Source organism: Diaphorobacter ruginosibacter, from assembly GCF_014395975.1.
Lineage (GTDB): Bacteria > Pseudomonadota > Gammaproteobacteria > Burkholderiales > Burkholderiaceae_C > Diaphorobacter_A > Diaphorobacter_A ruginosibacter.
Genome location: NZ_CP060714.1, coordinates 3417165 through 3474835, shown reverse-complemented (window position 1 = coordinate 3474835; position 57671 = coordinate 3417165). Strand labels below are relative to the sequence as shown.

Genomic DNA, 57671 nt, shown 5'->3' with positions numbered 1-57671 from the left:
TCGACGCCTGCATGGTCGACGAGGTTGGCGGCCTGCTCGCGCTGCCCCTGCCGGACACGCTCAAGCGTTCGGTGGACGGCCGCGTCGCCGAGACCATTGCGCGTGGTGACAAGTGGCTCGCGCAGACCCCGCAGATGTTCCGGGCAGAGGTACTGCACAGGGCGCTCGCCCATCATGCGGCAACGGGTTTTGCAGGGATCACCGACGAGGCGAGCGCGATCGAGGCACAAGGCCTGAAGCCGTTGCTGGTGCCCGGCAGCGCGCAGAATTTCAAGGTGACCTATCCCGAGGACTTTGCCCTCGCGGAGGCCGTGCTTCTGCAGCGTGGACGCTCGCGCGCCCCGGCCTGAGATCCTCGGCCTGAATTCTGGATAGACGAACATGACGACCTCTTCGACTTCTTCTTTCGTGCCTCCATTTCGCATCGGCGAAGGCTGGGATGTTCATGCGCTCGTACCCGGGCGCAAGCTGATCATCGGCGGCGTGGAGATCCCGCATACGTCGGGATTGCTTGGCCATTCGGATGCCGACGTGCTGCTGCATGCGATCACCGATGCGCTCCTGGGTGCCGCCGCGCTGGGTGACATCGGCCGGCATTTCCCCGACACCGATCCGCAGTTCAAGGGAGCCAACTCCCGCGTGCTGCTGGCGGAGGCCGCCCGGCGCGTTCGCGCCGCGGGTTTCGAGATCGGAAACGTGGACAGCACGGTGATCGCCCAGGCTCCGCGCCTTGCGGGCCATATCGCCGCCATGTGCGAGTGCATCGCGCTGACGCTGGGCCTGCCCGCCGGGCAGGTCAATGTGAAGGCCAAGACGGCGGAGCGGCTGGGGCCGGTCGGGCAGGGCGCTGCCATCGAGGCCCGTGCCGCGGTGATGCTGTTCCCGAGATGATGGGCGGCCGCATTTTCATCGCCTGATGTTTGCGGCCTGATGCGGCGGCCCAATGGGCCCAATGGGGCTGAAGCGCTGGGGCTGGCCTGGCCGCCCCATTGCGCAAAGGCCTTCAGTCGTTGCCCGGATCCGTGCCGATCGGCATCGGCTGGGTATCGCCGCGCGGGTGCTCGCCGGGACGGGGCGGCAGATGCCGCTTTACCTGGGGCCGCTGCAGGCGCTGCTTGGGATCTGCGCCCTTGGGCAACTCGGCCACGCGCTGCAGCTGGATGTGCGCCACCAATCCGCCGGAGGCTGCATTGGCCAGAGCGAAGATGCCACCCATGCGCTGCACCGTCTTGTCGACGATCGCGAGCCCGAGCCCGGCGCCCGCTGCGGCCGTGCGCGCGGAATCGCTGCGGAAGAAGGGCTTGGTGAGGTTGGCCAGCTGTTCGGGCGGCACGCCGTTGCCGTGGTCGCGCAGCTTGATCAGCACCCATTTGTCCCAGGACTTCGCGGTGATGTCCACCGTGGCCACGCCGGTCTCCCGGTTCTTGCCATAGCGGCGCGCGTTCTCGAGCAGGTTGGAGATCACGCGGGCCAGTTCGATCTCGTCGACCAGCACGTTGAGGTTGTCGGGCACCGACATGCTGATCTGCAGCTCGCGGTGGTCCTGGACGGCGTACACGCAGGAGGACACGACGCCGTAGAGATTCACCGGGGTGAGCGTGACGGCGTCGGGGCGTGCGTAGTCCAGGAACTTGTCGATCGTCGCATCGAGCTGCACGATGTCGGCCACCATGTGCTCGCGCGCGACATCGTCGTTTACGCTCATTTCGGTTTCAAGGCGCAGGCGGGCCAGCGGGGTGCGCAGATCGTGCGAGATGCCGGCCAGCATCACGGCGCGATCCTGCTCCAGCTTGGCCAGTTTCTGCGCCATGCGGTTGAAGCCGATGTTCACCTCCCGGATCTCGCTGGTCACGGCCTCCTCGTCGAGCTGGCTGGCGGCGAAGTCGCCATCCTTGACCTTGTTGGCCGCATACGAAAGCTGCTTGAGCGGCCTGTTGATCAGCCGTGCGATCACGGCGGCACCCGCGAGCGACAGGGCCCCTGCCGTGATCAGCCAGATCATCCAGGTCTTGCCGCTGGCGGCCGACAGGCGCGAGCGGTCCATGAGCAGCCAGTTGGGATCGCCGTTGATGGTGAAGCCCACCCACAGGCCGGCCTCGCCGTTCACGCTGCTCGCCAGGATGGTGCCCGGGCCGAGGCGCCGGGTGAGCTCCTCCGTCAGTCGCGCACCCAGGGCCGATTGCGGCAGATGCTCGAAGCGGTCGCCGGGCTCGCGGGGCAGGATGCGCACGCCTTCCTGGTCCGCCATGGTCTTGATGAGCGAGACGCGCGCGATCGCATCGGCATGCACCAGCGCAGCGCGGCTCAGGTTGACCAGCGAGGCGATCTGCTGCGCGGTCTGCAGCGTGCGCGGCTCGAACTCGAGTGCGCGCAGCGTCTGCAGCCAGGCCAGGATGCTTCCCACCAGCAGAAGGGCCAGCAGGAAAAAGGTGCGCCAGAAGAGATTCAGGCCCACCCGCGAGCGCTGTGCAGCGGCGCGCTTGCTGCTTCGCTCCAGCGGAGCGGGGCTGGTGGCGTCTGGATAGGCGGGTTCTTGGCGATGTGCGCTCATGGAGGGCGGCATTCTCGGGAGATGGGGCGGGAAGGGGCAGGTGGCCTCAGGCCGCTCTGCCTTTGCGGTTCATGCCTGTCGTCATGCAGGGCGCACACCAGGGTATTGCCGTGGGGTGCTGCGGTGATGCATGCAGGCCGTCCGGTGGATTTCGCCCGGCTCGCCTGCCCGAGGCAGAACCGGGCGACGCCGCGGACGCGGCGCGTGGTTGCGGGCGATCAGCTCGTTCCGTCCGGTACGAACACATAGCCCACGCCCCACACGGTCTGGATGTAGCGGGGCGCTGCGGCGTCCACTTCCACCAGCTTGCGCAGGCGCGAGATCTGCACGTCCAGGCTGCGGTCGAAGGGCTCGAACTCGCGGCCGCGCGCCAGCAGGGCCAGCTTTTCACGCGACAGCGGCTGGCGCGGGTGGCGCACCAGGGCCTTCAGCATGGCGAATTCGCCCGTGGTGAGCGGCAGCTCTTCGCCGTTCTTCTGCAGGGCACGCGTTCCCAGATCGAAGGTGAACGGGCCGAAGGTGACGACCTCGTTGTCGCCGGACGGAGCACCAGGGGCCTCCTGCGGCGGACGGCGGCGCAGCACGGCATGGATGCGGGCCAGCAGCTCACGGGGATTGAAGGGCTTGCCAAGGTAGTCATCGGCACCGACTTCCAGGCCGACGATGCGGTCCACGTCCTCGCCCTTGGCCGTGAGCATGATGATGGGCGTGCGGTCGTTGGCGGCGCGCAGGCGTCGGCAGATGGACAGACCGTCTTCGCCGGGCATCATCAGGTCCAGCACAATCAGGTCCACCGTTTCCCGCAGCAGGATGCGATTGAGGGCCTTGCCGTCCTCGGCAACCATCACCTCGAACCCTTCCTGAGTAAGATAGCGGCGCAGCAGATCACGGATGCGTGCGTCGTCATCCACTACGAGAACTTTGTCGGTACGGTTGGTTGTTGTGGCCATGACTTTCCTCAGTCCAATTTGTAACAGAGCCGATTCTGACGAGCTTGCGCCGGGAATGTTCAGTTTTTTGCCGTGTTTTGACCCAATGTTACAAATATTGCGCCAAAACGCCTACTGTACGGAAATCCTTTACAGAATGGACATGACACTTGCGTGTTAGGCATGTCGAATGCAGGCCGATGCGCAATGACGCGCAAAGCCATTTCAGAAAGGTGATATGACGTCAAAGGCTGTAAAAACCATAGCGGCAACTGCCGCACTGCTGTGCGCTGGCGCAGTCTTCGCCCAGAACGCCAACGGCACGGGCGGCAATGCCGTGCCGCAGAACGTGCTGCAGCTGTCGGCCTCGGGCACGGTGGAAGTGCAGCAGGACGTGCTGTCCATCCACATGTCCACCACCAAGGAAGGCGCCGACGCCGCTTCGGTGCAGGCCCAGCTCAAGCAGATCCTGGATGCGGCACTCACACAGGCCAAGCGCGATGCCAAGCCGCAGCAGATGGACGTGCGCAGCGGTGATTTCTCGCTCTACCCGCGCAGCGGCAAGGACGGCAAGATCACCGGCTGGCAGGGGCGTGCCGAGGTGGTTCTGGAGGGCAAGGATTTCGCGCGCATCACCACGGCGGCGGGTGCGATCCAGAACATGACGACGTCCTCCGTATCGTTCAATCTGTCGCGCGAGGCCCGCGAGAAGGTGGAGTCCGAGGCGCAGGCCAAGGCCATCGCCGCATTCAAGGACCGCGCCACCGAGATCGCCAAGAACTTCGGGTTCTCCAGCTATACGCTGCGCGAGGTCTCGGTCAACGACAACGGCACGGTCTTCAATCCGCCGATGGCGTCGATGCGGGCCAACGGCGCCATGTACAAGTCATCCATGGACTCGGCCCCCGTGCCTGTCGAGGCCGGCAAGGCGCAGGTGGTGGTGACGGTGTCGGGTTCGGTTCAGCTGCGCTGACGGCACATCCCGCACCCGACCACGATCCCCGCATCGCCCATGGAGGAGGTGCGGGGATTCTTTTCTTCTCTTTCTTATTGAGCGGTCCAGCCGCCGTCCATGTTCCAGGCCACGCCGCAGATGTTGTTGCCGGCAGGCGAGCAGAAGAACACGGCGAGGTCGCCCAGCTCATCGGGCGTGGTGAAGCGCAGCGAGGGCTCCTTCTCACCCAGGAGCTGCTTGTTCGCCTCCTCGATCGAGATACCCTGTTCGGCGGCCTTGGCGTCGATCTGCTTTTGCACCAGCGGCGTGAGCACCCAGCCCGGGCAGATGGCGTTGCAGGTCACGCCGATGGCGGCATTCTCGAGCGCCGTGACCTTCGTGAGGCCCACGATCCCGTGCTTGGCCGCCACATAGGCCGACTTCTGTGCCGAGCCCACCAGGCCGTGCACCGACGCGATGTTGATGATGCGGCCCCACTTGGCCGCCTGCATGGCGGGCAGGGCGAGGCGGGTGGTGTGGAAGGCGCTTGACAGGTTGATCGCGATGATCGAGTCCCACTTCTCCACGGGGAAATCCTGCACGGGCGCCACATGCTGGATGCCGGCGTTGTTGACCAGGATGTCGACCTGGCCGAACTGGCCCGCAGCGTACTTCATCATGTCTTCGATTTCCGCAGGGCGGCTCATGTCGGCGCCGTGATAGGCCACCTTCACGCCGTGCGCCTTGCCGGCATCGAGCACCGCGGCCCGCGAGCCGTCGACGTCGCCGAATCCATTGAGCACGATGTTCGCGCCCTGGCGCGCAAGAGCCTTGGCGATACCCAGGCCAATGCCGCTGGTGGAGCCGGTGACGAGTGCTGTCTTGCCATTGAGCATAAAAGTTTCTCCAAATCAATTACGATGCAAGCATTATCGAGGGCACGAGACAAAGTTGATTCCCATGATTGAACCTACGCTGAATTACGTACTTTGTCCTGGTTTGCCGGCGACCAGTCCGGTGGATGCCAGCGGTCATCGGATGGCGTATTGGGAATGGAACGATACGGGAAATCCCGCGCACCCGCGTGTCCTTCTTTGCGTGCATGGTCTTTCACGGCAGGGTCGCGACTTCGATGTATTTGCGCGGCGCATGAGCCGCCACATGCGCGTGATCTGCCCTGACGTTGTGGGCCGGGGAAAGAGCGACTGGCTCGCCGATCCCGGCGGCTACCAGATCCCCGCCTACGTGGGTGACATGCTGGTGCTTGTCGGCCAGCTGCATGCCCGCAATCCGTTCACGCGACTCGACTGGGTGGGCACCAGCATGGGCGGCATCATCGGCATGGTGATGGCCGGCCAGAAGGAACTGCCGCTGCCGGTTCCCGTGCACTCGCTGGTGCTTAACGACGTGGGGCCGTCGGTGCAGTGGGACGCGTTGCAGCGCATCGGCTCCTACCTGGGCAGGCCGCTGCGCTTCGATACCGTGCAGGCCGCAGCCGACGAAATGCGCAGGATCTCGCAGGGTTTCGGCCCGCATTCCGATGCCGACTGGCTGGAACTCTCGAGGCCCATGGTGAGCCGCGCGGCCCATGAGCGCTGGCGCCTGCACTACGACCCGGGCATTGCCTCGCCGATGCGCAAGATGACCGAGGAAGCCGCTGCGGGAGGCGAGCGTACTCTGTGGAAACTCTATGAGCAGATCACGGCACGCGTGCTGCTGCTGCGCGGGGCGGAGTCCGACCTGCTTTCCCGGGCGACCGCGGAGCGCATGACGCAGGTGGGGCCGCGTGCGCAACTGAAAGAGTTTGAATTTGTCGGACATGCCCCCACCTTGGTGGCACCGGAGCAGGCAGACGTCATCGAGCGCTTCCTGTGTGGTGAATAGCGGCTTGCAGAGACGACAAACAGCGGACCTGATCGGAGAACCCATGAAAACAAGTGCAATCGGCACGCCTCTCAACATCGGCGGAGGTCCGTCGGCGGGTTCTGTCGCCTCTGCCGCCGTCGATGCGGTTCCGCAGCTGATTGCAGCCACCTCCGATGTGGCGCCGGAACATGTCGGTTCGCTCGACAAGGTGCGTGCGTTCGCCATTCCGCTGCTGACCGGCGAATCGCTCGAGACCGGCGAAAGCACGCTCGCCCATGCCGACGCGGTGGCGTCCATCCTCAAGCACATCGGCAGCTCGGAAACCCTGCAGGCCGCGGTCTACCTGGTCTATGCCTCGTCGCACCTGAACAGGCCGGAGGAAGTCATCACCAAGGCCTTCGGCGAGAACTTCGCCGACCTGGCCTGCGAGACCACCAAGCTCATGCGCGTGCAGGAGCAGGCGCGCGCCGCACAGGTGGCGGGACTGCAGGTGGACGATGTGGCCACCCAGACCGAGAACGTGCGCAAGATGCTGCTCGCGTTCTCCAAGGACCTGCGCGTCGTGCTGCTGCGGCTGGCATCGCGGCTGCAGACGTTGCGCTACTACGCGGCCACCAAGAGGCCCGTGTCGCCGGGCATGGCGCGCGAGGCGCTGCAGGTGTTCGCGCCGCTGGCCAACCGCCTGGGCATCTGGCAGATCAAATGGGAGCTGGAAGACCTCTCGTTCCGTTTTCTCGAGCCTGAGACCTACAAGGAAATCGCGCGCCTGCTCGACGAGAAGCGCGCGGAGCGCGAGCTCTACATGGAGCAATTGCGCGGGCGGCTCGAGTCCGAACTGCGCGCGCGCAGCATCAGCGCGACGGTCAAGGGGCGCCCCAAGCACATCTACAGCATCGTCAAGAAGATGCGCGGCAAGTCGCTCAACTTCAACCAGGTGTTCGACATCCGCGCGCTGCGCGTGATCGTGCCAACGGTGAAGGATTGCTACGCAGCACTTTCCTGGGTGCATTCGCACTTCGAGCCGATCGAGGCCGAGTTCGACGATTACATCGCTCGCCCCAAGGCCAATGGCTACCAGTCGCTGCATACCGTGGTGCGCGACGAGGCAGGCAAGGCCATCGAGATCCAGATCCGCACGCAGGCCATGGACGACCACGCCGAAAGCGGCGTGGCGGCGCACTGGGCCTACAAGGAAGCGGGCACCAAGGGCTATGCCGGCGTCTCGGCCACGAGCGAGTACGACGCGAAGATCGCCGTGCTGCGCCAGCTGCTTGCATGGGAGCGCGACATGACGGGGGCAGTGAGCCGCAGCGGGCTGTTCGACGACCGCATCTACGTGCTCACCCCGGATGCCGCCGTGATCGAGCTGCCACGCGGCTCGACGCCGGTCGACTTTGCCTATGCGGTGCACACCAACGTCGGCCACCGCTGCCGCGGCGCGAAGGTGGATGGCAACATGGTGCCGCTGAACACGCCGCTGGAAAACGGCCAGACCGTGGAGATCACCACGGTCAAGGAGGGGCGTCCCTCGCGTGACTGGCTCAACACCGAGCTGGGCTACCTCACCAGCCACCGCGCGCGCGCCAAGGTGCGCGCCTGGTTCAACGCCCAGGCCACGCACGCCACCATTGCCAAGGGACGCGAGGCAGTCGAAAAGCTGCTGCAGCGCGAAGGCAAGACGTCGATGAAGCACGACGATCTGGCCGCGCAGCTCGGCCTGAAGTCGGCGGATGCGCTGTTCGAGGTCGTGGGCAAGGACGAGCTGTCGCTGCGCTCCATCGAGATGCTGCTGCGGCCCGCACCCGCGCCCGTGGAGATCACAGAGGAAGACCTGAACCGGCGCAAGGCCCGCGCGAGCGATGCCGGGGCGAAGGGCGGCGTGCTGGTGGTCGGCATCGATTCGCTCATGACCCAACTGGCCAAGTGCTGCAAGCCGGCGCCACCCGACGAGATCAGGGGCTTCGTCACGCGCGGCAAGGGCGTGAGCGTGCACCGCTCCGATTGCAGCAACTTCCGCGAGATGGCGGCCCGCAGCGCCGAGCGCGTGATCGACGTTGAGTGGGGTGCGCCCAAGCCGCAGAAGGACAGTGCCGTCTACCCGGTCGATGTGGCCGTGGAAGCCAACGATCGCCAGGGCCTGCTGCGCGACATCTCGGAGGTCTTCGCACGCGAGAAGACCAACGTGATCGGCGTGCAGACCCAATCCGTCAAGGGCACGGCCTGGATGACCTTCACGGTCGAAGTCGCGGACTCGGGGCGCCTCGGCAAGGTCCTGGGGCAGGTTTCTTCCGTTCAGGGCGTACGTTCGGCAAGGCGGCGCTGAAACTGTGCCATAATAGAAGGCTTGAGAGAAATGAAGGCGTTGCAGAGCTTTCCCGGGTTCGGTTTCGAAGAGGTTGGAAAAAATCTTCGAAACTTGAAAAACGGCAAATTTTTACTGCTACAATTTCAGCTTCTCGAACAGAAGAACAGGCGCGTAGCTCAGCTGGTTAGAGCACCACCTTGACATGGTGGGGGTCGTTGGTTCGAGTCCAATCGCGCCTACCAACTTTCCCTTCTGAAGGAAACCAGACTTCAGAATCAAAGGGAGCAGTTGGGCAACTCAGGAAGTTGCCAAATGATGAAACCGCCTTATAGGCGGTTTTTTCGTTTCTGAGCATCTGCTTCAGTTTGGCCGACCCTCGACCCCGGCCCGCCCCATCGATCCACTTGGCATAGACCGTGCCAGCATCTTGGTGTTCTTGTACCCATCTGCCGAGTGATGTACGTCGGATTAACCTCGGCGCCTAACGCATGTTGTCTGGCTCTTCCAGTCAATATCCCCCAATCGGAGTTCGATCAGTTCCTCGGTCGCATGTCTGGCATGAAGGCGAGCTCGAAATAGGGTCATACCCAACCGTCGAGGCGCTTTTGCGTGTAGTTGAGGATGAGCCCCATTGTCTCTCGGAGGGGTGGATCGGGCGTTGGGCTTGGCTCTTGCTGTTCTTGACGCCTCCCGCCCGCAGAGCTGCGGCCTGTTGGAGTGTGCGTCGGTGCGGTGCTCAGGCCGGGTGCAGTGCGGGAGCTTGGGCGGCGTCAGAGAGGGGTGGGCGAGCGCTCGATTTCAATCGACCCGATGCATAAATAAGTGGCTTCATCAGTGCTCTCAATATTGACGATCCACTAGTTACGGCGTGTCTGTTTGATGACACGCTCGGAGAGTTTGATCGTTTGTTTACAACTAATATGTCAAACCAAAATTTTTTGCATTGAACAGATGTCAATAGGTATTTTCGTTATGGTTATGTTGTTTTTATAAACTAATCTATTTGTGCTGATAGATGATCTATCGGTATTTCACGTGAAGGATGTTTGCAATGAAAAAATACGCATTAGACATTTATTTACGGTTTTAAATGGCTACGTTCGGAGGTTGGGATAATTAAAGAATGATACGTTTCTATTTGGTTTTTAATACCACTGTTCAATAATTTTGAAAATGGAGAGTGCATGCTTCGTAAATTTATTGCTTTAATCTCACTGCTCATGATGGGAGCGGCAGTCAATGCAGCTGGGTGGGTAGATCAGGCGCTCGACTGGTCGCCTGGAAAAATCTACCTTCAAGGCTGGGCTTGCGATCCTGGGCAACCCCAAGCAACCGGGTGGGCCCACTTTACTGTCAATGGACAATTCGTTTCTGCATTGCCCGCAAACCAGGAGCGCCCTGATCTCCAGAGCGTATGCGGATCAACGGCTCATGGCTATTCAGGGTGGGTAGATGTTCCAGCCAACGTGGGAGCCAGTATCACCAATGGTTCTGACTATAAGAAAAAAGACGTCTATGTGACCCTGGTCATGGATAATTTTTCACCCAATGTTGATGCGGGCGTGGCTGAAAATGTAAAAATCTGGAGTCCGTACTATTTTGAGTTTGCATACGCGACCTGGGCAGAATGCACTCCCGGTGCGGTAGATTATTTTTGGGATAATGCCGGGTACGCCTTCACGAGGACGTCGATGAATAGTCTGGTGAGTTGCAGTAATCCCGCTGGTGGATCCTATCAAATACTTCGAAAGAACTATGTGAATATCATGGATCCGGCCATACCGAAGGGTGCAAAAGTTACGGTCTGCGACTCGCCTAATATTGACTCAAAATTAGCTACGCACGGCTGGAGCATTACCTCGCGCTACATTACCAGCACAGATTGTGTTTTTTCATTTAAAAGCACTCTGATAAATGGCAGTATTTCATATTATGAGGTGCAGCACTTTCAATACCTCACCATTGTCAAGAACTAGGGAACCCGCTGCAAAACTCCCTGCTATCACCTGAACAGGGACTTGAGTGATCCGCGGCGTTGTCTTTTTCATCAATAGCCACGCTCGCCCTCAAAGAATGCCTCGCCACTTATCCCGGTCCACATCCGGAGATGATTGGCGAGCGTTTGCTGAGGTATTCCTAATGCGTGGTTGCCTCTGTCATGCCAAGACTTTGAGGGGAGCAGCGTTGAGTTGGCGTGTGTGTCGCTGTGACTTCATCACCGGGTCTTTCCCCAGTCACGCATTCTCCGAGAATGCTGCGATGCTGAAGTTCTGCTGGGGCATCGTCGATACGGATGTTCCCGGCAAGTAATCCAGATTCATTCACTTTCAATCCATCTATGTGATAGGGTAATTGAGTCAATGAGTCCTTGTCCCACTGGCAACTCACAAAACCACGCGAACGAAAACTGTCACCCCTTTGTTCTAAAGGGCCACCAGAGTATTGACATTTCATGCCGTCATCAGAATTTTCGAATGCGAGTAGCTTGTTTTTATCAATTGCAAAGTATATGTACCCCGTTTTTATATTCTTGATGCTTCCCTTTCTGGCTACAGAGGCGTAGTTGAAGTAGCTCGCCAGGAGCCGCTGTGACGTGTCTTCAAAAGAGTATCGGGAGATCGATTGGGCAGATGTACCGGGCAATTCCATCACACCGCTTTCGGCCGAATCAAATACCAATTTGATAGGTCCGGCGATGCGGGATATTTCGCCTGATCGGTGGCTTCCTGAGAGCGAAGGTCCATTTTTGTATTCAATCAGGTCGGCGCTGAATGTCATGCCATCCGTGATTTTTCCTACCGCTTGATAGAACACGGCAGATCCGTCTGCGCGATATCCGTAGTACGAAATGATGATGGTTTCACCACCCTGACGATCGATCTGGATACCACGCCCGGGTTTTCCATTGACTTCGTCGTTCATGGCCCAAAGGCCCGGGGCCGGCAGTGCTGCCATGGCGGAGGCCGAAACAGTCAGTAGGACTGCGCCACCGATGCACCAATTGAGAAATTGCATGTAGTAGTTCCTGTTGGGCGCCGGTGCGCACTGAAGCAACTATAGCAAGCAGGGGCCACACTCATAGTAAGAGCGAGCCGGGAGCGTGCACGGGTGATTGGTTGTACGGGACAAGGTGTAGTTCAGAAACCAGATTTCCAAGTCAAAGGGGCTGCTCCAGGGTGTTGCCAAATAATAAAACCGCCTCATGGGCGGTTTCGTTTTCGGATGAGGGATTGGCATGCGCACAATTTTCATCAATTGGTCGCTCATGCTTGCAAAACGTAACCCGAGTCTGTAATGTGTGCCACGGGTACATCCACTTTATCTCTCATCCGCGCCGTGCCTGCGCACCCCCGTAGGCACGCTGCAGAACCTGGTCGTAACCGATCAGGACGGCCATGCCGATCGCTGCGATGGCGGTGAGTAGCGGCAGTTCCATCGCGCTGAACACCAGGAAGCCCTGGGGCGTGGCGAAGCGCTCGCCGGCGGGCGATGTGCAGACGAAATCGGCTGCGGCCATGCCGGTGTAGTGCATCGAGCACACGGCCACGCCCATGATGGCGGCGGCGACGCCACGGGCGGCGAGCGACCTGGTGCGGTAGGCCAGCCACAGCGCTGCGCTGGCGGCCACCATGGCGATCAGGACCGACAGGGCGATCACGCTCCACGACCAGACGATGTAGCCGGGGAAGCGCATGCCGAACATGCCCAGATAGTGCATGACAGCCACGCCGAGCCCGAGCAGTGCGCCGGCGCCGAGCACGCGGGGGGTGTCGGCTGGGTTGTGGGCCACATAGGCCAGTGCGATACAGGTGGCCGCGACGGCGGCGATCAGCGAAACGACGGTCTCGAGGCCCGCGTAGCCCGATGCCATGCCGAGGTTGAGCGCGAGCATGCCGGTGAAGTGCATGGACCAGACGCCGATGCCGCCCAGGGCGGTGCCGGCTGCCAGAAGATTGAGCCAGTTGATCTCGCGGCCGCTGCGAATGCGCTGTGCAGCGGTCAGTGCCACGAAGGCCCCCAGTACGGAAATGCAATAGGAGAGGGCGACGAGCCCCATTTCATAGGTGGGTTGCAGGATCTCGCCGACCTGCTTGAGTTCGTTCATGATGATGGAGGGGTGTTGGTTGCAGGCAGGAAATGCGTGATTTCCAATGCCTATCGATTCTTGTATCTTGATATTAATTGAGTAATATCAAATTCCTTCAGATCATTGACCATGGGACCTCTGTTTTGACAATTGTTTTATCTATTTGATAGTTTTGTGCTAATTTTGTGGCGTGGAACCTTCGACATCGATCGCCATGCGGGAGGTGGCCTGCTGCCACCAGGGAATGGGTTGATTCGTCGGGCTCGCTGGTGCGGTATTGCCCATCGGGCGCGGCCGTATGTGAAACTGCCGGCTGTCCAGGCACGCGGATCTGGCGTGGGTGCCATGGTTTTCGTTGCACCATCAGGGAAACCCTGCGAGGCCGATGCCCGGCCGCTGCCTAGAATCAAGGCCTAGCATGGCCGTTCTTGCGCCGTGCCGCTGAATGACCATCGAATGAATCCGAGGAGCCGCCTGTGCCAGAAGAGAACCCGAAGCCCGAGCAACCCACAGCGCAGCGCGTGATCAAGAAGTACCCCAACCGCCGTCTGTATGACACCTCCACCTCCACCTACATCACGCTCAGCGAGGTGAAGGAGCTGGTCATGAACGGTGAGACCGTCGCGGTGCGCGACGCCAAATCCGGCGAGGATCTGACGCGCAGCATCCTGCTGCAGATCATTCTGGAAGAAGAAGCGGGCGGAGCGCCCATGTTCAGCGAGGCCGTGCTGGCCAACATCATCCGTTTCTACGGCCATGCTATGCAGGGCTTCATGGGCTCGTACCTTGAGCGGAATGTGCAGGCCTTCACCGACATGCAGTCCAAGCTGGCCGAGCAGGCAAAGGGGTTCACGCCCGAGATGTGGACTCAGTTCATGAGCCCGCAGTCGCCCGTCTACAAGGGCATGATGGGCAATTACATGGAGCAGTCGCAGGCCATGTTCACGCAGATGCAGGAGCAGATGCAGAAGCAGACCGAGCAGATGCTGGGCGCATTCGGCATCAAGCGCTGAACAGTTGCCCGCCGGTCGGGTCGACGCGCGAAAGTCGTGTACATGCCCGAACCGGACACCCTCCCAATTCCGTCCAGCGGCAGGGCGGAGCGAGAACTGGGACAATAGGGGGATGAGCGAAGCAGCCACCCCCACGAAAACTCCCAAGGTCGGATTCGTGTCCCTCGGATGTCCGAAGGCACTGACCGACAGCGAATTGATCCTCACGCAACTGAGCGCCGAGGGCTATGAAACGTCCAAGACCTTCCAGGGCGCCGACCTGGTGATCGTCAACACCTGCGGTTTCATCGACGATGCGGTCAAGGAAAGCCTGGACACCATCGGCGAGGCGCTGGCCGAGAACGGCAAGGTGATCGTCACCGGCTGCCTGGGTGCCAAGGCCGGCAAGGAAGGCGACAACCTGATCCGCGAAGTGCACCCCAGCGTGCTGGCGGTGACGGGGCCACATGCCACCGATGAGGTGATGAACGCGGTTCACACCCATCTCCCGAAGCCGCACGATCCGTTCATCGACCTGGTTCCGGGCGCGTTCGGCGAAGCCGGGCTGAAGCTCACGCCCAAGCACTACGCCTACCTGAAGATCAGCGAGGGCTGCAATCACCGCTGCACGTTCTGCATCATTCCGTCGATGCGCGGCGACCTGGTGTCGCGCCCGATCGGCGATGTGCTCAAGGAGGCGCATGCTCTGTTCGCGGGCGGCGTGAAGGAGTTGCTGGTGATCAGCCAGGACACGTCGGCGTACGGCGTCGATGTGAAGTACCGCACCGGTTTCTGGGATGGCAAGCCGGTCAAGACGCGCATGCTGGAGCTGGTGCAGGCGCTGGGGGAGATCGCCAAGCCCTACGGTGCCTGGGTGCGCCTGCATTACGTGTATCCGTATCCCAGCGTGGACGAGGTGATTCCGCTGATGGCCACGGGCGCCGTGCTGCCTTACCTGGACGTGCCGCTGCAGCACAGCCACCCCGACGTGCTCAAGCGCATGAAGCGCCCGGCCAGCGGCGAGCGCAACCTGGAACGCATCCAGCGCTGGCGCGAGATCTGCCCTGAACTGGTGATCCGCAGCACCTTCATCGCCGGCTTTCCCGGGGAGACGGAGGAAGAGTTCCAGCATCTGCTCGACTTCATCCGTGAGGCTGGCATCGATCGCGCGGGCTGCTTCGCCTACAGCGATGTGGAAGGCGCGGCGGCCAATGAGCTGCCGGGCATGCTGCCGCTGGAGGTGCGCGAGGAACGTCGCTCGCGCTTCATGGCCGTGGCCGAGGAGGTGTCCATCGCGCGCCTGCAGCGCCGCGTAGGACAGACCATGCAGGTGTTGGTCGACAAGTCGATTGCGCTTGGCAAGAAGGGTGGCGTGGGTCGCAGCTATGCCGACGCGCCCGAGATCGATGCCGTCGTGCATCTGCTGCCGCCCGAGAAGATCAGCAAGACCTACAAGGTGGGCGAGTTCACCAAGGCGCGCATCGTCGGCACCCAGGGGCATGATCTGGTGGGCGTGCCGGTCTAAGCTACGGCAGAGGGGCTTCGCTGCGGCCCTCTGTCAACGAAAAAGGCTTCCCGAGGGAAGCCTTTTTGCTTGTGGCTGCTGAACAAGCAGCCTGAAGGGCCCAGGCCCTTCGGTGCATTACACGCGCTTGCGGTATTCGCCGGTGCGGGTGTCGATTTCGATCTTGTCTTCCTGGGCGACGAACAGCGGCACAGCCACTTCGAAGCCGGTGGCGATCTTGGCAGGCTTCAGCACCTTGCCCGATGTGTCGCCCTTGACGGCTGGTTCTGTCCAGGTGATTTCACGCACCACGGAAGTCGGCAGTTCGACCGAGATGGCCTTGCCGTCATAGAACACCACTTCAGCGGTCATGCCGTCTTCGAGGTAGTTGATGGCGTCGCCCATGTTTTCGGCTTCGACTTCGTACTGGTTGAACTCAGGGTCCATCCAGACGTACATCGGGTCGGCGAAGTACGAGTAGGTGCAATCCTTTTTGTCCAGGATGACGTTGTCGATCTTGTCGTCGGCCTTGAACACGTTTTCCGTGCCGAAGTTGCCGATCAGGCTCTTGAGCTTCATGCGCACGGTGGCAGCGCCACGGCCGCCACGGGCGTATTCGGTCTTCAGAACGACCATGGGATCTTTCCCGTGCATGATCACATTGCCGGCGCGGATTTCTTGAGCGATTTTCATAGCTTGCTTGAGTGCGAGTTGGGCCGCTCCACAGGCGGGGCGGAAAGGCAGAATCAGAACGATCTGCCTGTCACCCCGGCGCATGGTCCGCGGCGGGACGCGCCGGCTGGGCACGGTATGTGCTGCCTTCGATTGGCGCAAAGACAGATATTTTAGCTTTTTTCCGCGACGAACCCCAGCAGCTGGGTCAGCAGGTCGTTCTGGCGCAGCAGTCGATCGCGTGCGCAGCGAGCACAGGCGCGCCATTCGGCCACGATATCCTTGTTCCAAACAGGCTTGTTGGAAAGCGTGTGGATGCCGGCCGCTGCGATGCCCTCCGTTGCAATACCGTTCCACAACGCATGCATTTGCCGCAGCGATTCGGGTGCCTGCAGCCAGTCGAGAAAGGCGTACAGCTTGTCGTGGTGAGCGTTGTCATGCTGTGGGTAGATCTGCCAGACGAACGGCTGGCCGGCCCATAGCGCGCGCACGAGGGAATCCTCGCCTCGCACGAAATTGAGGTCGCAGGCCCACAGCAGTTCATCGAATTCGCTCTGGGGGCTTAGGGGAAGATATCGGATGCGCTGTATTTCCTCGGGGGAAAACACCGGGGATCCCGACGCGATCGCCGCGCGGGTGGCACTTTCGGCCCGGCCGGGCGTGACCAGCCATTGGGTTTCGGGCGCGACGAGCGATGCCTTCAGCACTTCGGCCAGGTGCGGTGGCTCATAGCAGAACAGCGATACGGCGGTGTCGCTCTCGGAGAGGCCATGCCGAGCACGCCACACGGCCCGGTCGAATCGTTCCTGCCGTGCCTGCAGATCGGGCTCGCGCAGCAGTCCTCCCGTCCGTTCCGTGAAGCCGGGGTAGAAAAACCAGCGCGTCATGCCTGCCGCCGGTCCGCTCATGAGCAGCGAGGGCAGGGCGTGGCAGCGCTCCACATAGCCCTCGGCCGAGAGGTATTCGAGATTGATCCAGAGAACGCCCGGGGCGGCGTGCCGATGCTTGCGCGCGACCGCGGCCACGAACGCCTCGGGAATCTCGCAACCGAAGGCCTCGATGACCACGTCGCCGGGAGCTTCCTGCGGTGCTTCCACGGGCCAGGGCAGGACGCTGACTCCTTCGGCACCCTGCGGCGCCATCCAGGTGAGTGCGCCTGGATCGTCCATGAAGAGCCGCACCTGGTGGCCGCGCGCCGCCAGGTCGGCGGCAAGGCGCCAGCACACGCCGACATCGCCGAAGTTGTCGATCACCTGGCAGAAGATGTCCCAGCGTCTGGGCGGGAGGGACGGGGTCGTTGCGCGGGCCTCTGTCATGCGCCTTCCTTCATGTGCGTTCCGGTTCCTGTGCGCCACCGCGCAGGTGATCCACCAGCAGGCGGGCCACACCGGACAGCGATTCGAGCGAGCGCACGCACAGCGACAGCCTGCGAAGCGCCCAGGGTTCGTCCAGCGCGATGGTGCGCAGTGCGAGCGCCTTGCGGTAGATCTGCGCGCTGCCCAGCGGCAGCACACCCACGCCCAGGCCCGCCGAGACCATGAGGCACAGCGCGTCATAGCTGGTGACCTGGATGCGCAGCCTGAGCGGCATTTCAAGCTCTGCCGCATTGCGCATCAGCAGGTTGTTGATGGCGCTGCCCGTGTGCATGCCGACGATGTCGAACGGCAGGATCTCGGTGAACTTCAGGCTGCGCCGTCGCGCCAGGGCATGGCCGGCAGGAACGGCCACCACCAGTTCGTCTTCGCGATAAGGAAGCAGCGTGACCTGGTCGCCATAGTTGCCGTGGTTCAGTATGCCCACGTCGGCGGCGTTCTCCGCGACCGATTGCGCGACGGCCGTGCTGATCTGCTCCTGCAGTTGCACCTGCACCTGGGGGTGCTTTGCCATGAAGCGCTGCAGTTCGGCCGGCAGGAACTGCGTGATCGCCGAGATGTTGGCCACCACCCGCACATGGCCGCGCACGCCGGCGCCATAGTCGCGCATCTGCGTGGCGATGCCGTCGAGTTCATTGAGCACGCCGCGGGCCAGGTTGAGCAGCGCATAGGCGGCGGCCGTGGGCTGGGTGCCGCGGTTGCTGCGGCTGAACAGCGCCACCTCGAGCGTGTCCTCGAGCTCGGCCAGCCGGCGGCTTGCGGCCGATGCGGCAATGTGTTCGCGCGCAGCGGCGCGGGCGATGGCGTTTTCTTCCATCACCGCGACAAAAAGGCGCAGGGATACGGGGTCGAGTTTCATGGTGGATAACAAGTCTGCCATGCTGGTTTGCGATGGCAGCGTCGCGCTTGAGCGTTTTGCGGCCCGCGCGAAAGGCGACATTATCCGCCCGGGTAAAGATACGACAGGAGACGAACATGACCGATCAAGCCTTGGCGGCGCAGCTGACGCCCATGGCCCTGGAAGGTGTGCGGGTGGTGGAGATGGGGCAGCTCATCGCCGGCCCGTTCTGCGGCAAGACACTGGGCGATTTCGGCGCCGAGATCATCAAGATCGAGGCCACGGGCACAGGCGACCCGCTGCGCAACTGGCGTCTGTTGAAGAACGGCACGTCGGTCTGGTGGCAGGTTCAGTCGCGCAACAAGAAATCCGTGGCGCTCGACCTGCGCCAGCAGGAGGCGCAGGACATCGCTCGCAAGCTGATCGCCGAGGCCGATGTGCTGATCGAGAACTTCCGTCCCGGCACGCTCGAAGGCTGGGGCATGTCCCCGCAGGAGCTGCACAGGATCAATCCCGGCCTCATCATCCTGCGCATCTCCGGCTATGGGCAGACCGGCCCGTACCGCGACCTGCCGGGCTTCGGCGTGATCGGCGAGGCCATGGGGGGACTTCGGCACCTCACCGCCGAGCCGGGCCGCGTGCCGGTGCGCGTGGGGGTGTCGATCGGCGACACGCTGGCAGCCCTGCATGGTGCCATCGGCGTGCTGCTTGCGCTCTATCACCGCAAGGCGCATGGCGGCAAGGGGCAGGTGATCGACGTGGCGCTTCACGAGGCCGTCTTCAACTGCATGGAGAGCCTGATTCCCGAGTACAGCGCATTCGGAGCGGTGCGCGAGGCCGCCGGTAGCGCGCTGCCCGGCATCGCGCCGTCGAATGCCTATCCCTGCAAGGACGGCTGGGTGCTGGTGGCCGGCAATGGCGACAGCATCTTCAAGCGCCTGATGACGACCATAGGACGCCAGGACCTGGCCGATGCCCCCGACCTGGCCAGCAATGCGGGTCGTGTTGCGCGGGTGGCCGAAATCGATACCGCGATAGGCCAATGGACGTTCGGGCGCAGCGTGGTCGAGGTCACCGAGGCGCTGTCCGTCGCGCGCGTTCCCGCAGGCAAGGTCTATACCGCCCGGGACATCTGCGAAGACCCGCACTACAAGGCGCGCGACATGCTGCTGACGCAGCGCACGCGCGACGGCTACGAGGTCACCGTGCCCGGTGTCGTGCCCAAGATGTCGGGCACGCCGGGCGGCGTGCGTTCGAGCGCTCCGGGGCTGGGCGACGATACCGATGCGGTGCTCGCGGAGGCAGGCCTGACGCAGGAACAGATTACGCTGCTGCGCAGCAAGGGAGTGATTCAATGAGCAGCATCTGGAATGGCCATGGCACACGCATCCGCATGTGCGAGGTCGGCACCCGGGACGGGTTGCAGATGGAGCCATGCTTCGTTCCCACCGAGGACAAGATTGCGCTGGTGAACGCGCTCTCGCATGCAGGGCTGGCGAAGATCGAGGTGACTTCGTTCACGTCGCCCACCGCCATTCCCGCGCTGCGTGACGCGGAAATCGTGATGCGCGAGATCGAGCGCGTTCCAGGCGTTGTCTACACGGCGCTCGTACCCAACATGCGTGGTGCGGAGCGCGCGATCGATGCGCGCACCGACGAGCTCAATCTGGTGATGTCGGTGAGCGAGACGCACAACATCGCGAACCTGCGCATGACGCGCGAGCAGTCGTTCGCATCGCTGTCCCAGGTGATTGCGCTTGCGCACCAGGCGGGCGTGCCGGTGAACGTGTCGCTGTCGTGCGTTTTCGGCTGCCCGATGGAAGGCGACGTGGCCGAGTCGGAGGTGTTCGCCTTCGCACAGCGCTTCGCGGAGCTGGGCGTGCAGGGCATCACCCTGTGCGACACGACAGGCATGGCCTTTCCGCCGCAGGTGGCGCGCATCACCTCGCATGCCATCAAGTGCTGGCCCGCGGTGCAATTCACGCTGCACTTCCACAATACGCGCGGCATGGGGCTGTCCAACGTGCTGGCCGCCATCGACGCGGGGGCGCGGCAGTTCGATGCCTCGCTCGGCGGACTGGGCGGCTGCCCCTATGCCCCGGGTGCGTCGGGCAACGTGTGCAGCGAGGAGGTCGTGCATGCGCTCGAATGCATGGGCTATGACACCGGCGTTGACCTGAACGCCCTTGTCGATGCCGCGCGGCGCCTGCCGGACCTGATCGGCCACGAGGTGCCCAGCCAGATCGTCAAGGCAGGCCGCCGGCTCGACACGCACCCCGTGCCCGCCGATTTCGACGCGATCCGCGAGCGCGCGCTGGCAAGGGCGACCTGAGATCGTGGGCAGCTCTGGTCCCGTTCCGATTCTTTTCTTTTCTACTTCTTTCACATTCCAACAAGGAGACATTCCATGAACACCATCCGACGCAATCTGCTCGCGGCCACCGCGCTGGCTGCATTCGGCGTTGCCGCAGCCGGCAGTGCCATGGCACAGGGCAACTATCCCAATCACCCGATCACCTTCGTCGTTCCGGCAGCCGCCGGCGGCACCACCGATCTGGCGGGCCGCATGGCCGCGCAGGCGCTGGGCCCGGTGATCAGCCAATCGGTCGTGGTGGACAACAAGGGCGGCGGCAACGGTGCCATCGCGGCCACCTTCGTCAAGCGCGCGGAACCCGATGGCTACACGCTGCTGATGCAGTACTCCGGCTACCATGTGATCACGCCGCACATCACCAAGGCCCCGCAATGGGAGCAGAAGGACTTCCAGCCGGTGGCGAACATCCTGTCTGCGCCGCAGATCATCGTGGTGCGCGATTCCGTACCCGCGCGCACGCTGAAGGAACTCGTGGACTATGCCAAGGCCAACCCCGGCAAGCTGAACTACGCATCGTCCGGCAATGGCTCGCTGCAGCATGTGACGGGAGCCATGCTGGAGCAGCAGGCCCAGATCAAGATGGTGCACGTTCCCTACAAGGGCACGGGGCCCGCGCTGCAGGACCTGCTGGGCGGGCAGGTCGATCTCACGTTCGGCACGGCGCCTCCTTTCATGCCGCATATCCAGTCCGGCAAGCTGCGCGTGCTGGCTGTGACGGGCAAGGAGCGCCTGCCCAGCCTGCCGAATGTGCCAACCACGGCCGAGGCGGGATACCCCGGCGTGAACGCAACCTCGTGGTTCGGTCTGTTTGCTCCCGCCGCCGTGCCGAAGGCCGTGGTCGACAAGCTGACCGCCGACCTGAAGAAGGTGGTTGAAGACCCCGCCTTCCGCAAGAAGGCCGAAGAGCAGGGGGCCGCTGCCGATTACCAGAATCCGCAGCAGTTCGGCGAGCGCGTGAAGGCCGACTATGCCGGCTGGGCAAGCGTGGTGAAGAGCGCGAAGATCGAGGCGGACTGATTCTTTCGCACTCTGTCTCTGCCGCAACGAAGTGGCATGGCATCGCGTTCCAGCGCAATGCCTCCTCGAATGGCCTCTTCGGAGGCCAATTTTGTGACCGGCCCGGCGGGAGCGCGATCTGGACGGGCCGATCTGGACTGACCAATCTGGGATGACAGATCTGGGATGACAGATCTGGGATGACAGATCTGGGATGACCGATCTGGGATGACAATACGCGCATGTCGTCTGAATCGTCCGAACAGCCTTCTTCTCCCGCCTCTTCGCCTTCCGTGCACTCCGCCGAACTGCTGGCGCAGGTGGCCGCGTTGCCGCCACTGCCCGGCGTGTACCGCTATTTCGATGCACAGGATGCATTGCTGTATGTGGGCAAGGCGCGCAATCTCAAGAAACGCGTCTCCAGCTATTTCGCAAAGAACCATGGCGGCACGCGCATCGGCCACATGGTGGGCAAGATCGTGCGGCTGGAGACCACGGTGGTGCGCTCGGAGGCAGAGGCCCTGCTGCTTGAGAACAACCTCATCAAGTCGCTGAATCCCAAGTACAACATCCTCTTTCGCGACGACAAGAGCTACCCCTATCTCAAGATCACCGGCGTTGCCGCGAAGGACGGAACCGGCGGCGCGCCGGGACAGAAATACCCGCGCCTTGCGTACTACCGCGGTGCGGTGGACAAGCGGCATCGTTACTTCGGGCCGTATCCGGGGGCTTGGGCAGTCAAGGAAACCATTCTGCTGCTGCAGAAGGTCTTTCGGCTGCGCACCTGCGAGGACACGGTGTTTGCCAACCGCACGCGGCCCTGCCTGCTGTACCAGATCAAGCGCTGCACGGGGCCCTGCGTCGACCTGATCTCGCCGCAGGCTTATGCGACGGACGTGGCGCATGCGGAGGCCATGCTGCGCGGCGAAACCCAGGTGCTGCTCGAAGAGCTCGAGGCACGCATGATGGCGCACTCCGAAAAGCTCGAGTTCGAGCAGGCGGCGGAAGTGCGCAACCAGATCACGGCACTCTCGCGCGTGCTGCACCAGCAGGCCATCGAGACGGTCTCCGACAAGGACGTGGACATCCTGGCCGTGAAGGTGCATGGTGGACGCGCCTGCGTGAACCTGGCGATGGTGCGCGGTGGCCGTCACCTGGGGGATCGCGCCTACTTCCCGACGCACGTGGATGAGGCCACCGCCATCTACCGCCGCGAAAGCGAAGAGGACGAGGGCGTGCCGCAGCAGGCCCCGGCAGAAGGCGCAGGAGGCTCGGACGGGGCCGTTGATGCCGAAAACGCCGCGCCGCTCGAAAAATCGGTGGCCCGCCAGGTGCTCGAGGCCTTCATTGCGCAGCACTATCTGCATGTGCCCGTTCCTCCCACGTTGCTGGTGAGCGAGCCGGTGGACGAGGCGCTGCTGGAGGCGCTCGGCGAGGAAAGCGGGGTGCGCGTGTATGCCGTGAACCAGCCGCGCGAGCAGCGCCGCGTGTGGCTGGAGATGGCCCAGAAGAACGCCGACATCCAGCTGGCCCGGTTGCTGTCCGAGGAGGGCTCGCAGCAGGCGCGCACGCGCGCCCTGGCCGAAGCGCTCGACCTGGAAGCCGAAGACCTGGACTCGCTCTCCATCGAATGCTTCGACATCTCGCACACGGCAGGCGAGTCGACGCAGGCCTCGTGCGTCGTGTTCCACCACCACAAGATGCAGAGCAGCGAGTACCGCCGCTTCAAGATCGAAGGCATCACCGGCGGCGACGACTACGCGGCCATGCGCCAGGTGCTCACGCGCCGCTACAGCAAAGTGGCTCAGGTGCTGCGTGAAGCAGGCGGCGCCGAGCCCGCACCGGGGCAGGCGCGGCTGCCGGACCTGGTGCTGGTGGACGGCGGCAAGGGCCAGGTCAGCATGGCCCGGGAGGTGTTCGAGTCGCTGGGGCTCGATGTCTCGCGCATCGTCGGTGTCGAGAAGGGCGAGGGCCGAAAGGTCGGACTGGAGGAACTGGTGTTCGCCGACGGCCGCGAGAAGATCTATCTGGGCAAGGATTCTGCGGCGCTGATGCTGGTGGCCCAGATCCGTGACGAGGCCCACCGTTTCGCCATCACCGGAATGCGTGCTGCGCGCGCCAAGGTGCGGGTGGGAGGCAGTCGGCTCGAGGATATTCCGGGCGTGGGCCCCAAGAAGCGGGCCCGCTTGCTGCAACGCTTCGGCGGCGTGCGCGGGGTGGGGGATGCGAGTGTCGAAGATCTGGCATCCGTCGAAGGGATATCGCGTGAACTGGCAGAGGAGATCTACCGCGCCCTGCGTTGATCGGCGAGCCCGCGGCAGCGTGCGGCGCACATGCCGAGCGGCGGTTGATGGCGGGGCTTCTTCCGGCATGACACAATCGCCCCATGTTTTTCACCATCCCCACCCTAATGACTTGGACGCGCATTGTCGCGATCCCTTTGATCGTGGGGGTGTTCTCCGCGCCGCTCGAGCCGCAGACGCGCAACCTGATCGCGACGGTGATGTTCATCGTTTTCGCTTTCACCGACTGGCTGGACGGCTTTCTCGCGCGCAAGCTCAACCAGACCTCCTCGTTCGGTGCCTTCCTCGACCCCGTGGCGGACAAGTTCCTGGTCTGCGCGTCGCTCCTGGTGCTGGTGCACCTCAATCGCGCAGGTGTGCTGGTGGCGCTGATCATCATCGGCCGGGAGATCGCGATTTCCGCGCTGCGCGAATGGATGGCGCAGATCGGCGCGAGCAAGAGCGTGGCGGTGCACATGATCGGCAAGCTCAAGACCACCGTGCAGATGATCGCCATCCCCTTCCTTCTGTACGACGGCGTGCTGTTCGGCGTGATCGATACCGGCGTATGGGGCACCTGGCTGATCTGGCTGGCGGCGATCCTCACCGTGTGGTCGATGATCTACTACCTGCGCAAGGCTCTGCCTGAAATCCGTGCGCGGGTTGTCAAGTAGAGTGCATCAATTCGATTGCATGTGTTGCATCTGCGTCAATGCAGAGAAAGGCTGTGAGCGCATTTGCGAGACAAATCCCGCGACGAGCCAATGGAGCAGCCAAATTTGCGACTAGAATTCGCTTCCATGTTGTTGCTAGGCGGTGGTCTGTATTGACACTCGCAGAAGTGATAGCTTTAATCTGGAGCAGCCATCTGTTGAGAGGTCGGTCAATTCCTTGTGTCGCATGAGTTGCCTCAAGGCCCTGACGGAAATGCCCTCCAGATGTGCAATCAACAAATTCCTTCCACTCTTTTGCGAGAGGTTCCTTGTGAATAAAACCGAACTGATTGAGCACATTGCTAACAACGCTGACATCTCCAAGGCCGCTGCTGCGCGTGCACTGGAATCCACGATCGATGCGGTCAAGAAGACGCTGAAGAAGGGTGGCACAGTGTCGCTCGTCGGTTTCGGCACCTTCGCGGTGGGCAAGCGCGCTGCTCGTACGGGCCGCAACCCACGTACAGGTGATACAATCAAGATCAAGGCAGCAAAAGTGCCAAAGTTCCGTCCGGGCAAGGCATTGAAGGATGCCCTGAACTGACAGGTAGATGAAGAGGGGGTGCTTAGCTCAGTTGGTAGAGCGGCGCCCTTACAAGGCGTAGGTCAGCGGTTCGACCCCGTTAGCACCCACCACGGAAATCCCCTTTGAGATGAAGCGCCCGGAGCAATCCTGGCGCTTTTTTCTTGCCCGCACACAATGCGCCGTGCACATGCTGCAGGCGGTGTCGACTGCGCCACACGAAGGTCATGCGAGTGCCGTGCTTAAGCCCTGTACGCCCAGGAACATCCCGCATTCGACAGGCGAAAAGGTACAATCGTCCGATTGCCGTCCGTAGAGGGCGACAAGCTTCGTTGGTGGATGTTGCAAGCGCTTGATCTGCAAGTCCTTTGCATCATGCGTTCCGGCTTCGGACGCATCCGGCTGCATCGTCTCACCACCCCGCCCGAGCAAAGGCGAACTGGATGTTCGCCTTTTCTTTTGTTGTCAGAAAGATTGACTGAACATGTTTGAAGCCATCCGCAAGCACTCGAAGATAGTGATGTTCTTGCTGGTCTTGCTGATCGTTCCTTCCTTCATCCTTGTTGGCGTGAACCAGAACTATTTCACGGAAAAGAGCCCGGTCGTGGCACGCGTGAATGGCAAGGACATCACCCAGGCCGATTGGGATGCCGCTCACCGACAGGCCAGCGACACCATGCGTGCGCAGAACCCCGGCATCGACAGCAAGCTGCTGGATTCGCCCAAGCTCAAGTACGAGACGCTGGAGCGCATCGTGCGCGACCATGTCTACGAAACCGCTGCGCGCGACATGCACCTGGCCACGACAGATGTGCGCCTGGCCCGCGAGCTGCAGAACATTCCGCAGATTGCAGCGCTGCGCAAGCCCGATGGCACGCTCGACGCCGAAGGCTATCGCGCGCTGGTCGGCTCGCAGGGCCTGACGCCCGAAGGTTTCGAGAACCGCGTGCGTTTCGACCTGTCCGTCAACCAGGTGATGGGCGGCGTGCTGGCATCCTCGTTCAGCACATCGCCTGAGGTGAAGCTGGCCATGGACGCCGTATGGCAGGGCCGCGAGATCCAGATCGCGCGCTTCGATGCAAGCAACTACACCTCCAAGGTCACCGCGGGCGAAGCGGACGTCGAAGCCTTCTACAAGGCCAATCCGGCGCGCTTCCAGCAGACCGAACAGGCAAGCGTCGAATATGTCGTGCTCGATCTCGACGCCGTGAAGGCCACGATCACGCCCAACGAGGACGATCTGCGCACCTACTACAAGGAAAATCTCGAGCGCCTGTCCGGCAAGGAAGAGCGTCGCGCGAGCCACATCCTGATCAGTGCCTCGAAGGATGCATCGGCAGGTGACCGCGAGAAGGCCAAGGCCAAGGCGGATGCGATTCTGGCCGAAGTGCGCAAGAACCCCGCAAGCTTTGCCGACGTTGCCAAGAAGGAATCGCAGGATCCAGGCTCTGCTCCATCGGGCGGCGATCTCGGGTTCTTCACGCGTGGCTCCATGGTCAAGCCATTTGAGGAAGCAGCCTACAGCCTGAAGAAGGGCGACATCAGCGATGTGGTGCAGTCCGACTTCGGCTATCACATCATCCTGCTGACCGATGTGAAGACGCCTCCGCGTCCTCCGTTTGAAGAACTGCGTCCCAAGCTGGAAACGGAAATGAAGGAACAACTCGCGCAGCGCAAGTTTGCCGAGGTGGCCGAAACCTTCTCGAACACCGTGTATGAAGAGGCTGACAACCTGAAGGCCGTTGCAGAGAAGTTCAAGCTCAAGCTGAACACCGCCGATCACGTCACGCGCACGCCTGCGTTGGATGCGAAGGGTGCTCTTGCCAACCAGCGCTTCCTGGAGACCTTGTTCTCGGCGGATTCGATCCAGAACAAGCGCACGACCGAAGCCGTCGAGGTAGGCAACAGCATGCTGGCCGCTGGCCGCATCGTGAACTACACGCCGGCCATGACCGTGCCATGGGAGCAGTCCAAGGACAAGGCCAAGACCCTGTTCATCGCCGACAAGGCCGCCGAGCTGGCCCGCAAGGACGGCGAGGAGAAGCTCAACGCCTGGAAGGCCGCTCCTGCGTCGGCCACCGGCCTGGCCGCTCCGATCACCCTCTCTCGCGAGCAGGCGCATGAACAGCCACGTGCCGTGGTGGATGCCGTGCTGGCGGCCCCGATCGACAACCTGCCGTCATGGGTGGGCGTGAATCTTGGCGCCACCGGCTACGTCGTGGCCAAGGTGCAGAAGATTGTTCCGCGCGCGCCGCAGGATGCCGCTACGAGCCAGAAGGAACAGCAGCAGTACACCCAGGTCTGGTCCAGCGTGGAAGCCCTGGCCTATTTCGACCTGCTCAAGCAGCACTACAAGGCCGAGATCAAGGTGCCACGCCCCAGCGCCGACGAGTGAGCGCGATGGGGTGAGTACGGGGAGAGAAACGTCCAGCTTTGAAAGATTTCTGAAAAAGTTGGACTTTCTCCCTGAGAGGCCAAAATATCGCGCTATAATTCATGTCTACGCTACGGTGGCTGTAGCTCAGTTGGTAGAGTCCAGGATTGTGATTCCTGTCGTCGTGGGTTCGAGTCCCATCAGCCACCCCAAATTGAAACCCTTGCAAGTCTTTGGCCTGCAAGGGTTTTTTACTTTCAGGATGTTCCTTGCTGAGTGCTCTGGGGAGTTGCAGGGGGGGTGCCTGATGAAGCGCTCCAGTTTCGCCTGCTTCAGATCTCCGTGACGATCGTCGAGCCACTTCAAATACACCCGCAGGAATATCTCCGCCGAGTTTCCCGTTGGCTTGGCGATGTGGGCCGGTGTGGCGCCCCCCATGAACAGCATCGTGCAAAGGTGTGCCGGGCATTCTTCGGTGGCTGATATTGGATCCGAATTCTTGGCCGGGGTCCAGAAAGACTGGTGGAAGGCGCGTTCTTCGTTCCACTGCGTGCGATACCTGGGAGCGAGGAATACGCTGCCGCTCGTCGTCGGAAGTCCATCCTTTTTATCTCCCTGGTGCAGCGAAGGTCTGGTGTTGAGTGACACGACCTGTGCGTTGTTCATCTTTGTCTACTGACTAACAGGGGGCGTCCGCTTTTTCCGCGGTCTAGGGGCAGTGCGGTGATGGGTCTCAGCACCCATCGGGGTATCCCACATCCTCGACCATCTGGCCGGAGATGATCGCGAGAAATGATGCTGGCTTTTCAGTGAAATTCGCTGAATGGAGCGGTGTATTGACCCAGCAAAACCTGCACAAGTCAGGCCGCTCATGCGAATGCCTCAGCGCGGGGGGGCTCATGTTCAACGTGGTACGGACAGTTGTAACTGACCCGCAGGTCCCAAAGTTGAAGCATCACTCATCACGTTGTCTGCAGGCAGACTGATTCTTTTCCTCTTTTTGTATGACCACGCATGGGCCAGCCAGATGTGAGCAGGTCATGTGCAGCATTCTTGTGTGCGGGGGAGCCTCATCTCAAATAGGCTGCATATAGTTTTGTCTGACAAACATGGATTAATTGCCATTCAATCCATTTTTAAAAACAGGCCGCTTCTATTGGGTGGAGCTGACTAACCATTGTTGACAATGGCAAAACAAAGCAGTTGTTCCCATCCATTTGGATGGCAAATTCAATAATCCAGGCTGGGGTCTCTGCATCGAATCGGCAGGGATTCCTCGACTCCGCACCAGACGATGTCTGGTGGTGCCTGACGAAGAATGTATTGATGGACTGGCTTGTACAGGACGCACGGAGACTTTGGGGCGCAACGAACCGGCGGATGAAGGATTAGCCGCGTATCTTTTGATTGATAGCTAACGCCTTTGGAGTTCTTTCGTATGTTTTGGTTATTTGATTTACATCATTGCACAGTTGGTTGTAGATTGATTTCAGGTTTATTCGTTCTGCAACGTCGATAGAGGCAGTGAGTCGGATTGTCTGGCTTGCCTCCACCGACATCGCATGGTTCGTTGTTCCCGGAGGTCTTATGTATTCAATAAAGCCAATCCCATCGCTTCGCGAATTCTTGAGGTTCGCGTTATTTCTGGTGTTAGTGACGTTGGGGATGCATTCATTTGCGGCATCCCAAGGAAGTGGACGGGCTTTTGGATTGCTGGCAACGGCGAATGTATTGAGCGGGGGAGTTAACCTGAACATCCCCCTCGCTGATACCGAGTTGCAAAATGCATTACCAGATTTCAATAAGCCTGCTCACGTCGCTCAGGTTGGAGTCAACGCGGGCATACTGAGCGTCGGAACCGGGGTAATCGATACATCAACACAAAGCGTGCTGACCCAAAATAGTGTTGTCTCCACTACCAAGGTTGATGGCCTGTCACTGGGGGTCAAGCTTCCTCCACTGTTGGATAGAGAGCTATTGGGAGCTGGCGTGATCACATCAGAGGCACGCATGACCTGCGAGGCGGGGGTTCCAAAAGGCTCGGGGAGTACGCAAATTCTCAATGGCAGGGGATGGCTTGACGGCGTCAGCGTTGCAGTCAATACCCAGATTGATATCGCCAAAATTAACCTTTTGGGGCTCGTAGAGGTGGATGCCACTATCCGAATCAACGAGCAGATTCCAAGTGCCAACAAGATGGAGGTGAACGCTGTTCGCATCCAGGTTAATGCATCGGTGCTGGGGCCTGTTCTGGGCCCATTGCTGTCGCTTAACGTGACGGTTGGTCACGCGGAAGCCACGATGAACGACTGCAAGCCCAGCGTCACGCTGGATGCACTGCTTCCCATCGATGCGAACAACCAAGCGGCGTTTCCCGTGAGCGGTACCTGCAGCCCGGGAAGCAACGATGTCCAAATGACGTCGAACCCTACGGGTGTTCAGAAAGCGCTCGCCTGCTCGGCCAACGGTACGTTCCAAGGCACCGTTGATGTTCACTTGCTGAACGATGGCCCGGTGAGCTTGACGGCTACGCAGACGGTGAATGGCTTCCCTCCCGTTTCGGCCACGCGCACAACCACCAAGCAGACCACCGTGACACCGCCCACACCTGTGGTGACGATCGCTTCTGCGCCGGCCATCAATGCCGCGAACCAATCGTCCTATGGTGTATCCGGTACATGCTCGGCCAATGGCACGCTTGTGAATGTGTCGATCGGCGGGGTCACTGCTACCCCGAATTGCAGCAACTCGGTCTGGTCGGTGACGGGCGTCAACGTCAGCAGCGTGCCCGATGGATCGGTCACGGTGTCCGCATGGCAAACGGTCGGCAGCGTGACAGGCACGGCCACGCCCGTGTCTACGTCCAAGGATGCAACGCCGCCGACGGTCGCCGTCACGTCTGCTCCTGCCATCACCACGGCCAACCAGTCTGCGTATGTGGTCTCTGGCACCTGTACCGAAAACGGCATGGCGGTGTCGGTGAATGTCGGCGGCATCCCTGCCGTACCTGCGCCGACCTGCAGTGGTGGAACATGGACCGCGCCGGGCGTTGACGCCAGCGGCCTGCCGACCGGACAGGTCACGATCACGGTGTCGCAGGTCGACCCCGCCGGCAATACCGGCAGCGGTACCCGCACCACCACCAAGGACGCAGCACAGTCCGCGGTGTCCGTGACAAGCGCTCCCGCGATCAATGCCGCCAACCAGTCGTCCTATGGCGGCGTGGCCGGGACCTGCTCGGCATCGGGCGGACAGGTCAGCGTGGCAATCGGCAGCGTCAATGCGACGGCAGCCTGCAGCGGTGGTAACTGGTCGGTATCCGGGGTCAATGTGAAGGCACTGCCTGACGGCACGGTGAAGGTCACCGCAACGCAGACCATCAGCGGAAGCCCGGTCAGCGGCACCCGCATGACCACCAAGGACGCCACGGCTCCGTCGGTCTCGATCATCACGGCACCCACCATCGATGGAACGAACCAGTCGTCATATAGCGCCTCCGGCACCTGCACGACGGGCGACGGTGTGGTGACGGTGCAGATCGGCAGCATCAAGGTCACCGCAACCTGCGTCAACGGCACATGGTCGATCTCCGGTGTCAAGGTGGGCGGCCTGCCCAAGGGCAAGGTGACGATCACGGCGTCGCAGACCGATGCCGCTGGCAACACCGGCAGCAGCTCACGCGAGGTCGACAAAACCACGGACTCCGATGGTTCGATCGGTACGGTGACGGATCCTCTCGGTGCGGTTGCGCCCCAGAACGGGACCTGGATCATCAGCGCCGAGCTCAACGGCGAGCCTGGACGCGGCATGGGTATCGACGTGCAGAACGGCACCCTGTTCATGCAGGTCTACAACTACCTGTCCACGGGAGCTCCGACATTCCACACGGCAGTGGGCAAGCTGGAAGACAACAAGGTGACTGCACCGCTGCTCTTCTTCAAGGGCGGGCGTTACTTCGGCAGCGGCAACATCGATGGTCAGCAGGCCGGCAGCGCGGGTGACGTGGAAGTGACCTTCACCAGCCGTACCACGGGCACGATCAAGTTCCCGGGAGAAACCGCAGTGCCCATGCAGCGCTACGACTACGAAGGCACTCCTGCCGACGTGTTTGCCGATCCAGCCCTGGTGGACCGCTGGGCGATCGCGGAGCTGACTACCGACAACCGCCCGATCCGCGTATGGTGGGCCGACATCGGAACCAGCGACCAGGTGAAGCTGAACTACGACTGGACCGGCAGCACGCGTGCATGGCCATATTCCAGCAGCACGCAACTCACCGTCCACGGCTTTGACGGAACCCTCACGGCGCCGATCTTTGCCGCGTGCGACTACAGTGGTGCCAGCCGTTTGTTCAACTGCACCGGAGACTCGATCTCCGCGCAGGGTACGAAGAGCTCCGTGACTCTGGCGCTGCAGCGCAGTCTCGATCAGCTGAGCGGAACCATCCAGGTGGCGAATGGCGACAAGCGCCGTATCGTCGGCATGCGCATCACGCGTTCCGGCTACAAGGAAGTGAACGGCAAGACCGAACGGGCTGTCTACTTCCCTGCGCACAGCGCGCCCGAGTCCGGCACCTGGGTCATCAGCTCCGAGCTCAACGGCAAGGCGGGCCGGGGCATGACGCTCGACCAGCAGAAGCCTGCGAACGCAGCCGAGCGCATGGTGTTCATGTCGGTGTACGACTACGTGAAGAGCGGGGATTCCACGTTCCATAGCGCATTCGGCGCGCTGGACCAGGCATCTTCGTCCGATCTGGAGCTGATCCAGTACAAGGGCGGACGCTACTTCGGCAGCTCCGAGAAGACCGCCACATTCCTGGAGAACTCGGGCAAGGTGGAAAAGCATTCCTACGTCAGCCCTGTGCTCGGCACCGTTGAATTCCCGGGCGAGGACGAGGTGCTCAATGAGCGCTATTACTTCGGCATCGAGAGCGACAGCGTCAACTCCCTTGTGGGATCGTGGGCCCTGCTGTCGAGCAAGGCAGGCGTGAGGAGCATGTTCTTCAACTTCGTGCCGGGCCAAGGCGGGACGGTGATCGATCAGACGACGGGGTATACCTGCTCCAAGGAGGTCTTCAAGGAGTTTGACTTCCGCTGTGTCTCGAGCACTCCGGGTTCCACCGATCCCGTGCTCCGGTTCACACCGGCCTACTTCTCGGCTGCAGGCGCCATCGTGGGTGACGGTGATCCGGCAACGGCCGGAGAGCTGACGCTCATGCGCGTGAGGGATGCGGATGGCAAGCTCATCCAGTCGGGCTCGCTGTTTCCTGCCAAGTGAGGAGACCGTCCGGTAAGGACTGAGCGCTCTTGCGGCGGAGGGCCCCAGAGGCCCGACGCCCAGGATGCGTGGCGGCAGAACAGTGACTTCCCCTGAGGCGCAGGCCTTGCGGGAAGTCACTTCTTTTTGGGTCTGCCGGAAGCTGTTCGAATGCGTCCAGGAAGGATGCAGGCCGTTCAGGGCGGCCGCTCAGAAGATGCGGCCCCGGTACAGTTCCAGGCGGGCCCTGCGTTGCTCGGGCGACTCGTTGAGGTATTCGTTCTGCACCTGCTCGCGGGTCTTGGTGGAGGACTGGGAGATCTCCTGCGCCGAGTAGTTGTTGTTGCGCCAGGTGTCCGCGCCACCGTTCTTCAGGAACTCCACCGCTTCGGCCTGCACCTGGGCGCGCGTCTTGTCGCTCTGGAAGTGTTCCGGGAAGGTCTTGTAGCCCTTCTCGGAGTTGTCGGAGTGGATGTAGCTGCTGGCCATGGCGGTGTTGGCCAGGGTGAGGGACAGGGCGGCAGCGGACAGGACTGCCATGAGGGGTGTGCGGGTCTTTTGCATGATGGAAGTGCCTTTCTGTGGTGGTTCGCGTCATCTCGAGGCATGTGCACTCGGGATGGCTCCATTGTTGAAAAGCGACGCTGACAAAAGTCCATCGCGAAGATGACATTGCTGCAATCCCGATTCGCTGGATGGAAGTGTTTTCGGGGACGGTGTGCAGGGCGTCCCCAAGCCGGGCTATCCTGTCGGCATGAGTACACAACGAGAGTTGAATATCCAGCGGGCGCATGCCGTGCTGGACTGGAACAGGCGCCACCTGAAGCACGATGCAGTCCTTGCGGAGGCCGATATCACCCAATGTTTCGCGCAGCGCTTTGTCGTGGAGCCCAATGGCCGGCACTACGAAGCGAATCCCGCGAACTACCTGGAGTTCATCAACGGCATGAAGGCGTCGATGACGGGCATCGAGTACCAGATCGTGCATACCGTGGCCGATGAGGAAAGTGCGATGTTCGACATGGTCGCGCACATCTCCCACACCGATGGCCGCAGCGAGCGCTTCGTGGCCATGCTGCTCATGCGCTTCGACGAGCATGGCAAGGTCGTCCTGTGGAAGGAGACTTACCTGCCAGCCCCCTGATATCAGAGAACTGCCGCTGACGTTGCGGCAGCGATCAGTCGTGAAACCGCTGCATGTCGGCGGCACGCTCGCGCAGCCACGCAGAGGGCCGGAAGCGTTCGCCATGCACGTCGGCCAAGGCGTCGCAACTCTGCACGAAGCTCTGCAGGCCCACGGTGTCGATGTACGAGAAGGTGCCGCCCGTCCATGCGGGATATCCCAATCCCAGCAACGAGCCGATGTCTCCGTCGGCAGGTGACGTGAGAACGCCTTCCTCAAGGCAGCGCACCGACTCGAGCGCCTGCCGGTTCAGCAGCCGCGCGCGCACGGTCTCGGGCGAAGGCTGCCGGTCCGCGAGAGGAAATTCACGGGCCAGGCCGCCCCACAACTGCTTGGCCCCGCTTTCCGGATAGTCGTAGAAGCCGCCGCCACTCTTGCGGCCCAGCCTGCCCAGCGCATTCATCCGGGCGACGACCGGCTGGGCCTGGAGGCGCTGGAACTTCTCATCCAGTCCGTCGTTTCGCGCCTGCTCGATGACCAGTGCCTGCAGGTCGAGCGAGACCTCGTCGGTCACCGCGAGGGGCGACGTGGCAAAGCCCGCCTGCCGCGCCATGTTCTCGATCAGTGCGGGCTGCACGCCTTCCGCCAGCATCGCCATGCCTTCGTCGATATAGGCGCAGAAGATGCGGCTTGTGTAGAAGCCGGGGCTGTCGTTGACCAGAATCGGCGTCTTGCCGAGGCGGGCCGCCAGGTCCATCGTCCGCGCGAGCGTGGCATCGCTGGTCTGGCTGCCGGTGATGATCTCCAGCAGGGGCATGCGCGGCACGGGGGAGAAGAAATGCATGCCGATCACCTGTCCGGGGGCCGCCCAATGCCTGGCCAGGCCACCGATGGGCAGCGTGGATGTATTGCTGGCCCACACGAAATGCGGAGGGCGCTCGCGCAGCACGGATGCTGCCCGGTCCATCAGGCCTGCCTTGACGCTGCAATCCTCGAACACGGCCTCGATGATGAAGTCACAGTCGTGCAGGTGCCGCAGTTCGGCCGTCGCGTGAATCCTGTTCACGATGGCATCGGCACGGTCCCCGTGGCTGCGCCGCAGCGATGCAAGAACCCTGTCGCGTGCGGCCTGCACATGATCGGCATGGGTGTCGATCAACACCACGTCGATGCCGGCCGCGGCGGCTACCTGCGCGATGCCGGCACCCATCAGGCCGGCTCCCAGCACGCCGAGCCGTTGCACCGGCTGCGCGGCAAGGCCCTGGGGGCGCCGGATCAGTGCGCGCGCCTGCTCCTGATGCAGCCATTGCGAGCGGAGCTGGTTGGCCGTGGCGGGGTCGGCGAGTGTCTGCGCGGCGCACTGCATTTCGATCTGCAGGCCCATGTCGATCGGCAGCTGCGTGCCCTCGTAGACAGCGGACAAGGTGGACATCGGTGCCGGCTGCGTATCGTGAGTGGACTGGCGGATGCCGGCGATCCGGTCCGTGAAGTGGTGTCCGGCGCCGGATGCGAGTGCTCCGCTTCCTCCGGGAATGCGGAAGCCTTTCACGTCCCATGGTGCCTTTGCACCGGGGTGGCTCGCAAGCCAGGCACGCGCATTCGCCAGGGCATCCGCCTGCTGACCGACTGCATGCAGGACACCCCTTTGCAGGGCGGTTTCCGTATTCCAGCTGTCGCCCGACAGCAGCACGGGCAATGCCTCCGCGATGCCCGTCAGCCGGGGAAGGCGCTGGGTGGCGCCTGCGCACGGCGGGATGCCGCGTTTCACAAGAGGGAGACCGAAGCGCTGACGGTCCGAGGCCACGCCGACACGGTGGTGGCACGCGAGCGCAAGCTCCAGGCAGAGGTCGAGACAATCGCCCTCGATCACGATGGCCACGGGCTTGTCCAGTTGCTCCACTGTGCGCAGGGCCTCGCTGCGCTGCGCAAGGACCCTGGCGATATCCACGGGTGCTGCCAGGCGGCATGTGTCGAGCCAGGCCTGCGCGCTTGCCTGCGGCAGCCAGTGGGGGCCTTGCGCATGCAGCAGCACGCCCCTGACGTCGCTGCGTTCCGCCAGCGATTGCAGCGTGGCGACGAGCGAGGAGAGGACGTCGGGCAGCACGCTGCCGGAGCTTTCCCGGTGCGGCTCGAGCGTGATGAGGGCGATGCCGTCTTCACCCAGGGTGAAGGGGGTGGTGGATTGGCGAGACATGAGAGGCAACTCCGGAAGATTCAAACCCGTTCGATGACCATGGCGGTCGACTGGCCTGCGGCGGCACACAGCGTCACGAGCCCGGCGCCGAGGTCCTGCCGCTCGAGTTCGTCGAGCAGGGTCCCCAGCAATATGGCCCCTGTGGCACCCAGCGGGTGTCCAAGCGCAATGGCACCGCCGTTGGGGTTGATGCGCCGCGGATCGATGTCGAAGTGGCTGCCGTAGCGCATTGGAACCACCGCAAAGGCTTCGTTCACCTCGAAGAGATCGATGTCGGAGATGGCCATTCCGGCCAGTTGCAGCAGCTTGTCGGTGACGGGGATGGGGCCGCCCAGGCTGAGCAGTGGCTCATCCGCGCAGCTCGTCGCGGCACGGATGCGCGCGCGCGCCCGCAGTCCGTTGCGTTGCCCGAAATCCGCATTGCCCAACAGCACGGCGCAGGCGCCGTCAACGATACCGCTTGAATTGCCTCCGGTGTGGATGTGCGGTATGCGCTCCAGGTGAGGATAGCGGCGCAGCACGATCTGGTCGTAGCCGGCGGCACCGGCCTTGTCGAAGGCGGGCGGCAGCCTGGCCAGGTCGGCCATCGTGGTGCCGGGACGGTGGGCCTCGTCGCGTGCGAGCACGACCTCGCCAAGCCGATTGCGCACCGGCACCAGCGAGGGGTCGAAGCGCCCCAAGCTCACCGCTTCGTGCGCGCGGCGCTGGCTTTCCACGGCGTAGGCATCGATCTGTTCTCGCGTGACCCCGTCGAGTGCCGCCATCAGGTCGGCTGCCACGCCGTTGGGAATGTAAGGGTAGCGCCTGCCGATCGCGGGATCGGTGTAGACCGCGCCACCGTCGCTGCCGATGGCGACGCGCGACATCGACTCGACGCCGCCGCCGATGGCCGCGGCCGCCTGGCCCGACGCGATGAGCCCGAAGCCCATTTTCACGGTATCGAGCGCAGAGGTGCAGAAACGGTTGAGCTGAAAACCCGACACCGTATCGCCGTAGCCGGCTTCCAGCAGCGCGACGCGCGTGATGTCGGCCCCCTGTTCGCCGATCGGCATGACCACGCCGAGACCAACCTCGTCGATCTGCGAGGGTTCGATGTGGCTGCGCTCGCGCAAGGCGGTCAGCACCTGGGTTGCCAGCTGGACCGGCGTTGTGGCGTGCAGGGCTCCTCCGGGGCGGCCCTTGCCACGGGGTGTTCGGACGTGGTCGTAGATGAAAACTTCGTGCATGGTGGAGTGGATCCGGGTACGTTCTGGTGTCGTTGGGGGCGTGTCAGCGGTTGTCCAGCAGATGGCGGCCGTAGCGTTTGCGCAGCTCGAGCTTGGCGAGCTTGCCGGTGGCGGTGAGCGGCATGCTGTCGATGAACACCACCGCATCCGGCATCCACCATCTGGCGATCTTTCCTTCGAGCGCACCCAGCACCTCGGCCTGCGTCGGCGATGCGCCTTCGCGCGGTTGCACGATGAGCACCGGGCGTTCGCCCCAGCGGTCATGCGCACAGGCGATGCAGGCGGCAAGCTGCACGCCGGGAACGGCCATCGCGAGGTTCTCCAGGTCGACGGAGGAGATCCACTCGCCCCCCGATTTGATGACGTCCTTGGTGCGGTCGGTCAGTCGCATGAAGCCATCGGCATCGATCAGCGCGATGTCTCCGGTGGGCAGCCAGCCGTCTGGCGTCGTGGCGTTGGCGGGGGCCTTGAAATAGCGCTGGATGACCCAGGGCCCGCGTACCTGCAGCTCGCCCGGAATGCCGCTGCCCCAGGCGATCTCGTGGCCTGCCTCGTCCACGGTGCGGATATCCGCACCCGAGAGCACCCGGCCCGCGGTCTGGTAGATGGTCTTCTGCAGCACCTGCACCGGTTGGTCGCGATGTTGCGCGAGGGGCTGGGTCGTGGTGGTCATGGCGGCGGTCTCCGTCATGCCCCAGCCCTGCGTGACCAGTACACCCAGCTGCGCGTACGCCTCGATCATCGATAGCGGCGTGGACGAACCACCCAGCAGTAACCGCTTGAGCGAGTCGCAGCGCAGGCCGTTCTGCTGGAGATACGTCAGCACGTTGAACCAGACCGTCGGTACGCCGATCGACAGGGTGACCTTTTCGCTGTCGATCAGCTGGTGCAGGGACGCCCCGTCGAGTGCCGAGCCGGGCAGCACCAGCTTGGCGCCCGCCAGCGTGGCGGAGAACGGAGCCTCCCATGCATTGGCATGGAACATGGGCACGACCGGCATCAGCACCGAGAGGGCGCTCACGTTGTGCCCGTCGGGCAGCGCGACAGCGTAGGCATGGATCACCGTGCCCCGGTGGCTGTAGACCACCCCCTTGGGCTGGCCCGTGGTGCCGGAGGTGTAGCAGAGAAAGGCGTCGCTGCGCTCGTCGATCTCGGGCCAGCGCATCTGGCCGTCCTGCGCGGCAAGCAGCCTTTCGTAGTCGATGAGCGCGTCTTCCGCATCGTCGATCGGAATCCAGTGCAGTACGCTGGGACACTGCGGGCGCAGTTGCTCGACGAGCGCGGCGAAGTCCCTCGAGTAGAACATCGCCACGTCCTGCGCATCATTGACGATGTAGGCGATCTGCTCGGTGAACAGGCGCGGGTTCACCGTGTGGCACACGGCGCCGATGCCGGTGATGCCGAAATACAGCTCATAGTGCCGGTGATCGTTCCATGCCAGCGTGGCCACGCGGTCGCCGTGCCGGATGCCAAGCGCGAGCAGCGCCTGCGCCAGCCTGCGGGCCCGCCGCTCGCATTCGGCATAGGTGTGGCGCACCTTGCGTCCCTGGACCACGGAAACGATTTCCCCATGGCGATGGTGCCGTGCCGCCCCTTGCAGGAGGTTCCTGAGAAGCAGGGGCATGTCCATGGCATAGCGGTCGGGTGACGTGCTCACGATTGGTTGTCTCCAAAACGGCCTGTTTGTGATGTGTGGGCAAAGGGTAGCCTTCAGGGCAATGATGCGTTCGGCGCGTCGGTTTGCCTATCGTCCGGAGCGACGATTTTTGTGGGCACGATCGCACGCGGCAGCCACGCCATGCCAAAGAAGAAAGCGCCGTCCACTTTCGTGAACGGCGCCTCGGGGACGGGGTGCTGGGGTGGTCCGACTCAGCCGGCCTGGGGTATCAGCCCCGAGGGGCCTGCGGGGCCATCCTCGCGTTTGGTGGAGCGGGGCGTGATGCGGTGAACCTGCGCCGCAGCGGCGGCCTCGGCGGCCGCATCGACCTCGGGCTCGCTCGCCACCTCCGGCTGCGCGGCCTGCGAGGTCGCCTCGCTGGTGACGGCACGCATCTCGGCCTGCAGCCTCCGCACCCGTTCCCGGTACATGTTCGCGAGCGCCGCATGGTGTTCGGCGGCGCTTTCATGTTCGAGCGCGGCCATGCGTGCCTCTTCAAGGCCTTGCTGGATGCGGCGCATGTAGATGACGGTAGGGTTCATGAAGCGCTGGAACATGATGGATCTCCTATGGAGTCAGCAGGGAGGGGGACTCTTCACCCTTCTATGATGACGACGCGCGCCAGGATGTACGTAAGACGACACCTCTAGTTGGCGCGCGACAGGGATGGCATGACTGACGGGGGCGCGCTGGTTGAAGTTTGTTCAAATTGCAGCGCGCTGTGAGTCGCATGGTGCTTGCTGCGAACGGTGATGGATCGCCCGAGCGCGGGCGCTGTCGCCTCGGCGCAGCAGGCGGATGCGTTTGCTGACAAAATCACCGCCATGAGTTTGATACAAGCACTGCCCGACGGCCCGCTGGACATCGTCGGCGACATCCACGGCGAGTTCGATGCACTGCACCAGCTCATCCGGCACCTGGGCTATGACGTGAATGGGGTGCATCCCGAAGGGCGCACCCTGGTGTTCGTCGGTGACTTCTGCGACCGTGGCCCCGACAGTCCGGCCGTGCTGGCACTGGCGCTGCGGTGGATCGAGTCCGGGCGCGCGGTGGCGGTGCTCGGCAATCACGAGATCAACCTGCTGCGCGAGGATGCGAAGGATGGCTCGGGCTGGTACTTCGATGAGCGCATTGCGCGCGACAACGAGAAATACGCACCTTATCGGCGCATGGATCTTGCGCAGCGCGACGCCACGCTGGCGCTGCTCTCGCGCCTGCCGATCGCCCTGGAGCGCGACGACCTGCGTGTGATCCACGCGGCCTGGTGCGAGCCCCAGATAGGGATGGCACGCCAGCTGGCGCCGGGTTCGGTGCGTCGCGAATACGATCACTGGGAACAGGAGGCCGATCGCAAGGCGCTGGAAACCCGTCTCGGGGAACGTATGCGCGCAGAGCGCGTGCTCTGGCCCCATGACCTGGAGGACGGCAGCCGCAAGCCGCCATTCCTGTCGGCGCACGCCGAGAACGAGTCCAACAAGCAGATGCTCAACCCGCTGAAAGTGTTGACATCGGGTGTGGAGCGCAAGGGGAGTGATCCGTTCTTTGCGGGGGCAAGTGGCGCTTCGTGGAGCGCGTGGCATGGTGGAACGAGTACGACGACCGCATTCCCGTCGTCATGGGCCACTACTGGCGCCGTGTGCATGCGCTGGACCGATCCGCGCTCGGCAAGGGCGATCAGGACCTGTTCAAGGGCATTTCACCCTTTGCGTGGCATGGTCGGCATGGCAACGTGTTCTGTGTCGATTACTCCGTGGGAGCCCGCTGGACGGCACGACTGAAGGGGCAGGCGCCCGAGCGGGATTTCAAGCTGGCGGCGCTGCGCTGGCCTGAGAGGGAATTGCAGTTCGACGACGGCACGCGGCATGCCACCACCCATTTCGGCGAGGCCATCGAGCCTGCCTCGGCATGAGCACGAGGCCCCTGCAGCGGAGACCGGGGAAGAGTCGCCGAGGGGACAAAAGGTGGGAGAAACAGGGAAAACTCCTGCCGAATGCAGCGGAGCAGGATACTGATTTTGGTTGACAATTGAAAGACAATTAAGTCGTCCTTTTCGACTGCGTCTTCGATGTGGTCCGCAAGCGATGCCTACCGATCCAACTGGAATTCCCGATTACCGCAATGAAGCTGACTGCCGGAGAGCAAGCCTATTTCAGAGACATAGAGGCCCTGGAGGAAGACCATGAAAAACGCATCGTGTTCGTTGGCCTGGACCATGCGGAGAGCCTGGAACTCAAGCAGTTCCACGATTCCTATCTGGAGCGGGAGAGCTGGCCCGATCCGCAACGCTACAGGGAATTGATGGTCAAGCATGAACGCGCCCGCCTGAGGGCGCAGATGGCGAACTCAGCCATTGAGGCGCCGCGGTCTCTGCATCCACGCTGCGAATCCGGCCATCGTTTGAATCATGAGGATGATGAATAGCGGACCGACACGGGCGCCGGTCGTTTTGCTCGACAGGGCAAAGCCGACCTCGACATACGGCCTTGCCACCGCAGGGTCGGGGTTCGCCGCCTGAAAGGCGAAGCACATCAGGAACTTGCAGTCCCGGATCCGAGCCTGGATGGCCGCAGGCGCGCAGCAATCGCTGCGAGGTATTCCATGGCTGTGCCTTCCGCGGCCTCGTTCACTTTGAGGCGGTCGGTACCGAGGGAGTCCCGAAGAGATCTGTAGAGCTTGGCCGCGTCATACAGGCAACTGATGCTCGAGGAGCGGTCGTATGTCGCCACTGTGGCCTGAAGCTGGACGACGCGGGAGGGTGCTACGGCCGTTTCCACGCGGCGTACGCCCGCGGGCTGAACTCCCGCCTCCATGAGCATCAGCGGGCCCAGCACCTGGATGCGCAGAAAGCCGAGAAAGTCCACGGCCTCGAACAACTCGCCGCGGCCGATCTTGAGCGTCGCGTAATGCAGCCATACCCAGAAGCGATCCTCGATCCATTGCAAATTGGGCATGGGATAGCAGGCATCCCTGGTCCGCAGCGTGTCGCTGACCCTGCCGCCACGTTCCCACAGCACAACGGGTTCGTCCACACGATTCGCGATGTCAGGCAAGGCAACGAACTTGAGATCGACGTGCAGTGGCGCATTGCCGTCTTCTGCGCGGTACAGGCAGATAAGCACGCGTGGCTCACCGACATGCTCCCCGGTGAACGAAGCCACCAGCGGCCCCAAACCGGCTGCGATCTGGTGCCGTTCGCCCATCACCGCCGCCGTGGAGTCAGGCTCCACAGCGATGACCAGATCCAGGTCGCTGAATTCGTCCATTGACCCGCTGGCGAAGGAGCCTGCGGCAGCTACGCCGACAAAGCGTGAGTCAGCCCGGAGCAGGGGCAGCGCTCGATCCAAGAAAGCGGCGTGTGCGCCTGGAAGAGAGGTCGTTTGCATGTCGAGAAGCACGAACGGTGATGGGGCGGGATATCGTGGTGAGGTCGAGGAGGCATGAGGATACCTTCGCCGAGCGGTCTTGGTGGCGCGGGAGAAAAATTCAACCGCAAGGAGCGGAGTTTCAGGAGAAGGGTGGATTTCTAAACTGGCCTCATTCTTCCAACACGGAGCAACGCCATGAAGACATCTTCCTTTTCCCACACAGGTCCCCTGTTCAAGTACCACTTCCGTACCCCAGGGAGCGAGGCGGAGGGCCCCGTCCGCTTCGCCATCGGCCGCACGATGCTCGGCCAGCTTGTGATCGGCCGCAGCGGGCGCGGTGTCTGCGCACTCTTCCTTGGCGATGATGAACGGGCGCTGCATGAACAGCTCGCGGCGGCATTCCCGGCCCATGAACTGCGGGCCGATCAGGCAGCGCTGGAACGCGAACTGAGCCAGATCGTTGCCTTCATCGACGGAGAGGCACCCGAGGGTGCTGCCGGTGTCGATCTCGATATCGGAGGTACGGCGTTCGAGCAGAAGGTCTGGCAGGCGCTGTGCCGTATTCCGGCAGGCATGACCCGCAGCTACGGCGAGATAGCGCGTGATATCGGCATGCCCGACGCCGCACGTGTGGTGGCTGGAGCCTGCGCTGCCAATGTCCTGGCCGTTGCCATTCCTTGCCACCGCGTGGTGCGCGGTGACGGCTCGATTTCCGGCTATCGCTGGGGCGTCGGGCGCAAGCGGGAGCTGCTGCTCAATGAAGCCATGGCGGCGCCGGTGCTGGCTGCGTGAATAGCCAGGTGTGGGGCAGGCCGCGATGATGATGTAATGGATGACGACGGAGTCACGAGACATGAATACGACCATTGCCTACGCGAGCGATGACGAGCGCTGGAGTGCCGTGCAGGCGCGAGATGCCGCCGCCGACGGTCGGTTTGTCTATGCCGTGCGCACGACGGGCGTGTACTGCTAGCCGAGCTCCACGGCGCGGTTGCCCAAGCGCGAGAACGTGGAGTTCTTTGACACGGCAGAGGCAGCCGAAGCGGCCGGCTACCGCGGCAGCCGTCGTGCCCATGGCGACCAGACCAGCGCTGCCGCCGAGCGCGCCGCGTTGGTGGCGCGCGCGTGCCGCATGATCGAGGAGTCGGAGACGCCGCCCCTGCTGGACGAACTGGCGGCCGAACTGGGCATGAGCCCGTTCCACTTTCACCGGCTGTTCAAGGCCGAGACCGGCCTCACGCCCAAGGCCTACAGTTCGGCCTATCGCGCTCGCAAGCTGCGCGAGGAACTCAGCAGTGCGGATGCCTCGATCACCGACGCGATCTACGGCGCGGGGTTCAACTCCAACAGCCGGTTCTACGAAGCAGCGGACGACCTGCTGGGCATGCGCGCGAGGGACTACCGCGCGGGAGGTGCCGGTGCGGTCATGCGCTTCGCGGTAGGGCAGTGCTCGCTGGGGGCCATCCTGGTGGCGCAGAGCCAGCGCGGCATCTGTGCGATCCTGCTGGGAGACGATCCCGACCAGCTGGTGCGTGACCTGCAGGACCAGTTCCCCAAGGCCGAGATCATCGGCTGCGATGGTGAGTTTGAGCAACTGATTGCCCAGGTGGTGGGCTTCATCGAGGCACCTTCGATGGGGATGCATCTGCCGTTGGACGTGCAGGGCACGGCCTTTCAGGAGCGTGTGTGGCGCGCGCTGCGCGAGATTCCGCCGGGAGCCACGGCAAGCTATTCGGACATCGCTGCCCGCATCGGTTCACCAAAGGCCGTGCGCGCCGTGGCACAGGCTTGCGCGACCAATCACATCGCCGTGGCCATTCCCTGCCATCGGGTCGTGCGGCGGGATGGGGATATCTCGGGCTACCGCTGGGGCGTGGATCGCAAGCGCGAGCTGCTGCGCCGCGAGGCACAGGCCTGACGGAGACGCCATGAACGCTTTCGACATGGCGCTCGATCACCGGGATTGGGACGATATCCGGCTGCAACTCGACGCCGAGGGCTATGCCCTGCTGCCTGGCCTGCTGGGCGAGGGGCTGGCACGTGAACTGGCACAGCGTGCCTTGGGGTCGACTCCCTGGCGAGGGGCCTTGGGTGCGAGTGACCTGCTGTACTTCGATACGGGGCTTCCGGCCTTGCTTGAGCAGTTGCGCGATGCCCTCTACCGTCGCCTCGCGGTCATTGCCAATGACTGGAGCGAAACTCTGGGGAGTGCCCGGCGCTATCCGCCTGCGTTGGTGGATTTTCTGGAACTCAATCGCGACGCAGGCCAGACAAGGGCACAGTCGCATCTGAGCTGGCTCGGCGCCGGGGATCATGTGTTGCTACACCAGCGCGACGAGGGTGAGCAGGTGTTTCCCATGCAGGTTGTGGCGGTGCTCTCCGAGCCGGGTGTCGATTTCCAGGGGGGCGAGTTCGTGATGACGGAGCAGCGTCCGCGCATGCAATCGCGCCCGATGGTGCTGCCCCTGGGGCTCGGCGACGTGGCCGTCATTGCGACGTCGGTGCGCCCCTTCCTGGGGGCGAGCGGCCACTACCGCGTCAACCTGAAACATGCCATCAGCCGTGTCCACGAGGGCGAACGCATCGGACTGGAACTGTCGTTCCACGATGCTCCGGACATGCTGGGCGGGGCAGTCCGGGGCCAGTGAACACGTCCTGGCCCGCTGAGGTCAGCCTGCGACTCCTAACGTATCGCGTGCTTCGCGTCGAACGGCCTGGGGCGGCATTCCGAAGCCGCGCAGGAAGGCCTCGCGCAGATGGCGTCGGTCCCGGAAGCCCGTTTCCCGCGCCACGACCTCCAGCGGATGCCGGCTGCTCTCGATCATCAACCGCGCAGCCTCAAGCCGCAACCCTTCCACGGCCTTGGCTGGCGACTGGCCGGTCTCGGCCGTGAACACCCGGCTGAACTGGCGCGGGCTCAGGCTGGCAGCCCCGGCCAGGTCCTCCACGCTCAAAGGCTGCGAGAGATTGCGCCGCGCATGGTCCAGTGCCTGCTGGATGCGATCGGACTTGGGCGCGAGCCTGAGCATCTCGGAGTGCTGCGATTGCCCGCCCGAGCGTCGCTGGTGCATGACCAGATGGTGTGCCACGGAGCGTGCAATGTCGGCACCGAGGTCCTTTTCCACCAACGCCAGCGCCAGATCCAGTTCTGCGGTCATGCCTGCGGAAGTCCACACGGGTCCGTCGGCGATGTAGATGCGATCGGCTTCGACCTGGGCCTCGGGATAGCGCTGCTGCAGCGTGTCTGCCCAGTACCAGTGCGTGGTGGCCCGCCGTCCGCCAAGCAGGCCGGCCTCTGCCAGCACGAAGGCGCCGGTGCAAAGCCCCGCGACGCGCCGTGCGTGCACCGCCGCCTTGCCCAGAAGCCGGGGCAGTTCGGGTGCCACGGGCATCGACAGCGGCGAGATGACGCCAACGACCAGCCAGGTATCGGCGCGGCTGCGTGCCGTCAGGGCACGGGTCTGGAGCGTCAGCCCGGTCGAGGCGCGCGCCTTGCCCTGCAGGGCGTAGTTCTCCATGGCGTAGAAGGGCTTGCCAGCGACCAGGTTGGCGAACTCGAAGACGGCCTGGGTTCCGAGGCCCATGACCTGAAAGCCGTCAGGCAATACGTAGCCGATTCGGTGCATGGTGGGTGTCCTTGGGATATGTCCTGATTCATGACTATATACGTCATTTACGACATGTGCTGATCGGAGCACCATTCACCCCGTCCACATGTTGTATCGAAGGAGTTTCACCATGACGCAAGCATCCCACCCGGGCACCGCCCTTGTCACCGGCGCTTCCAGCGGCATCGGCGCACTGTATGCAGACCGGCTCGCGCGGCAGGGCTACGACCTCGTCCTGGTCGCCCGCAACCGCGAACGGCTGACCACGCTGGCCCGCGATATCAGTACCCGCACCGGCCGCGCGGTGGAGGTGCTCGCCGCCGACCTGAACGACCGAACCGGGCTTGCACAGGTGGAGGCGCAGCTGCGCCAGGATGCCAGCATCACCTTGCTGGTCAACAATGCCGGCATTGGCACGCACACGCCGCTTCTGCAAAGCGATGTGGAGCAGATGACCCGCATGGTCGAACTGAACGTCACCGCGCCGATGAGGCTGGCCTACGCCGCAGTGCCGGGCTTCGTGGCACGGGCGCGGGGCGCGATCATCAACATCGCCTCGATCGTGGCCATTGCGCCGGAAACACTCAACGGCGTCTATGGCGGCAGCAAGGCCTTCGTGCTGGCGTTCAGCCAATCCCTGCAGAAGGAGCTGGCCGGCACGGGCGTGCGGGTGCAGGCCGTGTTGCCCGGTGCGACCGCCACCGACTTCTGGGCGATCGGGGGCCTGCCCGTCGAGCACCTGGACCAGAGCATCGTCATGCGTGCCGACGATCTGGTCGATGCAGCGCTCTTGGGCTTTTCACGCGGAGAGACGGTCACCATCCCGTCGCTGCACGATGGGCAGAAATGGGAGGCCTATGAGGCCGCGCGCCGTGCCATGGCCGGGCACCTGTCCAGCAGCTCCGTCGCGCAACGTTACGCGGTGGTGCACTGAGCACTGAAGGGAATCGAGACCATGAAAGCCGTCATCGCCGCCTACGCGCGCTCACCATTCCATTTCGCCCGCAAGGGTCGGCTGGCCGCCGTTCGGCCCGACACACTGGCCGCCCAGGTGGTGCGAGGCCTGCTGCAGCGCACGGACCTGGATCCGGCGCTGCTGGAGGACGTGATCCTCGGCTGCGCCTACCCGGAGGCCGCCCAGGGCAACAACCTAGCACGCATCGTCGGCCTGCTCGCGGGCTTGCCCGAGACCGTGGGCGGGATGACGGTGAACCGCTTCTGCGGCTCATCGATGCAGGCGGTGCACATCGCGGCAGCGCAGATCGAGTCAGGCATGGGCGACGCGTTCCTCTGTGTCGGCGTGGAGTCGATGACGATGGTGCCGCAGGGCGGCTTCAACTTCTCGCCTCATCCGGAGTTGCTGGCTGGGAGCGATGCCTATATTTCCATGGGCGAGACGGCCGAGAACGTGGCGCGGCGGTGGAATGTGAGCCGTGCCGACCAGGAGTTGCTTGCATTGCAATCCCACCAGAAGGCCGCTGCGGCCCGTGAGCAGGGGCGCCTGGCGGAGGAGATCGTTCCGATCCGCTTGCCGGATGGCGAGTGGGTGGAGGCAGACGGCTGCATCCGGCCCGGCACCACGCTGGAGACGCTTGCGGGACTCAAGCCCGCTTTCCGGGCCGATGGCGTGGTCACGGCAGGCACCTCGTCGCCCTTGACCGATGGTGCCGCAGCGGTGTTGGTCACCAGCGATGATTTTGCCGCGCGCCATGGCCTGGCGGCGCTCGCGCGCATCCGCGGCTTCGCGACCGTGGGGGTGGATCCGGCCATCATGGGCATAGGCCCCATTCCCGCCACGCGCAAGGCGCTGGCGCGCGCCGGCCTCGATGTGGCCGATCTGGACGTGGTGGAGATCAATGAGGCTTTCTCATCGCAGGCCCTGGCCTGCATCCGCGATCTGGGCCTGGACATGGCGACGGTCAACATCGACGGCGGCGGCCTTGCCATCGGCCACCCGCTGGGCGCAACCGGCGCACGCATCACCGGTAAGGCCGCGGCGTTGCTGGCAAGGCAGCAGGGGCGTTATGCGCTGGCTACCCAGTGCATAGGCGGCGGGCAGGGTATTGCGACGGTGCTGGAGAGGGTGTGAGCCTGGGGTGGGCAGCAGATGGGGTCACTTCAATTTACCCATTTCTAGGGATATGCAACCTGTGGTTACCTGGGTAACATTCTTGCGCAACTTTGGTGTCAGTCACCGCTTGCGCAAGCAAGCGACCCTCCTTATCCCACATATCCATGAATTACTGCCTTTTCCCCGGGTCGACGCCGTCCCGCTGGGGGCGCCTTGCGCGCAACCTCATTCTCAGTCTTGCGTTGCCCGGCATGAGCGTCCTTGGCACGGCACTGGCCCAGGACCTGCCGAGCAAAGCTAGTTTGAGCGCTGTCGAGCGCAAGATGGATATGCGCCTGGTGGCGCAGGCGCGCTCGGCCGCCAGGAGCCGTGGCGTGGTGGAGCCGGTCTTTGTGGTCATCCAGGCCAGGATCACTCCGGAGCTGTTGAGTGCTTTGAGAGCGCAAGGCGCTACCGGCATCAAGCCGGTGCCCCGCTTTGACTCGGTCTCGGCCATCGTGCCGCCCGCTGCTCTGTCCGCCATTGCCGCACGCCCCGATGTGCGCAGCGTGGGCTCCAGGCCTGAGCGGACGACCAATCGTCACCAGCCATCACCGGCCGAGCAGAAAGCGCGCATGGCTCGGTTCGAGCAGGCCCTTCGCCTCAAGGTGGGTGGCGTGACCTGGGAGGGCGTGACCGCGCACAAGGCCGACATGGCGCATGCGGGCGGTTTCAAGGGGGCGGGCGTCAAGGTCTGTGTCCTTTCGGACGGCATCCAGTCGCTGGCTTCGCGCGTGGCAGCGGGCACTCTGCCGGCAGTGGATGTCCTGCCAGGACAGTCCGGCCCCGCCACAGGCGACGAGGGCACGGCCATGTTGGAGATCGTGCACGACATGGCGCCCGATGCCGCGCTGGGTTTCGCCACGGCCTATGACACGCCTGCCGATTTCGCTCAGAACATTCTTGATCTGCGCGCCGCCCACTGTGACGTCATCGTTGACGACATCACGTACTTCAACGAACCGGCATTCCAGGATGGGCCCATTGCCCAGGCTGTCAACGAGGTGGTGGCCGATGGCGCGCTGTACTTCTCGTCGGCGGCCAACTCGAACAATCTGACGCATGGCCAATCGGGTACCTTCGAGGGCGATTTTGTGCCCAGCAGCGATCCCCCGCCCGCAGCTGTCATCACATACATGGGGAGCACTGACGTTCAGGCGCTTGCCTTTCCAAGTGGCAAGAACTACACCACGCTGACCGAGGCCACCTACTACGTGAGCCTGAAATGGAGCGACCCGCAGGGCCAGTCCGGCAATGATTACGATGTGGTGGTGACAAACTCCAGTGGCTCCAGCCTGCTTGGTGTCTCCGCTAGCCCTCAATCCGGCTTGCAAGACCCTTATGAATTTGCCGAGCGCAGCAATGGGAGTGCGTTCCCGTCCGGAGCACGCGTCTATGTCATCAAGTACAGCGGCAACGCGCGAGCCATCCGCCTGGACACCCACCGTGGCGTCATCTCGGCGACGGACGGCACGGCGGGTAGTGCCTTTGGCCACAACGCGGCAGGCAGTGCCATCAGCGTAGGATCGGTGGACCTGAGCCTGGCTGCAGGCGTGCCCTTCACCGGTGGCACGGCCAACCCGGTGCAGGTCTACAGCTCGGACGGGCCGCGCAGGATGTTCTACAAGCCCGATGGGACGGCCATCACTCCGGGCAACGTGCTGTTCGCGAGCAACGGCGGCAGCACGCTGCCCAAGGTGGACATGGCGGCAGGGGACTGCGGCCAGACCACGGTGTCTCCGGATTTTCTGGTGTTCTGTGGCACGTCGGCCGCTGCGCCCACGGCTGCGGCCATTGCTGCTCTGATCAAAAGCGCCAACCCCACGGCCGACAAGGCTGCCGTGCTGGCAGCCATGCGTGCCAGCGCGCTGGACATTGAGGCACCAGGCGACGACCGCGACGCAGGCATGGGCCTGGTCATGGTGCCATTGCCACTGACGGCGGTGCTCAGTGGCGTGGCCTTGCCCGCTGCCGCGGGCAGCGTAGCGTGCACGCCCGTCAATCTGGGAGGCAACGGCAGTTGCACGGCTACGGCCAACACTGGCTGGCGCTTCAAGGACTTTGCGGCCGGTTGCACTCGGACCAGTGGCGCAGATGCCTCGACCTGCGAGATCGACACGCTGATGGCCGACGCCACGGTCACCGCACGCTTCGAACCCTATTTCAGCGGCTCAACGCAGATCGGCACAGGGATGGGCGGTACTGGCAAGGCCACTTTCACCGGAGGCGGAGCCCACTGCGGTTTTGACACCGGCGTCACGGGCTTTGAAGCCGCGCCTTCCAACCTTCCGGCCGGGCTCGCGTTGCCCCAGGGCATGTTCCGGTTCAAGCTGGTCCATTGCGACGCGGGAAGCACGGTGAGCGTGCGCGTGACGTGGCCGCAGCCAGTGACCGGTTACACGCAATGGGGTTTTGCCAGCGCGCAGGACCTGGGCAGTGGCCAGCGCAGTTTCTTCACGCCAAGCTGGCAGGTTGACCCGCTGGATCCAAACACCGCCATTCTGACGGTGACCGACGGAGCCTTGGGCGATGACGACTGGGCGCAGAACGGTGAGATCGTGGACCCCAGCGGCCCGGCGTTACGGACCGCAGTACCGCCCGAAACGCTCCTCCCGCCAGCTCCCGTCCCTGTCCTGGCTCCATGGGCGCTGATGCTGCTCTCCGTTGCACTGGCCGGCCTTGCTGCAGCGGGCACGCGCCGTTTTCGCGCGAACTGATACGGAAGAAGGTTGATTGAGCTGGCTGGCGCTTGCCGAGACCGCTGCCGGCTCATGTCTTTCCCTTCACAAAGCCATAGAGGGCTCCGAAGAGCCCTCTATGGTTGGTTGGGTGCGGCCGTCCGGCGGCGGATAGTGAAGCCCCCGGACGACGGACGGCCTGGCCGGTTTACAGCTCTTCGAAGAGGATTTCCTGGGCGCCCTCCCACAGCACTTTGGTCCCCAGCGCGCGCAGGTTTTCCTTGCCTTCGATGATGGTCAGGAAGTGATTGCCGGCAAGCTGGCCGACCTTGCTGGAGAAGTCGCAGCCGCCGTAGGCCAGCAAGACTTCCGTTTCGCTCAAGCCCCCTGGGTAGAAGATGATCTCTCCCGGCGCCGGGTGGCTCGTGGCGTTTTCGTACCCGACTCCCAGGTCGAAGTCGCCCAGGGGTATCCAGCAGCCTTCGCCGCTCCAGCGAACATGAATGATCCGCTCGCGATAGGGCAGCAACTTGCGGAATGCCGCGACCGTGCGTGGTGCGTCGGGATTGAATTCGGCAATGAACTGGTATCCGGCGGCGGTGATGCGTAATTTACTCATGGGGTTTTCCGTTTTGACAAATCTGAATCAGCGGGAGTCGATCTCGTTCAGGTGGGCCCGGGCTGTTTCTCGGGCGCTCCAGGCAGCCACTGCAATCAGGGCACAGGCCACCGCGCAGTAGATTGCCACCGGGAAGGTCGAGGAGTAGGCGGCCAGCAGGCTGGTGCAGATGATCGGGGCCAACGCACCACCGAACACGCCCGCGAACTGGAAGCCGAGCGAGGCTCCCGTCACGCGAACCCGCGTGGCGAACAGCTCCGGCAGGAAGGACGCCAGCGGAGAGAACATGAAGGAGACGAAGCCCATGCCCACGAAGGCAGCCAGCACGATCAGCGTGGGGTTGCGCGTTTCAATCAAGGCGAAGAAGGCGAAAGTCCATGCAGCGCCACCGAGGCCGCCGAACATCAGGACGGGGCGACGTCCCAGCCGGTCGCACAGCCAGCCGGCGATGGGAATGAAAATGATCTGCGCCACAGCGCCTGCAAGCACTCCGTACAGCGCAACGTCCTTGGGCAGGCCGAGCTTGGTGGGGACGTAGTACAGCAGAAACAGCGTGAACACGTAGAACGAAATGTCGCCACCCAGACGTGCGCCGAAACCGATGAGCAGCTTGCGCTTGTAGTGCGTCAGCAGTTCCTTGATGGGAGCCGGTGACTCCTCGCCCTTGGCTTCGAGTTTCTCGAACAGGGCGGATTCGTTCACCTGGGCGCGGATATACAGCCCGATGATGACCAGCAAGGAGCTCATCAGGAACGGTATCCGCCAGCCCCAACTGAGAAATTGTTCATCGCTGAGTTGCTTGGTGACCACCGCGAACACGCCGTTGGCAAGCAGGAGTCCTATGGGCGCGGCCATCTGCACCACGGACCCCAGGAGGCCGCGGCGTTTTCCGGTCGGGTCGAGTTCGTTGACCATGATGGTCGCGCCACCCCATTCGCCGCCGAGCGCTGTGCCCTGGATGATGCGCAGCAGGACGAGCAGGATGGGCGCGAGGATGCCCAGGGTTTCATAGCCTGGCAGCAGGCCGATGCCGAAGGTGGCGAGGCCCATCATCATCAAGGTGACGAAGAGGATGGATTTGCGGCCGATCTTGTCGCCGAAGTGGCCGAAGATGGCGGCCCCCATGGGTCGGGCCACGAACGCGACGCCGTAGCTTGCGAAGGAGAGCAGGGTGGAGACCAGCGGGTCCCCCTGCGGAAAGAAGAGCCTTGGAAAGACCAGCGCGGCTGCCGTGCCGTAGATGAAGTGGTCGTAGAACTCCAGGGTGGTGCCCGCGAGGCTGGCGGCAGCCACCTTTCTGACCGAGTTGGTGGGAACCGCTGGCGTGGCGGCCGACCCACTGATGGTGGTTTGCATGTGTGTCTCCTGTTTTTTAGTTTCTTGGCTGCAATGTACAGCCGCTTGCAAAGATACATGAAGGCCAAAGTTCAATCAATTGGTATTTTGTACATCGGTATCAATTATTTTGGATGTTGGTTGTTTTGGGCGTTTTGGGCGTTCAGCACCTGAATACCCAGGATGGGGATTTCGCATGGCCTTGGAGCGATGCATCTCGTCAAACGGATGGGCGTACAATTTCCGCTTATGTTCCATACAAAATATGCAACGAGATGAAGAAAGCAACCGCTGCCCAGGGATCGACAGACTTGCCGTCCTCCAGAAGCGCCAAGCAGCGCGAACCTGCATCCGTGGAGGAGATCACGGAGCGGGTGCTTGGCGCGATCTGGGAGAACCAGCTTCCGCCGGGAACCAAGCTGGTGGAGGAGAAGCTTGCCGCGGTGTTCCACGTCAGCCGCACCAAGGTCCGGCTGGCGCTGGCGCGGCTCGCCCATGACGGCATCCTCACCGTGGAGCCCAACCGCGGCACCTTCGTATCGAGCCCGACGGTGGAGGAGGCCAGGCAGGTGCTGGCGACGCGTCGCCTGATCGAGCCCTGCCTGCTGCGGGAGCTCTCCACGCGGTTGCGTGCCGAGCACCTGGAAAGCCTGCGCAGGAACATCGCGCTGGAACAGCAGGCGCGTGCCAAGAATGAGCGTCGGGCGACGATCCGCCATTCCGGCGAATTCCATGTCCGTATCGCGGAGATGTCCGAAAACGCTTACCTGACCAAGTACATGCGCGAGCTGTGTTCGCTGACCTGTCTGGTGATTGCCCTGTATGACGCACCCGGTGAGCCGTCATGCCCGGACCATGAGCATGAAGCGATCCTGGACGCGCTGGAGGCCGGAGAGGTGGATCGCGCCTGCGCCATGATGGTCGAGCACCTGAACCACGTCGAGAACGCCTTGCGGCTGGAGATGCCCGAAGAGCCTGAAGTGGACTTCGCAGCCATTTTTGCCTAGCGAGCCTCTGCAAAGCCCTGGCCAGCAGGCTGGACGCGGCTCGCCCGAGGCCGCGTCCAGACGATGGCCGGGCGTTTTGCAGAGCTTCCCTGGAGCGTGCAGGGTACCTTCAAGCGGTGCCCGTATGGGTTCTGCAGCGCGTGCCTGGGAGCCGATCCTTCGGGCAAGCCGTCACCGGTATTCGAAACGCGCCTGAAGTGCGGGTGGAAGCCCGCTCGTGGGCTTGGCCGCCGGCCGACGGAAGCTCCCGGCCACGGCCTTGCGCGGACGCAGGCTGGCCAGAGTCTCCGCCTGCTTGATGGCGGCGGCCATCTGGTCGACCAATGGCACGGGGATGAGGTCGCGTACCTTGTCGGCGAGGCCCGCCAGCGGGGCGCCGGCAAGGATGACGACGTCGGCGTCGTCCTGTTCCACCGCCTGGTTCGCCAGATCCACCAGCAACTGCATCTTTTCTTCCTGCACGTCGGAGACGGAGCCGAACTTTTCGTCCAGCATGCGGATGCCGGCCAGGCGGCTCGTGAGCCCATGGGATTCGACGCACTCCTGATACCAGAGGCCCAGCGAGCGCGCAAAGGTCACGATGGCGAAGCGCTTGCCGAGCATGCAGGCCGTCAGCATCGCAGCCTCGGCCATGCCGACGACCGGAATGTCGAAGAGCTCGCGTGCGCCAAAAAGTCCTGGATCGCCGAAGGCCGCAATGATGGCGGCATCGTAGTCCGCATGGTGTTCGGCGAGCATCTCCAGTGCGATGGCTCCGCCGATCTGCGCCTCGGCTCGCGTGGAGATGTACGGGAAGCCTCGCGGGGCGGTCAGACTGGAGACTTCGGTGCCTGGCGCTGCTGCGGGAAGCGCCGCGGCCATCAGGCGGTCGGTGATGCCCTGGCTGGTGTTGGGATTGAGAACGAGAATGCGCATGGCATGTCCTAGGTTGGCTGAACGGAACGCCCCGCGCTGGCGGCGAGGATGGCTTCTATCTCCCTGGCGGCGGCCAGCAGCTGCCTGTCGCGGCCACGGGCGGCGATCACCTGCATGCCCACGGGCAGGCCTGCTCGGCCCGTTCCGCAGGGAATCGAGATGGCAGGCGCCATGGCGTGATTGACGAAGGGCGTGAAGACCGCATGTCCCCGGGGTTGTACGGTGACGCCCCCGATGGTCTCGGGGCCCAGGCGATCGGCGCTCCAGGCAACGCAGGGTGTGGTGGGACAGATGAGCAGGTCGTGGCGCGAAAGGAACTCGCCGAGGGTGAGGGCGATGCGGTAGCCGGCCTCCCGGGCGCGGGCGACATCCGCGCCGCTCCATTGCATGCCGCGTGCTATCTGCTTTTCGATGTCGGGATCAAACTGCGTGGGATCGCGCCGCCACTCCTGTCCGAAGAGATTGGCAAGGCCCACATGCTGCAATGGCATGAGTGTGTCTTCGTTGGCGCCTTCGGGCCAGACCGGGTCGGCATCCATGATGTTCAGCCCGGCGCCACGCAGCATGTCGATCGACCGGGCAATGCAGGCCTCGACATCCGCGTCCACGGGAACATCCAGCCCGAAACGCGGACTGAATGCAATGCGCAGTCCCGCTGCCTCGCGCGGCGGGTCAGCGGACAGAGGAATGGACTGTGGGTCGCGGACATCGGGGCCGGCCAGTTGCTCGAACATCAGCTCCGTATCCGCCACGTTGCGGGCAATGGGGGCCAGCACCTGGATGCCGTTGAAGGCATGCGGGAAGCCCACCGGATCCGCGATGGCGCCTTGCGACGGCTTGAACCCGACCGCGCCCACATGGGCTGGCGGCCTGCGGCTTGAGCCGCCGCCATCGGTGCCCAGCGCCAGAGGCGCAAGCCGCGCCGCCACGGCGGATGCGCAGCCGCCCGACGAGCCTCCGGGCGTGAGCGACAGATCGGCCGGATGCCGGGTCAGGCCGTAGACCTTGTTGGTGGTCAACCCCTTGCAGGCGAACTCGGACGAATTGGCCATGCCGATGATCAACGCGCCGGCCCGGCGCAACCGCGCAACGGCGGGTGCATCCTCCGGGGCCACAAAGTCGCGGAACAGCATCGACCCCTGGGTGACGTTCTGTCCCTCGACCCAGATCACGTCCTTGACCAGCACGGGCACCCCGGCCAGGGGAGGGCGCTCACCCCGGCGAAGGCGTTCACGCAGAGCCTCGATGTCCGATGTCAGGCGCGCGGGCGTGGTGCCGACGACGGCGTTCAGACCGGGGTTGAGCTCCGCGATCCGGCGCAGGAAGGCTGCGGCGACTTCGCCCGGGTCGAGCGTGCCGTCATGGCAGCCAGCGGCAATCTGGGTTGCGGAAAGCTCATGCATGGGCAGACCTCGCCAGCTTGCTCAGCGCGGTGGGGAGATTGCCGACATAGTGGCCGGCGGCGGCTGTGTCGGACACCTTCGGGCGTGCCATGTCGGGCTTGCCGCAGGGCAGGAACTGCCCATATCCAGCGGTGCCCACGACCTGGCCGCTGTCCCAGACGATCTGGCCGCGCACCAGCGTCGTCACCGGCCAGCCCGTGACCTGCATGCCCTCGTAGGGTGTGTAGTCCACGTTGTGGTGCAGCATGCTGTTGGTGATCGTGACCTGCTTTTCGGGATCCCAGATCGCAATGTCCGCATCCGAACCGATGGCGATGGTGCCCTTGCGCGGGTTCAGCCCGTAAAGCTTGGCTGGATTGGTGGACGTCAGCGCGACGAACTGGTTCAGTGAAATACGGCCGGTGCGCACGCCTTCCGAGAACAGCAGGGGCAGGCGGGTTTCGACGCCCGGGATGCCATTGGGAATGTACTGGAACTCCACCTCCTTGCCCCCGGGCTTCTTGCCGTCCGTGCCTTCGTACCGGAACGGCGCATGGTCGGACGACACGATGGTGAACAGGCCGTCCGACAAGCCATCCCACACGATGCGTTGATTGGCCTTGTCGCGTGGCGGAGGGCTGCAGATGCACTTGGCGCCCTCGTAACCCCCGTCCAGGTGCGACGCGGTGAGGAACAGGTATTGCGGGCAGGTTTCGGCGTAGATGCGCAGCCCGTGTCCGTGGGCCCAGCGAATCTGGTCGATGGCCTCGCGTCCCGAGACATGGACGATCAGGATGGGCACGTCGACCAGCTCGGACAGCGCAATGGCCCGGTGCGTCGCCTCGCGTTCGGCGACCATGGGCCGCGCCTGTGCGTGGTACCTGGGCTCGGTATGGCCGGCCGACTCGAGCACCTCGGTCAGCCAGGCAATGCAGTCGGTATTTTCCGCATGCACCATCGCCAGCGCGCCATGTTTGCGAGCGACGGCCAGGCACTGGAGGATCTGGCGGTCATTGAGCTTCATGTCGTCATAGGTCATGTAGATCTTGAACGAGGTATAGCCCTGCGCGATCAGGCTCGGCAGTTCCTCGTTCAGGACCGTGGCCGTGGGGTCGGTGACGATCATATGGAAGGCATAGTCCACCAGCGCCTTGCCCTCGGCACGCCGGTGGTAGTCCTCCACCGCGGCACGCATCGATTCCCCCTGGATCTGGGCGGCAAAGGGGATGACGGTGGTGGTGCCCCCGCATGCAGCCGAACGCGTACCGGACAGGAAGTCATCCGCCATCTTCAGCCCTTCTTCGCCCATTGGCTGGTCAAAGTGGCAGTGCGCATCCACGCCACCCGGCAGCACCAGCTTGCCGCTGGCGTCAATCTCCGTCCGCCCGGCCTCCAGGCCCTTGCCGAGTGCCACCACTTGTCCGCCGCGGATGCCGATATCCGTCTCCATGGTCTCGCAGGCGGTGGCGACCAGGCCGTGGCGAATTACGACGTCATAAGAAGGCTGCATCTCTTTCCCGTTCAGTGATCTATTGATTGCACAAATGTAAAGGGTGTCTGATGTGCAATCAATAGGGTTTTTGTTTATCGGTAAATTGAATTTTGTACATCAGATTGTGGCTAGGCGAAGATAGGTCGCCCGAAGCGCCCGGTTGCGGTCTTCCGGGAACGGATGCTGACTTTTCAGTCAAGTCGGCCTCAAGGTGCCGGCTGGTCATGTCACATCCATGGCGACTATTTCGTCATACTTGCGCGCACCGGTTGGTGCGAGGCAGGAGACCACATCCATGATCCAGAAAAATTCCTTCTCACCCGACGAACGCGCACGCCGTTATGACGCCGAACACGCGCGCAGGCTGCGGGCGCTGGCGTATCGCATGCTC

At 63.2% G+C, this 57671-nt stretch carries 45 protein-coding genes, 3 tRNA genes and 2 pseudogenes (2 of these 50 cut by a window edge); 30 read left to right on the top strand and 20 right to left on the bottom strand.

Translation table 11 applies throughout. The annotated features are described in order from the left end of the window. Together ispD and ispF are read left to right on the top strand one after the other, a co-directional pair. Positions 1–350, top strand: the final stretch of a protein-coding gene (gene ispD / locus H9K76_RS15785; RefSeq protein WP_187596304.1) for a 2-C-methyl-D-erythritol 4-phosphate cytidylyltransferase. 394 nt of this gene lie to the left of the window's left edge; 350 of the gene's 744 nt are visible here — the last part of the coding sequence; its start codon lies off the left edge, out of view; its stop codon occupies positions 348–350. A gap of 31 nt (positions 351–381) precedes the next feature. Then, on the top strand, positions 382–891 hold the full coding sequence (ispF, locus tag H9K76_RS15780; protein WP_187596303.1) for a 2-C-methyl-D-erythritol 2,4-cyclodiphosphate synthase: 510 nt from the start codon (positions 382–384) through the stop codon (positions 889–891). A gap of 112 nt (positions 892–1003) precedes the next feature. Here ispF and H9K76_RS15775 read toward each other — a convergent pair whose 3' ends face one another. Together H9K76_RS15775 and ompR are read right to left on the bottom strand one after the other, a co-directional pair. Then, on the bottom strand, positions 1004–2551 hold the full coding sequence (locus H9K76_RS15775; RefSeq protein ID WP_187596302.1) for a sensor histidine kinase: 1548 nt from the start codon (positions 2549–2551) through the stop codon (positions 1004–1006). A 218-nt stretch (positions 2552–2769) separates the two neighbouring features. Further along, positions 2770–3501 (bottom strand): osmolarity response regulator transcription factor OmpR, encoded by a 732-nt coding sequence (ompR, locus tag H9K76_RS15770; RefSeq protein ID WP_166066900.1) that lies wholly within the window; start codon positions 3499–3501, stop codon positions 2770–2772. 217 nt (positions 3502–3718) lie between these two features. Here ompR and H9K76_RS15765 point away from each other — a divergent pair, with 217 nt between their 5' ends. Beyond that, the gene (locus H9K76_RS15765; RefSeq protein WP_187596301.1) at positions 3719–4453 is read left to right on the top strand and encodes an SIMPL domain-containing protein; all 735 of its coding nucleotides are present in this window, start codon (positions 3719–3721) and stop codon (positions 4451–4453) included. 74 nt (positions 4454–4527) lie between these two features. Here the strand turns inward: H9K76_RS15765 and H9K76_RS15760 are convergent, their stop codons facing one another. Further along, on the bottom strand, positions 4528–5310 hold the full coding sequence (locus H9K76_RS15760; protein WP_187596300.1) for a 3-hydroxybutyrate dehydrogenase: 783 nt from the start codon (positions 5308–5310) through the stop codon (positions 4528–4530). Between the two features lie 64 nt (positions 5311–5374). Between H9K76_RS15760 and H9K76_RS15755 the strand changes: the two genes are divergently transcribed. The 4 genes from H9K76_RS15755 to H9K76_RS15740 all read left to right on the top strand — a co-directional run bounded on the left by H9K76_RS15755 (position 5375) and on the right by H9K76_RS15740 (position 10561). Further along, a complete protein-coding gene (locus tag H9K76_RS15755; RefSeq protein ID WP_187596299.1) occupies positions 5375–6298 on the top strand; it encodes an alpha/beta fold hydrolase in 924 nt (307 codons plus the stop codon). Between the two features lie 43 nt (positions 6299–6341). Further along, a complete protein-coding gene (locus tag H9K76_RS15750; protein ID WP_187596298.1) occupies positions 6342–8603 on the top strand; it encodes a RelA/SpoT family protein in 2262 nt (753 codons plus the stop codon). 147 nt (positions 8604–8750) lie between these two features. Continuing rightward, positions 8751–8827 (top strand) — tRNA-Val (locus tag H9K76_RS15745). A 942-nt stretch (positions 8828–9769) separates the two neighbouring features. Next, on the top strand, positions 9770–10561 hold the full coding sequence (locus H9K76_RS15740) for a hypothetical protein (RefSeq protein ID WP_187596297.1): 792 nt from the start codon (positions 9770–9772) through the stop codon (positions 10559–10561). A 160-nt stretch (positions 10562–10721) separates the two neighbouring features. Here H9K76_RS15740 and H9K76_RS15735 read toward each other — a convergent pair whose 3' ends face one another. Next, positions 10722–11600: a hypothetical protein gene (locus H9K76_RS15735; protein WP_187596296.1), complete on the bottom strand. Its 879-nt coding sequence runs from the start codon at positions 11598–11600 to the stop codon at positions 10722–10724. A 310-nt stretch (positions 11601–11910) separates the two neighbouring features. Next, a complete protein-coding gene (locus tag H9K76_RS15730; RefSeq protein ID WP_187596295.1) occupies positions 11911–12690 on the bottom strand; it encodes an MHYT domain-containing protein in 780 nt (259 codons plus the stop codon). A 458-nt stretch (positions 12691–13148) separates the two neighbouring features. On the opposite strand from H9K76_RS15730, the gene phaR reads away from it, so the two are divergent. Together phaR and rimO are read left to right on the top strand one after the other, a co-directional pair. Further along, a complete protein-coding gene (gene phaR, locus H9K76_RS15725; RefSeq protein ID WP_187596294.1) occupies positions 13149–13685 on the top strand; it encodes a polyhydroxyalkanoate synthesis repressor PhaR in 537 nt (178 codons plus the stop codon). Between the two features lie 112 nt (positions 13686–13797). After that, a complete protein-coding gene (gene rimO, locus H9K76_RS15720) occupies positions 13798–15189 on the top strand; it encodes a 30S ribosomal protein S12 methylthiotransferase RimO (protein WP_187596293.1) in 1392 nt (463 codons plus the stop codon). Positions 15190–15306: 117 nt separating this feature from the next. On the opposite strand, the gene efp is transcribed toward rimO, so the two are convergent. The 3 genes from efp to H9K76_RS15705 all read right to left on the bottom strand — a co-directional run bounded on the left by efp (position 15307) and on the right by H9K76_RS15705 (position 18072). Further along, positions 15307–15861 carry an elongation factor P gene (gene efp / locus H9K76_RS15715; protein WP_187596292.1) on the bottom strand — a complete coding sequence of 185 codons (555 nt, stop codon included), beginning with the start codon at positions 15859–15861 and terminating at the stop codon, positions 15307–15309. A gap of 152 nt (positions 15862–16013) precedes the next feature. Continuing rightward, positions 16014–17156, bottom strand: a complete 1143-nt coding sequence (gene earP / locus H9K76_RS15710; RefSeq protein ID WP_187596291.1) for an elongation factor P maturation arginine rhamnosyltransferase EarP — start codon at positions 17154–17156, stop codon at positions 16014–16016. A gap of 10 nt (positions 17157–17166) precedes the next feature. Continuing rightward, entirely contained in the window at positions 17167–18072 is a 906-nt protein-coding gene (locus H9K76_RS15705) for a LysR family transcriptional regulator (protein WP_187600673.1), read from the bottom strand. 116 nt (positions 18073–18188) lie between these two features. Here H9K76_RS15705 and H9K76_RS15700 point away from each other — a divergent pair, with 116 nt between their 5' ends. From H9K76_RS15700 to H9K76_RS15655, 10 genes are all read left to right on the top strand, one after another. Beyond that, positions 18189–19409, top strand: coding sequence for a CaiB/BaiF CoA transferase family protein (locus tag H9K76_RS15700; RefSeq protein ID WP_187596290.1), 1221 nt, complete (start codon positions 18189–18191; stop codon positions 19407–19409). Continuing rightward, positions 19406–20383 (top strand): hydroxymethylglutaryl-CoA lyase, encoded by a 978-nt coding sequence (locus H9K76_RS15695; protein ID WP_187596289.1) that lies wholly within the window; start codon positions 19406–19408, stop codon positions 20381–20383. The genes H9K76_RS15700 and H9K76_RS15695 overlap by 4 nt, the downstream gene beginning before the upstream one ends. Positions 20384–20458: 75 nt before the next feature. Further along, positions 20459–21442: a Bug family tripartite tricarboxylate transporter substrate binding protein gene (locus H9K76_RS15690; RefSeq protein WP_187596288.1), complete on the top strand. Its 984-nt coding sequence runs from the start codon at positions 20459–20461 to the stop codon at positions 21440–21442. 221 nt (positions 21443–21663) lie between these two features. After that, the gene (gene uvrC, locus H9K76_RS15685) at positions 21664–23724 is read left to right on the top strand and encodes an excinuclease ABC subunit UvrC (RefSeq protein WP_187596287.1); all 2061 of its coding nucleotides are present in this window, start codon (positions 21664–21666) and stop codon (positions 23722–23724) included. An 83-nt stretch (positions 23725–23807) separates the two neighbouring features. Continuing rightward, the gene (gene pgsA, locus H9K76_RS15680; protein ID WP_187596286.1) at positions 23808–24377 is read left to right on the top strand and encodes a CDP-diacylglycerol--glycerol-3-phosphate 3-phosphatidyltransferase; all 570 of its coding nucleotides are present in this window, start codon (positions 23808–23810) and stop codon (positions 24375–24377) included. A 310-nt stretch (positions 24378–24687) separates the two neighbouring features. After that, positions 24688–24960, top strand: a complete 273-nt coding sequence (locus tag H9K76_RS15675; protein WP_043387285.1) for an HU family DNA-binding protein — start codon at positions 24688–24690, stop codon at positions 24958–24960. Positions 24961–24976: 16 nt separating this feature from the next. Beyond that, positions 24977–25052: transfer RNA gene (locus H9K76_RS15670), tRNA-Val, on the top strand. Positions 25053–25423: 371 nt separating this feature from the next. Next, positions 25424–27334 carry a SurA N-terminal domain-containing protein gene (locus tag H9K76_RS15665; RefSeq protein ID WP_187596285.1) on the top strand — a complete coding sequence of 637 codons (1911 nt, stop codon included), beginning with the start codon at positions 25424–25426 and terminating at the stop codon, positions 27332–27334. A 115-nt stretch (positions 27335–27449) separates the two neighbouring features. After that, positions 27450–27525 (top strand) — tRNA-His (locus tag H9K76_RS15660). 2089 nt (positions 27526–29614) lie between these two features. Then, the gene (locus H9K76_RS15655; RefSeq protein WP_187596284.1) at positions 29615–32590 is read left to right on the top strand and encodes an autotransporter outer membrane beta-barrel domain-containing protein; all 2976 of its coding nucleotides are present in this window, start codon (positions 29615–29617) and stop codon (positions 32588–32590) included. A 189-nt stretch (positions 32591–32779) separates the two neighbouring features. Here H9K76_RS15655 and H9K76_RS15650 read toward each other — a convergent pair whose 3' ends face one another. Then, positions 32780–33133, bottom strand: a complete 354-nt coding sequence (locus H9K76_RS15650) for a DUF4148 domain-containing protein (RefSeq protein WP_187596283.1) — start codon at positions 33131–33133, stop codon at positions 32780–32782. Between the two features lie 190 nt (positions 33134–33323). On the opposite strand from H9K76_RS15650, the gene H9K76_RS15645 reads away from it, so the two are divergent. Continuing rightward, the gene (locus H9K76_RS15645; RefSeq protein ID WP_187596282.1) at positions 33324–33713 is read left to right on the top strand and encodes a nuclear transport factor 2 family protein; all 390 of its coding nucleotides are present in this window, start codon (positions 33324–33326) and stop codon (positions 33711–33713) included. Between the two features lie 34 nt (positions 33714–33747). Here the strand turns inward: H9K76_RS15645 and H9K76_RS15640 are convergent, their stop codons facing one another. The 4 genes from H9K76_RS15640 to H9K76_RS15625 all read right to left on the bottom strand — a co-directional run bounded on the left by H9K76_RS15640 (position 33748) and on the right by H9K76_RS15625 (position 39326). Next, the gene (locus H9K76_RS15640; protein ID WP_187596281.1) at positions 33748–35886 is read right to left on the bottom strand and encodes a 3-hydroxyacyl-CoA dehydrogenase NAD-binding domain-containing protein; all 2139 of its coding nucleotides are present in this window, start codon (positions 35884–35886) and stop codon (positions 33748–33750) included. A 20-nt stretch (positions 35887–35906) separates the two neighbouring features. Next, positions 35907–37112 (bottom strand): acetyl-CoA C-acetyltransferase, encoded by a 1206-nt coding sequence (locus tag H9K76_RS15635; RefSeq protein ID WP_187596280.1) that lies wholly within the window; start codon positions 37110–37112, stop codon positions 35907–35909. Between the two features lie 43 nt (positions 37113–37155). After that, positions 37156–38742: a long-chain-fatty-acid--CoA ligase gene (locus H9K76_RS15630; protein WP_187600672.1), complete on the bottom strand. Its 1587-nt coding sequence runs from the start codon at positions 38740–38742 to the stop codon at positions 37156–37158. Positions 38743–38981: 239 nt separating this feature from the next. Beyond that, the gene (locus H9K76_RS15625) at positions 38982–39326 is read right to left on the bottom strand and encodes a hypothetical protein (protein ID WP_187596279.1); all 345 of its coding nucleotides are present in this window, start codon (positions 39324–39326) and stop codon (positions 38982–38984) included. 267 nt (positions 39327–39593) lie between these two features. Between H9K76_RS15625 and H9K76_RS15620 the strand changes: the two are divergent. Further along, positions 39594–40678 (top strand): annotated as a pseudogene (locus H9K76_RS15620) (metallophosphoesterase). Positions 40679–40887: 209 nt separating this feature from the next. After that, entirely contained in the window at positions 40888–41190 is a 303-nt protein-coding gene (locus H9K76_RS15615) for a hypothetical protein (RefSeq protein ID WP_187596278.1), read from the top strand. Between the two features lie 107 nt (positions 41191–41297). Here H9K76_RS15615 and H9K76_RS15610 read toward each other — a convergent pair whose 3' ends face one another. Then, a complete protein-coding gene (locus tag H9K76_RS15610; RefSeq protein WP_223196250.1) occupies positions 41298–42032 on the bottom strand; it encodes a nucleotidyltransferase domain-containing protein in 735 nt (244 codons plus the stop codon). A 297-nt stretch (positions 42033–42329) separates the two neighbouring features. On the opposite strand from H9K76_RS15610, the gene H9K76_RS15605 reads away from it, so the two are divergent. The 3 genes and pseudogenes from H9K76_RS15605 (at position 42330) to H9K76_RS15595 (ending at position 44782) form a co-directional block, all read left to right on the top strand. Then, the gene (locus H9K76_RS15605; protein WP_187596276.1) at positions 42330–42926 is read left to right on the top strand and encodes a methylated-DNA--[protein]-cysteine S-methyltransferase; all 597 of its coding nucleotides are present in this window, start codon (positions 42330–42332) and stop codon (positions 42924–42926) included. A 61-nt stretch (positions 42927–42987) separates the two neighbouring features. Next, a pseudogene (gene ada / locus H9K76_RS15600) lies at positions 42988–44052 on the top strand (bifunctional DNA-binding transcriptional regulator/O6-methylguanine-DNA methyltransferase Ada). A gap of 10 nt (positions 44053–44062) precedes the next feature. Next, complete coding sequence (locus H9K76_RS15595; RefSeq protein ID WP_187596275.1) at positions 44063–44782, top strand: 2OG-Fe(II) oxygenase; 720 nt, start codon at positions 44063–44065, stop codon at positions 44780–44782. A 21-nt stretch (positions 44783–44803) separates the two neighbouring features. Here the strand turns inward: H9K76_RS15595 and H9K76_RS15590 are convergent, their stop codons facing one another. Beyond that, positions 44804–45760 carry a GlxA family transcriptional regulator gene (locus tag H9K76_RS15590; RefSeq protein ID WP_187596274.1) on the bottom strand — a complete coding sequence of 319 codons (957 nt, stop codon included), beginning with the start codon at positions 45758–45760 and terminating at the stop codon, positions 44804–44806. Positions 45761–45872: 112 nt separating this feature from the next. Between H9K76_RS15590 and H9K76_RS15585 the strand changes: the two genes are divergently transcribed. The 3 genes from H9K76_RS15585 to H9K76_RS15575 all read left to right on the top strand — a co-directional run bounded on the left by H9K76_RS15585 (position 45873) and on the right by H9K76_RS15575 (position 50569). Next, positions 45873–46676: an SDR family NAD(P)-dependent oxidoreductase gene (locus H9K76_RS15585; RefSeq protein WP_187596273.1), complete on the top strand. Its 804-nt coding sequence runs from the start codon at positions 45873–45875 to the stop codon at positions 46674–46676. 21 nt (positions 46677–46697) lie between these two features. Beyond that, the gene (locus H9K76_RS15580) at positions 46698–47831 is read left to right on the top strand and encodes a thiolase family protein (RefSeq protein ID WP_187596272.1); all 1134 of its coding nucleotides are present in this window, start codon (positions 46698–46700) and stop codon (positions 47829–47831) included. A 233-nt stretch (positions 47832–48064) separates the two neighbouring features. Next, complete coding sequence (locus H9K76_RS15575) at positions 48065–50569, top strand: choice-of-anchor U domain-containing protein (protein ID WP_187596271.1); 2505 nt, start codon at positions 48065–48067, stop codon at positions 50567–50569. Between the two features lie 169 nt (positions 50570–50738). Here H9K76_RS15575 and H9K76_RS15570 read toward each other — a convergent pair whose 3' ends face one another. Further along, complete coding sequence (locus H9K76_RS15570) at positions 50739–51149, bottom strand: DUF3830 family protein (protein WP_187596270.1); 411 nt, start codon at positions 51147–51149, stop codon at positions 50739–50741. Between the two features lie 27 nt (positions 51150–51176). Next, positions 51177–52505, bottom strand: coding sequence for an MFS transporter (locus H9K76_RS15565; RefSeq protein WP_187596269.1), 1329 nt, complete (start codon positions 52503–52505; stop codon positions 51177–51179). Between the two features lie 254 nt (positions 52506–52759). Between H9K76_RS15565 and H9K76_RS15560 the strand changes: the two genes are divergently transcribed. Beyond that, a complete protein-coding gene (locus H9K76_RS15560; RefSeq protein ID WP_187596268.1) occupies positions 52760–53491 on the top strand; it encodes a GntR family transcriptional regulator in 732 nt (243 codons plus the stop codon). A gap of 171 nt (positions 53492–53662) precedes the next feature. Here the strand turns inward: H9K76_RS15560 and H9K76_RS15555 are convergent, their stop codons facing one another. The 3 genes from H9K76_RS15555 to hydA are packed head-to-tail and all read right to left on the bottom strand — an operon-like array spanning position 53663 to position 57298. Next, a complete protein-coding gene (locus H9K76_RS15555; RefSeq protein ID WP_187596267.1) occupies positions 53663–54406 on the bottom strand; it encodes an aspartate/glutamate racemase family protein in 744 nt (247 codons plus the stop codon). A gap of 8 nt (positions 54407–54414) precedes the next feature. Next, the gene (locus tag H9K76_RS15550) at positions 54415–55809 is read right to left on the bottom strand and encodes an amidase (protein WP_187596266.1); all 1395 of its coding nucleotides are present in this window, start codon (positions 55807–55809) and stop codon (positions 54415–54417) included. Then, positions 55802–57298 (bottom strand): dihydropyrimidinase, encoded by a 1497-nt coding sequence (gene hydA / locus H9K76_RS15545; RefSeq protein ID WP_187596265.1) that lies wholly within the window; start codon positions 57296–57298, stop codon positions 55802–55804. The genes H9K76_RS15550 and hydA overlap by 8 nt, the downstream gene beginning before the upstream one ends. A gap of 277 nt (positions 57299–57575) precedes the next feature. Between hydA and sigJ the strand changes: the two genes are divergently transcribed. Then, positions 57576–57671, top strand: the beginning of a protein-coding gene (gene sigJ, locus H9K76_RS15540; protein ID WP_187596264.1) for an RNA polymerase sigma factor SigJ. Its footprint extends 852 nt past the window's final position; the window shows 96 of its 948 coding nt (coding positions 1–96); it begins with the start codon at positions 57576–57578; its stop codon lies beyond the right edge, outside the window.

Excerpts from the sequence above, each read along its gene's own strand:
- ispF (WP_187596303.1), top strand. The coding sequence starts at position 382 with ATGACGACCTCTTCGACTTCTTCTTTCGTGCCTCCATTTCGCATCGGC.
- H9K76_RS15775 (WP_187596302.1), bottom strand. The coding sequence starts at position 2,551 with ATGAGCGCACATCGCCAAGAACCCGCCTATCCAGACGCCACCAGCCCC.
- ompR (WP_166066900.1), bottom strand. The coding sequence starts at position 3,501 with ATGGCCACAACAACCAACCGTACCGACAAAGTTCTCGTAGTGGATGAC.
- H9K76_RS15765 (WP_187596301.1), top strand. The coding sequence starts at position 3,719 with ATGACGTCAAAGGCTGTAAAAACCATAGCGGCAACTGCCGCACTGCTG.
- H9K76_RS15760 (WP_187596300.1), bottom strand. The coding sequence starts at position 5,310 with ATGCTCAATGGCAAGACAGCACTCGTCACCGGCTCCACCAGCGGCATT.
- H9K76_RS15755 (WP_187596299.1), top strand. The coding sequence starts at position 5,375 with ATGATTGAACCTACGCTGAATTACGTACTTTGTCCTGGTTTGCCGGCG.
- H9K76_RS15750 (WP_187596298.1), top strand. The coding sequence starts at position 6,342 with ATGAAAACAAGTGCAATCGGCACGCCTCTCAACATCGGCGGAGGTCCG.
- H9K76_RS15740 (WP_187596297.1), top strand. The coding sequence starts at position 9,770 with ATGCTTCGTAAATTTATTGCTTTAATCTCACTGCTCATGATGGGAGCG.
- H9K76_RS15735 (WP_187596296.1), bottom strand. The coding sequence starts at position 11,600 with ATGCAATTTCTCAATTGGTGCATCGGTGGCGCAGTCCTACTGACTGTT.
- H9K76_RS15730 (WP_187596295.1), bottom strand. The coding sequence starts at position 12,690 with ATGAACGAACTCAAGCAGGTCGGCGAGATCCTGCAACCCACCTATGAA.
- rimO (WP_187596293.1), top strand. The coding sequence starts at position 13,798 with ATGAGCGAAGCAGCCACCCCCACGAAAACTCCCAAGGTCGGATTCGTG.
- efp (WP_187596292.1), bottom strand. The coding sequence starts at position 15,861 with ATGAAAATCGCTCAAGAAATCCGCGCCGGCAATGTGATCATGCACGGG.
- earP (WP_187596291.1), bottom strand. The coding sequence starts at position 17,156 with ATGACAGAGGCCCGCGCAACGACCCCGTCCCTCCCGCCCAGACGCTGG.
- H9K76_RS15705 (WP_187600673.1), bottom strand. The coding sequence starts at position 18,072 with ATGAAACTCGACCCCGTATCCCTGCGCCTTTTTGTCGCGGTGATGGAA.
- H9K76_RS15700 (WP_187596290.1), top strand. The coding sequence starts at position 18,189 with ATGACCGATCAAGCCTTGGCGGCGCAGCTGACGCCCATGGCCCTGGAA.
- H9K76_RS15695 (WP_187596289.1), top strand. The coding sequence starts at position 19,406 with ATGAGCAGCATCTGGAATGGCCATGGCACACGCATCCGCATGTGCGAG.
- H9K76_RS15690 (WP_187596288.1), top strand. The coding sequence starts at position 20,459 with ATGAACACCATCCGACGCAATCTGCTCGCGGCCACCGCGCTGGCTGCA.
- uvrC (WP_187596287.1), top strand. The coding sequence starts at position 21,664 with ATGTCGTCTGAATCGTCCGAACAGCCTTCTTCTCCCGCCTCTTCGCCT.
- pgsA (WP_187596286.1), top strand. The coding sequence starts at position 23,808 with ATGTTTTTCACCATCCCCACCCTAATGACTTGGACGCGCATTGTCGCG.
- H9K76_RS15665 (WP_187596285.1), top strand. The coding sequence starts at position 25,424 with ATGTTTGAAGCCATCCGCAAGCACTCGAAGATAGTGATGTTCTTGCTG.
- H9K76_RS15655 (WP_187596284.1), top strand. The coding sequence starts at position 29,615 with ATGAACGACTGCAAGCCCAGCGTCACGCTGGATGCACTGCTTCCCATC.
- H9K76_RS15650 (WP_187596283.1), bottom strand. The coding sequence starts at position 33,133 with ATGCAAAAGACCCGCACACCCCTCATGGCAGTCCTGTCCGCTGCCGCC.
- H9K76_RS15645 (WP_187596282.1), top strand. The coding sequence starts at position 33,324 with ATGAGTACACAACGAGAGTTGAATATCCAGCGGGCGCATGCCGTGCTG.
- H9K76_RS15640 (WP_187596281.1), bottom strand. The coding sequence starts at position 35,886 with ATGTCTCGCCAATCCACCACCCCCTTCACCCTGGGTGAAGACGGCATC.
- H9K76_RS15635 (WP_187596280.1), bottom strand. The coding sequence starts at position 37,112 with ATGCACGAAGTTTTCATCTACGACCACGTCCGAACACCCCGTGGCAAG.
- H9K76_RS15630 (WP_187600672.1), bottom strand. The coding sequence starts at position 38,742 with ATGGACATGCCCCTGCTTCTCAGGAACCTCCTGCAAGGGGCGGCACGG.
- H9K76_RS15625 (WP_187596279.1), bottom strand. The coding sequence starts at position 39,326 with ATGTTCCAGCGCTTCATGAACCCTACCGTCATCTACATGCGCCGCATC.
- H9K76_RS15615 (WP_187596278.1), top strand. The coding sequence starts at position 40,888 with ATGAAGCTGACTGCCGGAGAGCAAGCCTATTTCAGAGACATAGAGGCC.
- H9K76_RS15610 (WP_223196250.1), bottom strand. The coding sequence starts at position 42,032 with ATGGACGAATTCAGCGACCTGGATCTGGTCATCGCTGTGGAGCCTGAC.
- H9K76_RS15605 (WP_187596276.1), top strand. The coding sequence starts at position 42,330 with ATGAAGACATCTTCCTTTTCCCACACAGGTCCCCTGTTCAAGTACCAC.
- H9K76_RS15595 (WP_187596275.1), top strand. The coding sequence starts at position 44,063 with ATGAACGCTTTCGACATGGCGCTCGATCACCGGGATTGGGACGATATC.
- H9K76_RS15590 (WP_187596274.1), bottom strand. The coding sequence starts at position 45,760 with ATGCACCGAATCGGCTACGTATTGCCTGACGGCTTTCAGGTCATGGGC.
- H9K76_RS15585 (WP_187596273.1), top strand. The coding sequence starts at position 45,873 with ATGACGCAAGCATCCCACCCGGGCACCGCCCTTGTCACCGGCGCTTCC.
- H9K76_RS15580 (WP_187596272.1), top strand. The coding sequence starts at position 46,698 with ATGAAAGCCGTCATCGCCGCCTACGCGCGCTCACCATTCCATTTCGCC.
- H9K76_RS15575 (WP_187596271.1), top strand. The coding sequence starts at position 48,065 with ATGAGCGTCCTTGGCACGGCACTGGCCCAGGACCTGCCGAGCAAAGCT.
- H9K76_RS15570 (WP_187596270.1), bottom strand. The coding sequence starts at position 51,149 with ATGAGTAAATTACGCATCACCGCCGCCGGATACCAGTTCATTGCCGAA.
- H9K76_RS15565 (WP_187596269.1), bottom strand. The coding sequence starts at position 52,505 with ATGCAAACCACCATCAGTGGGTCGGCCGCCACGCCAGCGGTTCCCACC.
- H9K76_RS15560 (WP_187596268.1), top strand. The coding sequence starts at position 52,760 with ATGAAGAAAGCAACCGCTGCCCAGGGATCGACAGACTTGCCGTCCTCC.
- H9K76_RS15555 (WP_187596267.1), bottom strand. The coding sequence starts at position 54,406 with ATGCGCATTCTCGTTCTCAATCCCAACACCAGCCAGGGCATCACCGAC.
- H9K76_RS15550 (WP_187596266.1), bottom strand. The coding sequence starts at position 55,809 with ATGCATGAGCTTTCCGCAACCCAGATTGCCGCTGGCTGCCATGACGGC.
- hydA (WP_187596265.1), bottom strand. The coding sequence starts at position 57,298 with ATGCAGCCTTCTTATGACGTCGTAATTCGCCACGGCCTGGTCGCCACC.